General features: G+C 54.4%; 43 protein-coding genes and 1 pseudogene. 15 read left to right on the forward strand and 29 right to left on the reverse strand.

The genetic code is table 11. The features are described 5' to 3' along the window. Nucleotides 1-99: 99 nt before the first annotated feature. Nucleotides 100-1,407, reverse strand: a complete 1,308-nt coding sequence (locus tag BUA38_RS00005; RefSeq protein ID WP_276328178.1) for a glutamate-1-semialdehyde 2,1-aminomutase — start codon at nt 1,405-1,407, stop codon at nt 100-102. A 765-nt stretch (nt 1,408-2,172) separates the two neighbouring features. Between BUA38_RS00005 and BUA38_RS00010 the strand changes: the two genes are divergently transcribed. Beyond that, a complete protein-coding gene (locus BUA38_RS00010; RefSeq protein WP_072815663.1) occupies nt 2,173-3,561 on the forward strand; it encodes a DUF4038 domain-containing protein in 1,389 nt (462 codons plus the stop codon). On the opposite strand, the gene BUA38_RS00015 is transcribed toward BUA38_RS00010, so the two are convergent. The 5 genes from BUA38_RS00015 to BUA38_RS00035 form a co-directional block, all read right to left on the reverse strand. Continuing rightward, a complete protein-coding gene (locus tag BUA38_RS00015) occupies nt 3,558-4,145 on the reverse strand; it encodes a class I SAM-dependent methyltransferase (RefSeq protein WP_072815665.1) in 588 nt (195 codons plus the stop codon). The two genes, BUA38_RS00010 and BUA38_RS00015, sit on opposite strands and share 4 nt — an antisense overlap. A 706-nt stretch (nt 4,146-4,851) precedes the next feature. Then, nucleotides 4,852-5,505, reverse strand: a complete 654-nt coding sequence (locus BUA38_RS00020; RefSeq protein ID WP_072815667.1) for a PIG-L deacetylase family protein — start codon at nt 5,503-5,505, stop codon at nt 4,852-4,854. Nucleotides 5,506-5,514: 9 nt separating this feature from the next. Then, nucleotides 5,515-6,756 carry a class I SAM-dependent methyltransferase gene (locus tag BUA38_RS00025; RefSeq protein WP_244553155.1) on the reverse strand — a complete coding sequence of 414 codons (1,242 nt, stop codon included), beginning with the start codon at nt 6,754-6,756 and terminating at the stop codon, nt 5,515-5,517. Beyond that, entirely contained in the window at nt 6,753-7,964 is a 1,212-nt protein-coding gene (locus BUA38_RS00030) for a polysaccharide pyruvyl transferase family protein (protein ID WP_072815671.1), read from the reverse strand. Before BUA38_RS00030 ends, BUA38_RS00025 begins: the two co-directional genes overlap by 4 nt. Nucleotides 7,965-8,033: 69 nt before the next feature. Continuing rightward, nucleotides 8,034-8,957 carry a hypothetical protein gene (locus BUA38_RS00035; RefSeq protein ID WP_072825661.1) on the reverse strand — a complete coding sequence of 308 codons (924 nt, stop codon included), beginning with the start codon at nt 8,955-8,957 and terminating at the stop codon, nt 8,034-8,036. Between the two features lie 1,849 nt (nt 8,958-10,806). Here BUA38_RS00035 and BUA38_RS00055 point away from each other — a divergent pair. After that, nucleotides 10,807-12,651: a PQQ-binding-like beta-propeller repeat protein gene (locus tag BUA38_RS00055; protein ID WP_172805954.1), complete on the forward strand. Its 1,845-nt coding sequence runs from the start codon at nt 10,807-10,809 to the stop codon at nt 12,649-12,651. 68 nt (nt 12,652-12,719) lie between these two features. On the opposite strand, the pseudogene BUA38_RS00060 reads toward BUA38_RS00055, so the two are convergent. From BUA38_RS00060 to BUA38_RS00070, 3 genes and pseudogenes are all read right to left on the reverse strand, one after another. Beyond that, nucleotides 12,720-12,989, reverse strand: a pseudogene (locus BUA38_RS00060) (IS3 family transposase); the annotation flags it as partial. A 73-nt stretch (nt 12,990-13,062) separates the two neighbouring features. After that, nucleotides 13,063-14,355, reverse strand: a complete 1,293-nt coding sequence (locus tag BUA38_RS00065; RefSeq protein WP_072815680.1) for an ABC transporter ATP-binding protein — start codon at nt 14,353-14,355, stop codon at nt 13,063-13,065. A 17-nt stretch (nt 14,356-14,372) separates the two neighbouring features. Further along, entirely contained in the window at nt 14,373-15,197 is an 825-nt protein-coding gene (locus BUA38_RS00070; RefSeq protein WP_072815682.1) for an ABC transporter permease, read from the reverse strand. Between the two features lie 194 nt (nt 15,198-15,391). Here BUA38_RS00070 and BUA38_RS00075 point away from each other — a divergent pair, with 194 nt between their 5' ends. Both BUA38_RS00075 and BUA38_RS00080 read left to right on the forward strand, forming a co-directional pair. Beyond that, on the forward strand, nt 15,392-16,435 hold the full coding sequence (locus BUA38_RS00075; RefSeq protein ID WP_072815684.1) for an NAD-dependent epimerase/dehydratase family protein: 1,044 nt from the start codon (nt 15,392-15,394) through the stop codon (nt 16,433-16,435). Next, nucleotides 16,435-16,983, forward strand: coding sequence for a dTDP-4-dehydrorhamnose 3,5-epimerase family protein (locus BUA38_RS00080; protein ID WP_072815686.1), 549 nt, complete (start codon nt 16,435-16,437; stop codon nt 16,981-16,983). Before BUA38_RS00075 ends, BUA38_RS00080 begins: the two co-directional genes overlap by 1 nt. Nucleotides 16,984-17,006: 23 nt before the next feature. On the opposite strand, the gene BUA38_RS00085 is transcribed toward BUA38_RS00080, so the two are convergent. From BUA38_RS00085 to BUA38_RS00100, 4 genes are all read right to left on the reverse strand, one after another. After that, nucleotides 17,007-18,266, reverse strand: coding sequence for a DUF4910 domain-containing protein (locus BUA38_RS00085; protein ID WP_072825665.1), 1,260 nt, complete (start codon nt 18,264-18,266; stop codon nt 17,007-17,009). A gap of 125 nt (nt 18,267-18,391) precedes the next feature. Further along, complete coding sequence (locus tag BUA38_RS00090) at nt 18,392-19,222, reverse strand: sugar phosphate nucleotidyltransferase (protein ID WP_072815688.1); 831 nt, start codon at nt 19,220-19,222, stop codon at nt 18,392-18,394. A 474-nt stretch (nt 19,223-19,696) separates the two neighbouring features. Further along, nucleotides 19,697-20,782, reverse strand: coding sequence for an acyltransferase family protein (locus BUA38_RS00095; protein ID WP_197685898.1), 1,086 nt, complete (start codon nt 20,780-20,782; stop codon nt 19,697-19,699). A 59-nt stretch (nt 20,783-20,841) separates the two neighbouring features. Beyond that, nucleotides 20,842-23,022, reverse strand: coding sequence for a glycoside hydrolase family 9 protein (locus BUA38_RS00100; RefSeq protein ID WP_072815690.1), 2,181 nt, complete (start codon nt 23,020-23,022; stop codon nt 20,842-20,844). A 313-nt stretch (nt 23,023-23,335) separates the two neighbouring features. Here BUA38_RS00100 and BUA38_RS00105 point away from each other — a divergent pair, with 313 nt between their 5' ends. Then, nucleotides 23,336-24,589, forward strand: coding sequence for a glycosyltransferase family 4 protein (locus BUA38_RS00105; protein ID WP_083587374.1), 1,254 nt, complete (start codon nt 23,336-23,338; stop codon nt 24,587-24,589). A gap of 86 nt (nt 24,590-24,675) precedes the next feature. On the opposite strand, the gene BUA38_RS00110 is transcribed toward BUA38_RS00105, so the two are convergent. Both BUA38_RS00110 and BUA38_RS00115 read right to left on the reverse strand, forming a co-directional pair. Next, complete coding sequence (locus tag BUA38_RS00110; protein ID WP_083587908.1) at nt 24,676-25,755, reverse strand: glycosyltransferase family 4 protein; 1,080 nt, start codon at nt 25,753-25,755, stop codon at nt 24,676-24,678. A gap of 388 nt (nt 25,756-26,143) precedes the next feature. Beyond that, complete coding sequence (locus BUA38_RS00115; protein WP_083587375.1) at nt 26,144-27,466, reverse strand: O-antigen ligase family protein; 1,323 nt, start codon at nt 27,464-27,466, stop codon at nt 26,144-26,146. A gap of 333 nt (nt 27,467-27,799) precedes the next feature. On the opposite strand from BUA38_RS00115, the gene BUA38_RS00120 reads away from it, so the two are divergent. After that, a complete protein-coding gene (locus BUA38_RS00120) occupies nt 27,800-28,348 on the forward strand; it encodes an acyltransferase (RefSeq protein ID WP_083587376.1) in 549 nt (182 codons plus the stop codon). A 105-nt stretch (nt 28,349-28,453) separates the two neighbouring features. Here BUA38_RS00120 and BUA38_RS00125 read toward each other — a convergent pair whose 3' ends face one another. Continuing rightward, entirely contained in the window at nt 28,454-29,941 is a 1,488-nt protein-coding gene (locus BUA38_RS00125) for an oligosaccharide flippase family protein (RefSeq protein ID WP_072815701.1), read from the reverse strand. A gap of 369 nt (nt 29,942-30,310) precedes the next feature. Here BUA38_RS00125 and BUA38_RS00130 point away from each other — a divergent pair, with 369 nt between their 5' ends. Next, nucleotides 30,311-31,507 (forward strand): glycosyltransferase family 4 protein, encoded by a 1,197-nt coding sequence (locus BUA38_RS00130; RefSeq protein ID WP_072815704.1) that lies wholly within the window; start codon nt 30,311-30,313, stop codon nt 31,505-31,507. Nucleotides 31,508-31,555: 48 nt separating this feature from the next. On the opposite strand, the gene BUA38_RS00135 is transcribed toward BUA38_RS00130, so the two are convergent. Beyond that, nucleotides 31,556-32,329, reverse strand: a complete 774-nt coding sequence (locus BUA38_RS00135; RefSeq protein ID WP_083587377.1) for a phytanoyl-CoA dioxygenase family protein — start codon at nt 32,327-32,329, stop codon at nt 31,556-31,558. A gap of 471 nt (nt 32,330-32,800) precedes the next feature. On the opposite strand from BUA38_RS00135, the gene BUA38_RS00140 reads away from it, so the two are divergent. After that, nucleotides 32,801-35,026, forward strand: a complete 2,226-nt coding sequence (locus BUA38_RS00140) for a GumC family protein (RefSeq protein WP_072815708.1) — start codon at nt 32,801-32,803, stop codon at nt 35,024-35,026. A 390-nt stretch (nt 35,027-35,416) separates the two neighbouring features. After that, the gene (gene galE / locus BUA38_RS00145; protein WP_072815710.1) at nt 35,417-36,448 is read left to right on the forward strand and encodes a UDP-glucose 4-epimerase GalE; all 1,032 of its coding nucleotides are present in this window, start codon (nt 35,417-35,419) and stop codon (nt 36,446-36,448) included. 133 nt (nt 36,449-36,581) lie between these two features. Here galE and BUA38_RS00150 read toward each other — a convergent pair whose 3' ends face one another. The 3 genes from BUA38_RS00150 to BUA38_RS00165 all read right to left on the reverse strand — a co-directional run bounded on the left by BUA38_RS00150 (nt 36,582) and on the right by BUA38_RS00165 (nt 41,134). Then, entirely contained in the window at nt 36,582-37,352 is a 771-nt protein-coding gene (locus BUA38_RS00150) for a WecB/TagA/CpsF family glycosyltransferase (RefSeq protein WP_244553156.1), read from the reverse strand. Nucleotides 37,353-37,535: 183 nt separating this feature from the next. Beyond that, entirely contained in the window at nt 37,536-39,908 is a 2,373-nt protein-coding gene (locus tag BUA38_RS37785; protein WP_197685899.1) for a glycosyltransferase family 4 protein, read from the reverse strand. A gap of 8 nt (nt 39,909-39,916) precedes the next feature. Further along, nucleotides 39,917-41,134 (reverse strand): glycosyltransferase family 2 protein, encoded by a 1,218-nt coding sequence (locus tag BUA38_RS00165; RefSeq protein ID WP_072815714.1) that lies wholly within the window; start codon nt 41,132-41,134, stop codon nt 39,917-39,919. A 686-nt stretch (nt 41,135-41,820) separates the two neighbouring features. Between BUA38_RS00165 and tnpA the strand changes: the two genes are divergently transcribed. The 3 genes from tnpA (at nt 41,821) to tnpC (ending at nt 44,253) form a co-directional block, all read left to right on the forward strand. Further along, nucleotides 41,821-42,222 carry an IS66-like element accessory protein TnpA gene (gene tnpA / locus BUA38_RS38690; protein WP_072815717.1) on the forward strand — a complete coding sequence of 134 codons (402 nt, stop codon included), beginning with the start codon at nt 41,821-41,823 and terminating at the stop codon, nt 42,220-42,222. After that, a complete protein-coding gene (gene tnpB / locus BUA38_RS00175) occupies nt 42,219-42,566 on the forward strand; it encodes an IS66 family insertion sequence element accessory protein TnpB (RefSeq protein ID WP_072815721.1) in 348 nt (115 codons plus the stop codon). The genes tnpA and tnpB overlap by 4 nt, the downstream gene beginning before the upstream one ends. Nucleotides 42,567-42,660: 94 nt before the next feature. Further along, nucleotides 42,661-44,253: an IS66 family transposase gene (gene tnpC, locus BUA38_RS00180; protein WP_072825673.1), complete on the forward strand. Its 1,593-nt coding sequence runs from the start codon at nt 42,661-42,663 to the stop codon at nt 44,251-44,253. A 107-nt stretch (nt 44,254-44,360) separates the two neighbouring features. Here tnpC and BUA38_RS00185 read toward each other — a convergent pair whose 3' ends face one another. Together BUA38_RS00185 and BUA38_RS38415 are read right to left on the reverse strand one after the other, a co-directional pair. Continuing rightward, on the reverse strand, nt 44,361-45,515 hold the full coding sequence (locus BUA38_RS00185) for a GNAT family N-acetyltransferase (RefSeq protein WP_072815723.1): 1,155 nt from the start codon (nt 45,513-45,515) through the stop codon (nt 44,361-44,363). Nucleotides 45,516-45,886: 371 nt separating this feature from the next. Then, on the reverse strand, nt 45,887-46,525 hold the full coding sequence (locus tag BUA38_RS38415) for an acyltransferase (RefSeq protein ID WP_072815725.1): 639 nt from the start codon (nt 46,523-46,525) through the stop codon (nt 45,887-45,889). Nucleotides 46,526-47,146: 621 nt separating this feature from the next. Between BUA38_RS38415 and BUA38_RS00195 the strand changes: the two genes are divergently transcribed. Next, on the forward strand, nt 47,147-47,899 hold the full coding sequence (locus BUA38_RS00195) for a metallophosphoesterase (RefSeq protein WP_156898339.1): 753 nt from the start codon (nt 47,147-47,149) through the stop codon (nt 47,897-47,899). A gap of 142 nt (nt 47,900-48,041) precedes the next feature. Here BUA38_RS00195 and BUA38_RS00200 read toward each other — a convergent pair whose 3' ends face one another. Together BUA38_RS00200 and BUA38_RS36390 are read right to left on the reverse strand one after the other, a co-directional pair. Continuing rightward, on the reverse strand, nt 48,042-49,178 hold the full coding sequence (locus BUA38_RS00200) for a hypothetical protein (RefSeq protein ID WP_244553157.1): 1,137 nt from the start codon (nt 49,176-49,178) through the stop codon (nt 48,042-48,044). 410 nt (nt 49,179-49,588) lie between these two features. Continuing rightward, nucleotides 49,589-50,056 carry a hypothetical protein gene (locus BUA38_RS36390; RefSeq protein ID WP_156898340.1) on the reverse strand — a complete coding sequence of 156 codons (468 nt, stop codon included), beginning with the start codon at nt 50,054-50,056 and terminating at the stop codon, nt 49,589-49,591. 378 nt (nt 50,057-50,434) lie between these two features. On the opposite strand from BUA38_RS36390, the gene BUA38_RS00210 reads away from it, so the two are divergent. Continuing rightward, nucleotides 50,435-51,259: a Hint domain-containing protein gene (locus tag BUA38_RS00210; RefSeq protein WP_244553158.1), complete on the forward strand. Its 825-nt coding sequence runs from the start codon at nt 50,435-50,437 to the stop codon at nt 51,257-51,259. 322 nt (nt 51,260-51,581) lie between these two features. Here BUA38_RS00210 and BUA38_RS00215 read toward each other — a convergent pair whose 3' ends face one another. From BUA38_RS00215 to BUA38_RS00230, 4 genes are all read right to left on the reverse strand, one after another. Next, nucleotides 51,582-52,442: a hypothetical protein gene (locus BUA38_RS00215; protein ID WP_072815735.1), complete on the reverse strand. Its 861-nt coding sequence runs from the start codon at nt 52,440-52,442 to the stop codon at nt 51,582-51,584. A 336-nt stretch (nt 52,443-52,778) separates the two neighbouring features. Then, nucleotides 52,779-53,036, reverse strand: a complete 258-nt coding sequence (locus BUA38_RS00220) for a hypothetical protein (protein ID WP_244553159.1) — start codon at nt 53,034-53,036, stop codon at nt 52,779-52,781. 73 nt (nt 53,037-53,109) lie between these two features. Next, complete coding sequence (locus BUA38_RS00225) at nt 53,110-53,421, reverse strand: H-NS family nucleoid-associated regulatory protein (protein ID WP_072815737.1); 312 nt, start codon at nt 53,419-53,421, stop codon at nt 53,110-53,112. Between the two features lie 935 nt (nt 53,422-54,356). Further along, a complete protein-coding gene (locus BUA38_RS00230; RefSeq protein WP_072815739.1) occupies nt 54,357-55,253 on the reverse strand; it encodes a hypothetical protein in 897 nt (298 codons plus the stop codon). Nucleotides 55,254-55,492: 239 nt separating this feature from the next. On the opposite strand from BUA38_RS00230, the gene BUA38_RS00235 reads away from it, so the two are divergent. Next, nucleotides 55,493-56,035 carry an NUDIX domain-containing protein gene (locus BUA38_RS00235; RefSeq protein ID WP_072815741.1) on the forward strand — a complete coding sequence of 181 codons (543 nt, stop codon included), beginning with the start codon at nt 55,493-55,495 and terminating at the stop codon, nt 56,033-56,035. 673 nt (nt 56,036-56,708) lie between these two features. Here BUA38_RS00235 and BUA38_RS00240 read toward each other — a convergent pair. Continuing rightward, the gene (locus BUA38_RS00240; RefSeq protein ID WP_072825677.1) at nt 56,709-57,026 is read right to left on the reverse strand and encodes an H-NS family nucleoid-associated regulatory protein; all 318 of its coding nucleotides are present in this window, start codon (nt 57,024-57,026) and stop codon (nt 56,709-56,711) included. Between the last annotated feature and the right edge of the window lie 645 nt (nt 57,027-57,671).

Raw genomic sequence — 57,671 nt, forward strand, 5'->3', positions numbered from 1 at the left:
TTCAGCATCACATCTTCATCATCGAGACGTTTGCGGAACTTCAAGGCGCGAAGCCACTCGAATCTCGATGTGCAGCCGGCAAATAAAAAGCTGCGGGATTCAATTAAATTTTCGAAAAACCGGCTTAACTGGACGTCCGACAAGGTATTTCTCGACACCATCTTCGAGTGCTTTCCGGTAAACCCGCAGTGCTTCCCCTACTCCATCAATGGTTCGATCAATATCAGTATCGGCATGGGAAAAGCTAACCACCAACGAGGGCATCAGCAATCCTCGCCGAATGGTTTCCTGAAGAAAGAGCGATCGAAACGCCTGCGATGGCCTCCTCGATTGGTCATACGTCGCGTAAATCAGATTAGAAGGCCTTCCCAGCACCTCGAAATACCCGTTAAGGCCAAGCGACTCGATGGCCCGATTGATACCAGTACGCAACTTCTCACCCTGAGTGCAGAGGTAGTCAATGACCCCGTTATCCCGATAAATTTGCATGGTCTTAATTGCAGCCGCAAGCGAGTGGTTCTCGGCTCCGTGGGTCGTGGAAAGCAAAAATACACGCTCCTTATCGTGATGCAGACCTCCGAGCTCCATTATTTCCTTTCGACCTGCCAACGCAGAAACCGCGAATCCATTTCCCATGCCCTTACCGAAGGTGGATAGATCGGGCTGGATTCCATAGACCTTTTGCGCACCACCAATATGCCATCGGAAGCCCGTAATCATTTCGTCGAGAACAAATATCGCTCCTTCCTTTCTGCACAGGGTTTGAACCGAACGAAGAAAATTAGATTCGGGTTCGATCGCCGTGGCTGCTTCCATAATAACGCAAGCAATCCTTCCAGGATTCTGCTCGAACAATAGCCGCAGGCTGTCGATATCATTGTAGCGAAACTGTAGGGTCAGAGCTTGAACAACCGTTGGAATTCCCGCTGACATCGGGGTGTTTCCGACGAACCAGTCGTCGACAGAAAAAAAGGGGTGATCCGCACATCGGGCAATCAGATCACGACCTGTGTAGGCCCGCGACAGCCGAACAGCCGCAGTAGTCGCGTCGGATCCGTCTTTTGCGAATTTGATCATGTCCGAACCTTCAACGAGGTTTAGAAATTCCTCGGCGCAATCAAGTTCGATTGTGGCAGGGCGGGTGAAATTGCTCCCGAGCACCATCTGACGATAAGCAGCCTCAATCACTGGCTGGTAGCCGTGACCGAGAGTTACAGCGCGCAGTCCCATACCGTATTCGATGAACTCGTTGTCGTCGACGTCCCATACGTGACAACCCTGCCCCCGCGTTAAGAAGCCGGGTGCCAGGACTGGATACTGATCGTCGCCTTTCGCATAGGTGTGCGCTCCGCCCGGAATAAGCGAATGGGCTTGCTTCTGCATTCGAGCGGAGGTTTCGAAGTTCAGCTTTCGGTCTTGATTACCTGATGATACCAAGGAAGCATCCTCGTCAATTTCGCCTAAACAGAACTGGTGACGCGAGTTTACATCGCCCTGCTGCACAAACCCCGTCTAGATACCTCAATTTCCATCAAGGGTAATACTAGAGCGCAAAATATCAGGTGATGGCACCAACCTTGGGTTTGACAAGTGTTCCAAAGGCTTCCACACCTCTTTGTGGCAATTGTCACAGACATAAAATCAGCAGTCAAATCAAGCTAGTATATGGCAAGACGGACCAGCCTGATCAATCCCCGTCGTTAACCGACAGAATTAACTTGCGACGAGGCTAAGTGCGTTGCTCCTCTGTACTAGTTGCGCTAGCCATCCACCGCTACAAACATATTTTAATTACGGGCATGCCCGCGAAAGCGTAACTTGGTAATTAGACCTTGAAACTACTTCGGAGATGGATGGAAATAATTAACAAATAATGCTGGATCAAGCATGCCGTGGTCAGAGTCAGGGCTTTGTTTAAAATCTGATTGACAATGCTGCCATTTTGGTTCGATTCAGAGGCAGGAGGAAGGTCACCAGCGTGGAATCGAAGTCGCAAACTTAGGTGGACGTGACCTACAACCCAACAGGGGGTGGTCTGAAGAACATCAGCCGTAATGGCCTGTGCATCAATTCGACTGGCACGGGCCGGGTGGATGTCGACATCCAGTACACGCGATTCTGAATCAGCGGTGAGCGCAAATGCTTACAAGACGAAGATTGATTGGCGCGGCTATGGGTTCGCTGGTTCTGCCAAGAAGAGCCTCCGCAGAACACTCATTTTCTGCGGCAGTAACTCCCGCCGTCACGCAAGGTTTTCCCGTTGCACTGGACGCGACCAAGACATTCTTTGTAGATCAGAACGGCGAACCCTGTTTCGGATCAGGTGAATCACCGCAACTCATCGTCGAAGCGCTCTCCAACAGCGACACACTACTCTATCTGAACGATCGGGCTTCGCGTGGCATCAATCTGCTATGGATGATCGTCGCCGATAACAAAGACGGAAATAACCCGCCCCTTGACTCCAATGGGGATGCGCCTTTCAGCGGAGCAGACTTCACTAACTTCAATGAGCCTTATTGGCAGCACGTCGATTTCGTAGTGCAACAGTGTCTCGCTCGCGACATGACGATTTTGTTCATGCCTTTTTTTGTCGGGATCACGTCCGCAGAGGGCTACCACGATAGTCTATTGGCCGCTAGTACGGCGCGATTGCAAGGATACGCCGATTTCATCTCAACGCGTTACGCAGCATACCCAAACATCATCTGGACATTGGGCGGTGACGCTGATTGTCAGAACGCAACAATTTACTCGCAGATTGATATTTTTGCCCGCCGGTTGAAGGCGAACGATTCTAATCGCCTCATCACGATGGAATGCTTCAATTCGGCCGGCGGGACAGGTGGTCGCGTCTCAAGCACGGCGGGTACGAAAGTTGGCCTCGGTTCCGTTCCGTCATGGCTCGATATCAACTGGGTCTATACGCTAGCGCCTAATGCGATTGCGGATGCCCAGAGGGCCTATGACGCAGGGCTGCCTTGCATGTTGGGCGAGGACAATTATGAGCTGGAAAATCTCGGCAATGGTCTAACGACGCAATTGCAACTAAGAACGGAAGATTATGGATCTGTTCTCGGCGGCTGTGTTCTTGGAAAGCTTTTGGGGACCGGCGAATGGGCCTTCAATCAGGCCAGCACTGGCTTTGCGGTTTCAAGCCCTTCGTGGCAATCGCAGCTTAATTCACAGGGGATACAAACCCATCAACTAGCTGCAAAACTCTTTAGATCAAGGGCATTTCATAAGCTTAGGCCGGACACTTCTAATGTTGTGATGACATCGGGGGCATCACGTGGCGCAGTTTGCGCGCGAACGAGCGATGGGCAGACCGTCATTGCCTATCTACCAAACGGTAATGAAACGGTCACGATCGATATGACGAAGATTACGGACACTGGCAGTCAGGCGAATTGCAATTGGTACAATCCACAGACCGGCGCAGTCACTAATATCGGGACGTTCTCAACTTCAGGGACGAGGAAATTCACGTCTCCGGATTCGAATGATTGGGTTTTGGTCGCGGACTCCGAGGCCGCTGGCTTGAGGGCCCCGGGCTCTTAAGTAATATGTGGCTTTGCAAGAATGGCTGTCCCGACGCGGTCCGGCCAGACTGCGGGAATGATCCCGGTCGGCCCGCAGAACTCATCAACGGCCATACGCGATCCCTTGTAATGCTCGCTTAAATAATCGTGCACCAGGATGAGCCCGCCCGGCACCATGCGTGGCCAGAACAACTCGAGGCCGGCCTTGATCGGCGCGTAAAGATCAGCATCGAGCATGACAAAGGACCAGCGGCGATCCTCAAGGCCTGAGAAGGTCTCGGGGAAAAATCCCTTGCATAAGACGAGCCGGTCCGGAGTCGAAGCACCGCAAATGTTCCTTCGCACTAGGTCGATTGATGTGTCGCCGAAATGGCCGATAGTATTGCTGGCGCCGACCTTTGAGGCATCGATGGCAACATCTGCGGCGTCAAAGCCCTCGAACGTGTCGACGCAATAGAAGTGCGTCTCATCAGCCATGCGGGAATAGATGATGCGGCCATAGTTTCCGCGGTAGGTGCCGACTTCGGCATAGTCCCCGGTACGCAGCGTCTTGACGGAATCGAGTAAAAGATGGGCTTGAAGCACCCGGTTGCCATCGCGCACATCCGGCCAGTCGTGAAGTCGATGGTAGTCGCGCGCATCCGAGCACAGCGACTTAGGATCTGCTTAAACGGGCATCACCTGGATGTAGAAATGATCGCGGGGCAAGATCGCTTCGCTGGCGCGTAAGCGCACGGTTCGGATTTTTCTACCTAATTGCAATCTAGATCGAATGCCACGCAGCACTTTACGAACTCCTCCATGTGGAAACGAAACAATCGAGGCTATGGCAAAGGCGATAGGCATTCAATGAAGACGCGGGTCGCAATCTTGTCCAGCACAACCTAGGTCCGGACAGCGGTGGTTCTCAATCTAGCACAGTAGCTCTGACCGGCTCCGTGGTTGCAAGCGGCAATCTCGTTGTTGGCGCTGATCAATTTGACACTTCTGCTGGGTCCGGTGGCGCTGGTAAGATTCACTGATGACAGGGGTAACACCTACAATATCGCTGACAATGTCAACGACCTTGCTCACAATCAGGCTCAAGCTACAATCGCAGCATCAAAGGAACGGTATAGTAGAAGGCGGTAAGAGCCGCCGGAAGAAATAACTCGGTTTGGTGGAACTGAAATTCATTCAAGTCGACGACATATTGGTCGGCCTCCCTTCACTATCGGCAACCAGCGACCGGCAGGATGTGCCGAATTGCGCATTCGAGTAGCCTGCGAAGGCAATTTGCCGTCCCTCCTGGGCCTTTGATAAAACCGGACTAAACTACAATCTTTCTCGCATGGAAAGCCTCGGCGAATCCTTCCGGAGCGTTACAACCAATGCCGCGCAACCGGGCCAAGCCCTCGAACGTCTCTTTTGTGAACCAGGCTCGCCCGTGTTGAGTACGAAAATGCGCTAGAATAAGATCGATCTTGCGGCCGAGCAAAGCCTTCGTTAGCGGCGCGAAGAAGTTCGGATTCCCAAGATCCCCATCGTATTTCGGGATTTCGTATTCGAGAATCATGTGGTTACGAAACGTGTTGTAGGCGAGCTCGGAGAGAATTCGATGATCCTGATGGGCATCTTCCATCCGATGCGTTAGTACCACGGATGGATCGAAGTCGCGCTTCAGTGCCTCGAATACATCTTTGATCTCCGCTCCCTGAAAGGGAAAATAACCATCCCTGAAATTAAGAACTTCAACCTGACTGGCTTTTATGTTCTTCAGGAAGGCGGCTGCGCTCTCGCGTGCTTCAACAGCTCTTTCGCCGCTGCCGCTGAACACGATCCATCGGATTGATAGATTAGGGGTTTCGTTGATCAGACGAAGAATGAACCCCCCGCAGCCAATTTCGATATCGTCAGAGTGCGCGCCCAGACAGAGAAGATTAAATGTCGTCGACTTTCGGCGCGAGAAATCAAGATGAAGCATACGGGGCTCCTAGAATACCGTGACTTCAGGGATTGGCACCACAAACTTAGCACCCCAGTCTCGGACATAGCCCAGCTGACCTGCAATTTCCTCTCGCAAATTCCAGGGCAATATCATCACATAATCTGGCCTGGTAGCCGCGATCTTGTCGGGCGCGTAAATCGGAATCCGCGTCCCCGGCAAGTACATGCCCTGCTTATACGGATTTCGGTCAACCGTGTAATCGATGAAATCAGTGCGTACCCCGCAATAGTTAAGTAGCGTGTTGCCTTTGCCGGGTGCACCATAGCCAGCGATCGACTTGCCAGCGTTCTTCGCTTCGATCAAGAAGGTCAAGATCTTCCGCTTGGTATCGCGAACCTGATGCGCAAAACGAGCGTACGCATCAACACGATCAAGACCAGCTTCGCGCTCTTGCTGGATTATGCGGGAAACAGAACTTTGCGTTGGATACTTCGCACTATCTGCACGGCACGCATACAGGCGTAGCGAGCCGCCATGCGTCCATAACTCCTCGATGTCGAAAATCCGTAATCCATGCGCCTCGAAAATCTTCCGGACTGTAAGTGCCGAGAAGTAAGAAAAATGCTCATGGTAAATCTGATCAAACTGATTTCCTAAAATGGTTCTCAGCAGGTGTGGAAATTCAACTGTGCACACTCCATCAGGCTCTAAAAGAATACCTATACCTTCGACGAAGGAATTGAGTTCAGGTACCTGTGCCATCACATTGTTCGCAACAATCAGATCTGCTTTCGTCCCCGCGCCTGCCAGTTCCCTTGCCACGCCGGCGCCGAAAAATCTGGTTAACGTTTCCACTCCTCGCTGGCGTGCCGCAGCAGCTACGTTGATTGCAGGCTCAACGCCCAGAACCGAAATTCCCTTTTTCACAAAATACTGAAGTAAATAACCGTCGTTACTGCCGATTTCGACCACTTTGCTTGCACGACCGAGGCACAGCTTTTCAGCGATCATTTCCACATAGCGCTCTGCATGCTTCAGCCACGCGTCTGAAAACCCTGAAAAGTAGGCGTATTCGGAGAAAATCTCTTCCGGAGCGACATACTCCTCCAATTGGACCAGGAAGCAGGACCCACATACGAAAGCCGCAAGGGGATAGAAGCGCTCCGCTATGTTGAGACGATCTTCCGGGACAAAGCTCTCACAAAGCGGGGACATGCCGAGATCGACAAAGTCAAAGAGTGAGCCACCGCAGAAACGGCAACTTTTGCAACCGCCAACCTTGTTCAAAGTAAGTTCTCCAGAAGATATGCCTCTTGTCTCTCTAGGCGCCTTCGAAATTCCGGCATTGCGTTACGAATTCTGTCGCTGAACTGATCTCGTCCGTGGAAAACCTCTTCAAATTGCGCAATCAGACGCTCTGCATCGAACTCCTCAATAGTCTGACAAAAAGCGCCAAGGCCTACTTCCGCAAGCAACACACTATTTTTATCGGCGTATCCAACCGAAATGGCCGATCTTCCCATCATTAGTGCGGCCACGATGTTATGAAATCTCGTTGCAACGATTAGCTCAGTTTCCCCTATCTGGTACATGAGATCCTCCAGGGAATGGGCCGGCTCCGCAAGCAGAAGCGCAGCAGCCCGAGAACCACATTGCAAGGTTACTCGCTGCACCACTTCGTCGAAGCTTTGCTTATCGGACAACTCTCCCAAAAGAAGGCGCACGCGGTAGCCATGTTCAAGCAACCAGCAAATGAATTGCGTCAGTCCACCAACATATGTCTCGTGAATTTGCGACCGGCGCTTTGAGCCGGAATCCCAGCCGTAGTAGTCCATGACGCCAACGCCGATCACCGGTGATCTGCCGTTTTGTATCCCGCTGTGCGGAGAATTGGGAGCGCGTAAATTGAATACGAGGTCTGGAAACACTAGATCATCTTGCGTCAGAAGGCCTACCGTTCGCACGAAATTTTTAGAGATATCGTCGCGATACGATCGATAGATTGCCAGCCGCGCCGCAAGAACCATAAGCCACCGACTAACCGGATGATGTATCGGTCCTGCACCGACACTGACGAGTGCAAATGGACGTCTATTCAACTTCGCTGCAACGCTCCACTTGAAGAGATCAAAAGGCAGCCCTTGCCATCGCTCGCTAAAGTCATCCAAGATCCCGGTACCTGGAACGATGAACAAGTCGAATTTTCGCGCCAAATACAAAGCGCGCACAAAATCCGTCAATCGGAGGGGCAGACCGGCGAGCAAGCGGTTAACAATCGCAAACCACCAAATCTCAGGAAGTGCCAACTTGATTGGTATCGCCGGCACGTCGTGTTCTGCCCGAGCGCGGTCAGGGCCATAACAAACGCAGGTCACCTTGGTATGCGGTCGGGCGCGACGGATAAAATCAAGCATCGCCTTCAACGACGCTTCATTCCCTAGGTTGTTTGACCCGAAATTTCCGAAAAGAGCAATATGCTTGGGTCTAGTACGCATGAATCAGCACAAAGCTCACCTATACCTCGTCCCGACGCCCACGTTCTTTTGGCCTGCGTATGCTCGACCTTAAGAACCTTCGGAATATATCAGCTCGCCGCGAGTCTCGGTCCCGTCATTATACATTTCAATAATTTCGTCAGGTACTCGCGACAAATCAGTACCACGGAGATAATCGCGCATCGTGGTCCCAGTACAAGCTGAATCAATGTTTGGCGCGCCTCGTTTCATGGCGGCGTCGTCCAGATGAATTGTTCGAAAGTCGATGCTGAAACGAGTCACGCCCGATGTATTGGGCACGCTCGAATGCATTTGCGCTCCCGAAAACAGAATGACACCACCCACGGGGCAAATCAGTCGAATCTGAGGTTCAAGCTCCAGTCGCTCGGTTGCACGTGGCAAAGGCCGCGGGTCTTCCTTGATGAGCTTTGCAACGTTTTCGCCGCGATGAAGCTTGTTCCACGAATAGTAGTTGTATTCTGCCGAGCTATTTTTGACTGGTCGAGACCAATACTGCGGGTGAAAGGCCATCGCGTTGTCTGACTCAATCTCATAAATGGGCAACCACCAGTTAATCTGGCAGCTAGGAGCGGAGTACCAAGTGTCGCGATGCGGATGCCACGCAAAAGCAATGCCAGTCGTGAGATAGTTATTGGTAGTCGAACTGCGCATTCTCGGTACATCAAAGTACGTTTTGTCGAGGTCGCAGCCAAGATCCTCCAAAATATCTCTTAAGTGACGCTTCGATTCTGGGTGATGGATAAATGCTGGTTTCAATTTACCAAGAAGGGATGCGTAGCGTTCTACCTCCATGTGCTTCTGCGCTATTCTCGGATCCAGTCCTCCGAACGCATCCTCGATCATGGATTTAGCGAAGCTGACAAAGGCCGCGATGCTGGCCCGTGCTGAGTAGACAAAGAGCTGCCCATCGTAGAGCCGCTGGCGCCGAACATCATCGGACATATCAAAATCGTAGTAGATTGTGTTATTCATGAACCCCACCTCGACGAGAAAAGGCTGCACATACTCGCTGCTAATCTATAACGATTAAATAGGCAATTGTTAAATATTGCCGACACGGCCTCCACATTGCCCCCGTAACCTTACCGCGCGTAATCCAGCCGCCGTGATTGAACGATCGAGCTGACGCCTGTCCTCGCCCAGCCAGCATGGCTCGCTTTTGCGAATAAAGCGCTGCGCGCCGACGCAAGTCGGTTGATAGACCCAATTGATGTCGAGCCATGGCTGTATCGACCCGTAGGCGACCATGTGGGCGTCAACGACGGAGTGCCGTTCGAGCAGCATGAGCTTCAGCCCAGCATCCTCCATTTGAGGCCAGCCCAGCTTCCGTGAAAACGCGAAGCCTCAAAGTCAACAGGCGGCATGAATCTGGGGCTTTCAGCGCTACTTCAGGGAGCTTGTCTTATGATATTTATTATAGATTGAACCCTCACCGGTCAACCAGATCAGCGCGCGCTGCTGCATATCCGCAGCGCTCAAACAACGCTCCGAAAGTTCGTCGAAAACCGCCCAGTCACCCGGCCGAATTGCCCTTGTCATCTCGATGCCCAGTTGTGGACGGCTCTAGGTTGGCAAGCGCTTTTTTCACGTTTGCAGCATTGGTCTCGGTGCATCGCTTATACTGCTGGGCCTATTTCTGCCTCCGCTCAAGTGCTGTTTCGGCGCGATACGATTGGCGCAGAAGTTGCGTCCTGATCACAAGAACTTGGATTAGCAACGGCAGCAACCAAAGCAACGGCCAACACCGGACCGACGCCGGGGCGTCTTCGAGCCTCATGCTCATCTCGTTGGATCGGAGCCAGCCTCTGATCAGTCGGTTGAACTCCAGGATCTGCTCTTTGATCCTGCACAATTGAGCTCCGAACGCTAGGAGACGCACGCGGGCCATTTCCCGAACCCGCCTGTCGCTTGGATCGGCGACGACATCGAGCACTTGCTCGACACCGTTTCGTTCGCCTTTGGCAAGGCTACTCGAACCTAGGGTTTCGAGAAACGGTTTTCGCCCGAATCTTTGCGGATCCTGCGGTTAATGAAATTCAAAGATTCTGTTGTCCGATCCCTCTTCGCCAATGATCAACCCATCCGCCAAAAGTGTTTCTGGACAAGTGACCTGACCGATTCCGTAGAAACCAGTTTTCAAATTCGCAAACGATAGGCAGAATCGATAAAATCCTTGAAAACTCTGTCATTGACGACAAGCGTCGCGTCAATGCGATACTAAACAGGCAAGAGGTAATGCCGGAACCTCGCATATCATTCGTCGGACGCCGGAGCGCTTCCCAATTTCGGTCGTTCAGTGCCAACATCGAGCCGGAAGACATATGTTTCGTGCCTGGTCTAGTATACTTTTAGCTCACATTGCGTCTATTTGTCCGGCTCTCCATACCAGCTTACGTTCGCGCGGTGGCGTTTTGTTGGCCGTCCAGACGGACTCAGTTGCTTGTTTCGAAGATAGTCTTGAAAAAATCGCTAGCGACAGGAGTTTAAGGAATTGAATTATCGAGGTTCGGTCAAGAGAGTCTGGCTCGCAATCACTATCTTGCTCAGCGTCGCCAGCGTTGTCGTGATATCTTCGCCGAAGATTTTTCCATACAGTCCGGATTCCGCGAGCACAATTCAGAAAATTGTGCACCACATAAACTGGCGCATTCGGTTCTATTTCGCCAAAGCCGTGGGGGGCGTCCCCGAGTTGTCTTGGCTCGAAGTTGCCCAAGGCACATGGCCAGGTCAACATCTAAGAGGCACTTGGCCCGGAAGCGGATTTATAACGGATTCAATGATCAGGGAAGGACGAAGCCTCAATGCTTCAGTGGTGAATCCCTTGAACGACGCGAAAGGCCTTTTCGATGGAAAGGAACTCTTCCAAACGAATTGTGCAGGTTGCCACGGACACGATGCGCGTGGTGGAGGTCATGCTCCCTCGCTCGTCACATCGAACTACAGCGTCGGGGCAAGCGATTTTGCTTTGTACAAGATGCTTCGCGACGGCATTCCTGGGACTGCGATGCAATCGCTGGGCCTATCGGTTAGAGAGCGTTGGGAAATCGTCGCATTTTTGCGCTCGCTGTCGCGTGAGACGGATGACGCACACCGGACCATAGAACTGCCGCACGTGGATGTCAGCTGGGACATGCTTAAAGCGGCAAGGAATCTAACCGACTCATGGTTAGTCTATTCAGGTGGGCTTGACGGCTGGCGCCATTCGCCCCTCCGAGAGATCTCGCCGCTCAACGTTTCTCATCTAAAACTGTTGTGGTTGCACCAATTTGCAGGCTCGCGCGAAGATTCGTTTGAGGCAACACCACTCGTCTCCAGCAAAACGATCTTCATGACCGAGCCGCCAAACAGCGTTGTGGCGATTAATGCGGAAAACGGGCGCGAGATTTGGCGCCACACCCACCCTCTGCCGACAGATCTTCCTGTTTGTTGTGGCCGCGTAAACCGGGGTGTCGCTTTGCTCGGTGGAACATTGTTCGTTGGAACACTCGACGCTCACATGTTGGCAATCGATGCAGCAAGCGGCGGCGTGAAATGGGAAGTTGAGGTTGCTTCTCCCAAGGATGGATTCTCGATTACGGTGGCGCCACTCATCGTAAAGAACATGGTCATAGTCGGGGTTTCCGGTGGCGAATTCGGCATACGCGGCTTTCTGGCGGCCTACGACGCTGCGACTGGCAAGGAAGTCTGGCGCTTTTATACCATTCCTGGTCCCGCTGAATTTGGCTCGGAAAGTTGGAAAAACAATGCATGGCGCAGCGGCGGGGGACCCACTTGGATAACAGGAAGCTATGATCCGGATCTCGACCTTCTCTACTGGGGCGTCGGTAATCCTTCCCCAAACTATACGAGTGAGGTGCGGCCCGGCGATAATCTGTTCACCAATAGCGTGGTCGCTCTCAATGCAACCACCGGAAAGCGGGCTTGGCATTTCCAGTTTACGCCGCATGACGAGCATGACTGGGATTCCAACCAGACCCCCGTGCTTGCCGATCTCATGATGGACGGCGTGTCCCGAAAGGTTATTTGTTGGGCCAATCGCAATGGCTTCTATTATGTGCTCGATCGCGCTGACGGTACTTTTCTAAGGGGCGCTCCTTATGTGAAGGTGACTTGGGCAAGCGGTCTCGACGTACATGGTCGGCCAATCCTGACGTCAGCTGCAAAAGTCACAAAATCGGGCACACTGACGTGGCCGTGGGTGGGAGGCGGCACTAATTGGCTTCCACCGTCTTTCGATCAAACGACTCAAACTTTCCTCGTGCATGCCACAGAGGGCTCGTCGATCTTCACTCAGTCGGATGGCAACGAAGTCAGGCGCGGAGCAGGCGGCCTCTATGTCGGAAGCGGGTCATCCGCGGCCGACGTGGCCGTCAATGTAGTGAAAGCGCTCGATGCGGCTTCCGGTGCCTTGAAATGGCAGCATGCCCTTCCCAACGCTAACCCGGAATTTTCTGGCACTTATAGCGGTATTCTTTCGACTGAAGGTGGGGTGATGTTTACCACTTATGCCGGAACAATTTTCGCGCTCGAGATGGCGACAGGCAGAGAACTTTGGCGAGCGGGGTTAGGAGGTAAGACTCAGGCCACCCCAATCAGTTTCACTCTTAATGGCGCTCAGGTCGTCGCCGTCACAGCCGGCCAGGCGCTATTCTTATTTGGATTGTGACTTGCTCCTCCCGCACCTCAATGAGGTAATCAAGTTCACGCATCATCCGCAAAGCAAAACGGAGAGCGAGTGTCCGCGACCTGGCCCAGGCATTGCCGGGTGAAGTCGTCGACTACGGTCAGGATACGAAAGCGCCGGCCGCTGGAAGCGTGTCCATCACGAAGTCAAGCGACCAGCGCAGGTTCCGGTCCTGCGGGATCGCCGATCGGAGCCGAGCGCCCGTTTGCGGCCCCCGCTTGGGCACCGACAGCCGCTCCTCTCTGTAGCCGATAAAGCTTCTTATGGTTGATCCGGACAACTTGCCGAGCCAATAGCAGCCCTCTTCCGTGAATCTGCCTTTGCGCATCGTCTGTCTCCTCGGTGGAGAACAGAACCCTAACTTAAAACCGGGGAGCCTTTCAGAGGAATAGGTCACATTCGCCAATGGTGTTTTTGTACGAAGACTCCGAGCGACGCTATCTGGCCAGTTCCGTAGAAATCAGTTTCCAAAATTCGTAAACGATAAGCACTGTCGATATAGTCCATCACAACCGTGTCATTGACGACAAGCGCGACGTCAATGCGATATTCCCCAGGTACCAGAGGCAATGCTGGGATCTCGCATATCATTCGCTGGACGCCGGAGCGGACCCCCCAATCTCGATTCTTCTCATAGCTAGCGCGAGCAGCAAAAATGACTTGCCCGTAGAGATCAACGAAATTCAATCGGGGATCAAACCGATCGGTGGCTTGGGGTAGTTCAAATTCAACATGGCACTGTAACGCACCCGCAATAGGCAGATCACCCTTCAGAGGTCGGCCATCTCCATCGTATAGTTCAAGTTTTTGGAGCCAGGGCCCATATGATGCACGCCGACCACCGTTCGAGCGCAAATCCACAACATGGGAGTGTTCGTCGGTATCGGCGTTGGATGCACTGATATAAAAATCTACAGCGCTCTTTGCGTCTCCCTGGAACGTCATTTGTCCCCGATTCAGAACGATGGCCTTCTGGCATAGATTTATGATCGCCGGCATATTGTGCGAAACAAACAAAACAGTCCTTCCGGCCTGTCCGATGCCACCCAGTTTTCCGAGACACTTTTTTTGAAACGCCGTATCACCAACCGCCAGCACCTCATCTACGACCAGAATCTCCGGCTCCAGATGAGCGGCGACTGCAAACGCCAGACGAACATACATGCCTGACGAATATCGCTTTACAGGCGTGTCAAGGAATCGCTCGACTTCGGCAAATGCTACGATCTCATCGAACTTTTTGCGGATTTCCTTCTGGGTCATACCCAATATAGCGCCGTTCAGGAAAATATTTTCGCGACCAGTTAATTCGTTGTGAAACCCCGTACCCACTTCGAGCAGGCTTGCGACCCGCCCGCGCAGACTGATGCGCCCGTCAGTGGGTTCGGTAATGCGACTCAAAATCTTAAGTAATGTGCTCTTGCCGGCTCCATTGTTTCCTATGATCCCGATGGCTTCACCTCGTTGCACATCGAAACTAAGATCTTTAAGCGCCCAGATCTCTTCGACATCATCACCTTGGACCACCTGTTGTCCACGAATGACGTTGACGGTCTTACGAACCAGATTCCGAACCTCGCGACCAGCAACATCACGCAAAGCCGTGTACTTCTCCCGCTCAGCCGACAGATGTCCGACCAAGTAGCGCTTTGACAGATTTTCGACTGAAATGATCGTGTCGGACATGACTAACTAAGCTTACGTCAGATCAAGTCTGCGAAGCTTTTTTCCATCTTTCTGAACTGACTAAAACCCAGCCAAAGAAGAAACGCGATGCAGCCGAGGCTCGTGGCAAGCCCTGGCAGGTAGAGTGGGCTTTGCTCGCCCAGGATGCACCATCGAAATCCGTCAATTACCCCTACCATCGGATTCATCGAATAGATCACGCGCCATTCCCCTGGGACAATGTTCGAACTGAACCCGACGGGTGACACATAGAGGCCGAGTTGGACAAGGAAGGGAATGATGTATCGAAAGTCACGATACTTGACATTAAGAGAAGCGATCCACAACGCCGGCCCCATGCTTGCGAAAAAGGCGAGCACCGCAAACCCTGGCAGGGCCAACATCCTCCACGTCGGAGCGAACTGATACCAGGCCATTACGGCAGCAAGAATCAAAAAACCGATCAACAGATCCAGGAAAGCGACCACGATACTTGCGGTCGGAATGATGAGCCGCGGAAAGTAGACCTTTGTAATCAATCTCTCGTTGTTGATGAGACTATTAGATGCTTCTGACAAGGCCGATGAGAAAAAGGTCCATGGCAGCATACCAGCCAGAACGAGCAAAGCATATGGCGCAGATCCTTCCGACGGCAGTTTGGCGATCCGACCAAAAATGATCGTAAAGATTACCATCGTAACTAGGGGACGAATAAGCGCCCACAGGATTCCAATTACAGTCTGCTTGTAGCGGATCGAAACATCGCGCCAAGCCAGAATTCGAAATAATTCGCGGAATCTCCAAAGATCCCGCCAGTAATTGCGGTCGCCTCGACCGTTCTCTATGATCGTTAACTCTTGCATCGGCTGGATTTATTTGCGTTCTGGTGGCAAGCTTGCTGCCATTTCAAGAAGGATGTCAACGATCTGGTGTAGGAAACTTATCTGATAATATTGATGTTCGCGACACTTCGCGATTGCAGGTAAATTCCCCGGCGACCGACCATAACGTTGCATAACGAATTTCCGGCGGCTGAAGTCAAACAAGGTTAATGTAAATGAAAGTATTGGTAACTGGATCTGACGGCTATATCGGCGCGGTATTGGGGCCGACGCTCCTCGAACGCGGGTTTGAGGTGGTTGGTATGGACTGCGGCTATTATCGTGACGGATGGCTCTTCAACGACCAGCGAACCCGCCCCCTCACCCTGAGCAAGGACATCCGTCAGGTAACGGCAAAGGATGTCGAGGGGTTCGATGCAGTCGTGCATCTGGCTGAATTATCCAACGATCCCTTAGGAGAGCACCGAGCCTCGATCACTTACGATATTAATCACCAGGGTTCGGTCCGCCTTGCAATCGCGTGCAAGGAGGCTGGCGTGCCCCGGTTTGTGTATACGTCATCCTGCAGTGTTTACGGGGCCGCTGGCGACGGAAATGATCGCGATGAAAACTCCGAAACCAACGCGTTGACCGCTTATGCCAAATGTAAGGTGCTCGTCGAGCGCGATGTGGCTGCAATGGCAGGGCCTCATTTTTCTCCCGTTTTCCTTCGGAACGCGACCGCCTTCGGCGCAAGCCCGCGAATGCGGTTCGATATCGTTCTCAACAATCTCGCCGGCTTTGCGTGGACCAGCAACGAAATTAAGATGACGAGCGATGGCACTCCGTGGCGGCCGCTTGTTCATATCGCTGACATCAGCGAGGCCGTAGTGAGTGTACTAACAGCGCCACGGCAGCAAATTCACAACCAGATTTTTAATGTCGGCGATGATAACCAGAACTATCGAGTGCGTGAAATCGCCGAAGTGGTCGGCAATATCTTCGAGGGAGCGAAGGTGAGCTTTGGTCAACAGGGAGGCGACAACCGAAGCTATCGAATCTCCTTCGAGAAAATCAGGCGTCACTTACCTGACTTTCAATGCCGATGGACTGCTGAGAAAGGCGCACGTGAATTGGAAGAGATTTTTCGCCGCGTCCAAATGACGAAGGAAACGTTCATGTTCCGCGCATTTACCCGGCTTGAGCAATTGAAACACCTTCTAGCCACCGGCCAGATTGATGAAAGCTTCTACTGGCGTTCCTATAACGAAGCGCCGTGATGATCGTTTCTTCAACATCGATTGACGGCGCCCGCATCCTTGACGTCGAACCCGCTTTCGACGACCGAGGATTTTTCGCGCGTACCTGGTGCCGGCGGGAGCTAGCGGAACAAGGCCTCAGTGTCGAAATCGCTCAGGAAAGCATCTCCTTCAACCGGAGGAAAGGCACTCTGCGTGGCCTTCATTTTCAGACGCCGCCGCATGATGAAGTGAAGATCGTGCGGTGCGTACGCGGCGCAATCCTCGATGTCATTGTTGACCTGAGACCGCAATCAACGACCTACCTGCGCTCACTGAGTTTCGAACTGTCCGCGGAAAACCATCGCGCTGTTTACGTGCCAAAGGGTTGCGCACACGGCTTCCAAACCTTGATCGATGAAACTGAAGTCCACTATCAAATTTCGTCCTTTTACGACCCGACGGCGGCTGCAGGCCACCGCTTCGACGATCCAGCCTTTGCGATTGTGTGGCCCCTCCCCGTCTCCGTCATCAGCGAGCGCGATTTGCAATGGCCTATGTTTAGCGCAATGGAAACTGATGGCGGCTAATTCGCAGGCCAGCGGACATTAAACTAGACGACAGGCTCCAAAAGTTCCGCATTGACCAAAGCATCGGCAGCTGCGCGGATCGATGAAAATGGCAGGCCTGATCGCTCGGCCATGTCGAGCAGCGAATGCTGTCCATCAGCAAGATTGAGTACCCAGAGCAATGCCATCTGGTCATACCCGGCCGAACGAAGTCCGCCCAAACCGCCCCACAAACCTCGGCGACCAAGTTGGGGCTCGCCTTTGGCGTTGCAACTCCGATAGGTCACGTCGCCGTCGATGACCTCGACAATTCTTTTGAGCACTGCAAGAGAATGAGCAAGGCTCTCGGGACGCAACAAGGACAGATTGTCACCTGAGCTGTGGTATTCGGGATACTCCCCATTGGGGCTTCTCATCAGGCAGCCTACCGGCAGGTTGAAGCCGGGTGAACAGTACTGACGCTCGTCATAACCATAGGGGACAAATGGGGTTATGCGGTGATCTCCTGGCTCAGTGCGAAGTACATGAGCGACAATGCGATCGATGCTAGAGTTACCTCTGCGGCTTTGCTTGTAATTTATATGACCGGAATCTCCGAGGCAGGACAGAACGAGCCCGTGATCAATCAGCCCCAGCTTGCGCTCGTTTCGTGAAAGCCACGTGAGCGAGCCAATCGTGCCAGGTATGAAGACAAAACGATATGTGTGGCGAGGTTTGGCGTTGCGCAAATGCTGCGCCAGCATCGTCGCCACTACGATTGCAGACAGGTTATCGTTCGCAAGCGATGGATGACAAATGTGGCAAGACAATAACACTTCTCGATCGATCTCCCCTTTGATGATGCATTCCGCGTAGGTGAGATGGCCGTCAGCCAGCGTCGAATCTATAACAACTCGATATTCCTCGTCGGTCAAAGCTTCTAGCTGATGATGAGTAAGGCAAAGACCCCAAGTCTCGCTGTAATATGAGGTACGATAGGGAATCCAGTCAGGATGTTCCGGTAACGTGTGAAGGTGATTGCGCAGCTCGTCCAGCGGGACAATCCGATCGAGTGGAGTACTATACTGGAGAACGTGCAAGTTATTCTGTTCGAAATCGATAACTCGCGTGCCATCTAGTTTCGCTATGTAAGCCGCTCGAACGTTCCACTCTCTCGGAACTGTCCAGTCAAGCGCTGCGGTCCCTGATGGTACCTCGGCTACCTGCAAGGGAATGAAGCGAGAGAGTATCTGGAGCGTCTGCCGCACACCGTTGCCAGTGATACTTCGGCAAATCGGAAACAACTCCTCCGCAAGGCGCAGCATGGACGCCCCTGCCTCTGGCTTAGTTGAGACTTCTCGCCCTTGGTCGGGAACCCAGTTCATGCCTAAGACGCCACCTCAGTCCCGCAGTGAAATCCGTATTTGATAAGAACAGCAGCTCTCACTTTTCAAAGGCCTGTAGGAGGTGCAGTTGCAATTTCTCGGATAGTGCTGGGGCTTGTTTCGGTTTTCTTCCACACTTCCCATACGGCGTCCCCTCGCTCGTACAGACCTTCCAGATATTGTTTGTCCTTGAATGTGTCCATCGCAGCAAAGAACCCGTCGTATTCTAATGCAGCCAATTGCTTTTTTTCGATGAGCCGCTGGAAGGGCTTCACCACGAGTTCTTCTCCCGGCATCAAGTATTGGAAAATATCTTTCTTCAAGACAAAAAATCCTGCGTTGATTCGTATATCTGTCTGCATCAATTCCTTGATTTCTGTAACACTGCCATCGCCGTCGGTCTTGACGACGTGATAGCTGAGGTTTGGCCGCACGCTTAGAAACGTGGCGATTTTGTCTTGGCGGCGCGCGTATTCCAAATAGGTCGGCAAATGTAGATCTGTGAAGCCGTCGCAGTAATTCGCCAGAAACACATCTTCGCCTTCAAGATATTTTCGGACGGCCAATAGCCTTTCGCCGAGGTTTGAGTGAAGTCCGGTATCGGCGAAGGTGATCTTCCAATCGCGAATATCGCTGTTTTCGGCTACAAGTTCTTTGCCGCCGTCAGAGAACACGAAATCATTGGATAAATACTCGTTGTAATTCAAGAAGAACTGCTTGATCAGGTCGCCGCGATATCCCAAGCAAAGTATAAAATCCTTGAACCCAAAATGAGCGAAATACTTCATCACGTACCAAAGGATGGGGCGATACCCGATGACCGCCATAGGCTTTGGTATCTGATCTGCATCGCGCAATCGCAAACCAAGACCACCGCAAAACAGGACCACCTTCATCCCGATCTCCTCCTAGGAGCAAAATTCTGCCGTCAGGCAGGCCTCATCCGAACGTTGACAAAAACAATCATATATCGAATTGCATAAGTCCCGAAGAGCTACGCTAGCACACCTCTACGGATCGAGTAGTTTAAGTGATATTAGTTAAAATCTGAGCTTAACGCTGGAGCCGCGGCAGGGCCCTTTTGGTAGAGACGGCCAGATGGTTCGGTAATCGGTGTAGCCGGGCTCGCTCGCATTCGACGCCTGCAAGCGGTGAGGATGCGCAATCGGCTTCGCCGTGGTCACAGACAGCTGACGCCTAACTTCGATTCTGAAACTGTCGACCGTACTTCGCTAACGCTAACCCTGTTCTTAAGTCTGAACAACAAGCCTTCCTCGGAGGAGGACGGACACAGGGGCCAAGGGGCAACATAAACCGATTTTTTTGAAATTAGATCGAAGGGCGATGCGCCATTGTTGCAGGAGATACCCCTAACGAAACCTTTTGCGCAAACGGCGGAAGTAAGCATCTACATAGATGTCCAATATGGCCGCGTAGACTGCAGCGATCGCGAAGGTCACCAAGACGAGCAGTGGCTTGATCGTGGCAAGCCAAGGGGCATTCTTCTCTATGACATTGATCACAACGTAGTGGACCAAGTACATTGCGTAGGAATAAACGCCAATTCGCGCGACCCAGGGATGATTGAGTAGCGTAAAGGGGAAGTTCGCGGCACATTTTATCGCGTAGTAAAAAATTGGCATGAGCGCGAGGCCTTGAAGACTGTACCGGAAGGTCTCTCTAAAATAAGTGTCGCGCCATGCGAGCGTGACCGCCATGACAACAGCAGCGGAAAATAGGAGTGTTGCAGGCTTTGCTTCCAAGAATGGATTAGACATTCCAGGTTTTGCAGACCTCGGATTGGCGGCGAGCCCGAGAATGCATCCGAACACAATGGAATCGACGCGGGTATCCGAGCTATAGTAGGTCCGCTCGGTCACGAAATTCGGCAAACCGGCGAGGTACATCCGCCAAGCCAACACAGCGAGGCAGGTCATGGCCAGAACCAGAACGATGCGTCGCGTTGACAACTCAAGTGCGAGCAGACCCGTCAATGCGGCCGGGTAGATCATGTAGAAATGCTCCTCGACCGCGAGCGACCATAGAATGCCTGTACCTGCAGCCGTTGTATTTCCGGAATCGAAGAAGAGGCCATAGTAGTTCGCGAAATATAGGAGCTGCGCGAGAATGGCAGCCCACGAGATACCCCCGTCTAAGCGACCGAGTATCACTAGCGAGTACGCGATAACCAGGGTCACCACGAGCGGCGGAAATAACCGAAATATGCGGCGGAGATAAAATTTGCCAATATGGATTTGACCGGTTCGCTTCCGTTCATCCATGAGAAGTGTTGTGATCAAATACCCACTCAGGAAAAAAAATATTGTAACGCCAAGTCCTCCGGGAACTACGATGCCGTAACCCGCATGCGACACCAGAACAATCAAGATAGATACGGCGCGCAGTCCATCCAGTGAAGGTATGGTGCTTTTGTCAGAAGGATATTCAGTGATCAAAAGCCCAACCTCATACTATCTCGGGAGGTATGTTAGACTTGGCAAAGTCAAACAATGTGTCAGCGAGTGAAAGAAGCAAGTAATCGAATATAGTAAGATTGGTAATTTAGCGAAGGCTCGGTGATCGCCCACGAATTCGCCGGCCACGGGTCATTGAACTGAAGATACGACTTGGCCTGCGGCTGCGCCAATGGCGGCACAAAATTCCGCTGACACAGAGAGAACGTCTTTGCACCGTAACAGCGGTTTGCTGGCGACCCTTCAGGCGCACGACAGCACGCGTCAGGCGAGAATTGCGGATTGGGTCCGCCCACTAGGAAACCTGGGGGTGGGCCCGGAAGTTGCTCACTCACCTGTTGCCAGCGCGTCCCATAAGCAAACCAGGTGTGAAACATGGTGACGGCAGATTGACTGGCGCCAGCCGAGGCCATGTTCGTCAGATAAACGAGGCCGAGCGGGTTTACGCCGTGGATGTAGTGAGCGTATTCCGACGCTGCAGCGAGCGAGACCCCTGATAGCTTCTGATCCGTACTGTGCAGCGCCGCCAACTGGTACAATCTTGCTTGCATGGCCTTTCCCTTATTGCTGCCCCATGTGTAATCCTTCAACGGGGCGCGATAGGGATCCGCTCGCTGGAGAGAGATTTGAAACGCTTCGGAAGCCCGCCATAGATTCGTCAACAAATGCTCGCGAATAGATTTCGCTACCTCAGGCGTCGAGCCAGGCAACCGCGCATAATACAGCAGACTCTCGAGCGCATCGACCTCCCACATCGAGGCACCCCACGGCGGCAGCAGCGCGCTGTAGTTGGCGTCAACGAACGCCCTGAATTGCGCCTCTCCACCCATCTCGAACAGAAAGGTCGCTGCCTCGAATTGTGCCCGCAGCCGATCGGTCGTGCTCATTTCCTGCTGGCCAGACGCTAGTCCCTTGGAACCCGGCTGCTTTGAATCGTCGTTATTGTAGTAGAGTACATTGGGGTTTGAGGTCGCCCAGAGCCACGCCGCCCTTGCGCGGTTTTTGAGATCGTCACCGTATCGCTTGAGGTCCGGCTCGGGCCGAGACGCAAAGAACTTGGAGGCGTATCCAAAGGCTGCCGCACCCATGAGGGTAGCGGACGTTGTTGAAGGGCCATAATAACTGGCCCCTTTCGCGTTAGATGGCGGGCTTGCGCCATCCAGGCCCTGAACACAGAGTAACGAGCCGTCCAAATTTTGCATCCGGACAAGCCAATCCAGACCCCACTTCACCTCGTCAAGGATATCGGGAATGCCGTTGCCTGACTCCGGAATTCCGTAGTCATCGCTGAAGGCCTGAGGGTTCTCCTCATACGCGTGCAGCAGAACGATGATGTAGCGCGCCGTCCAAGATGTGTATTTGTTGAAGTCGCCGGCATCGTACCATCCGCCGTGAAGATCCTTGATTTGCGATTTCGAAAAGGGGTTCGACGGCGACCTCTCATGCCACGGACGCGACTCGGAGTCTTGGCCCGGGCCAAGGTGGCTCGCTTTGTCCGCCCACGCGCTTCCTGCAAACTCCGGCTTTTTTTCGAACCCCGCGCGCTGGTAGAAAAATACGCGAAGAGCATCTATCATGACATTCTTGTAGACGTGCTCGCCGATCGAGAAATCTGGCGATCGAACACCCTTCTCAAGGTCCACGACTGCATACTTGCCCGGGGCCTCGATATCGGAAAAGTCAAACCACCAGGCCTTGTCGCCAGAGGTCTGATCCGTGCCTCCGAAGTTCCACGCTGTCGGGGGTGCCGTCTTGACGATCTTGCCGGTGGGGAGCTCGATCAACGCGTAAGTCTTGCCGGGCGCAAATTCGAAGATACTGTCATAGCCGACTTGTGGAGCGCGTACGACGGCAACCTTCCTTGACTTCGCGAGATATCCGAACTGATCAACAACAATTATTGGAATCAGACCGTTCGGACCAACCGTCAGATTCTTCTTCCAGTCTGCAGCGGCGAGATCCGGCCGGTCCGGTGCCTTGGTCTCACCGACTTGGGCTTGGACCGTAGAAGCGTAGACCAACAACAAAGTTGCGAGGCAGAAGGTACAATAGCGCACGTGTTTGACCTCGCTCTGCTGCCGCAGAGGCTGGAATCGCACCTCCCGATTGCGCGGCCCTTCCGCCCCTATCCTGAGGTTTGCTATTTGACCCAAAATTCCATCGGGGGTCAAATCGACCGAGCCGCGCCCAATGTCCGCTAGCCGCACACAGATGGGCAACATCGGTCGCAGCCCGAGCTCGCCGGGTCGGCGAGATCGTCCCTCTGCACACCAAACGAGCGATCGGATACAAAGACGAGCCCAAATCTGCCCGGGAGCGTTAAAATCATCTTTTCTGCTCTAATTAGCGCCGCAGATCGCATCCTCGTTTCTGCGCCCCAGAAGAGCGCCTTCGTGGCTTCCGCTGCCAGTTGTTATGTTGGTGCTTGGAATTTGTGGCACGCTGGAGATGCAAAGTGGATTTGGGTCAAATGACGGAGCTGTATAGAAAAGCTGATACCTATAACGGCAACAACTCGCGGGCAGGCATGACCACATGAAATTACTTTTCGTTACGCCCTACGTTCCCAATCCGCCGACGTTCGGCGGCCAGCGACGTATCCACGGGCTAATGCGCGCGCTCAGCAAGCGGCACGCACTCTCTCTGCTAGCGCTGCACAACCCTATCGATCCAATCGATGAATGGCGTGAGCGCACTCGAGGCTTCTATCCCGACACGGAGCTGTTCGTACAGCCGGCCTTTGGCCTGCAGGCACGCGCTAAGCGGACCGCGCAACTTCGCTCGCTCTTCGACGTGCGTAGCTGGGACGCTATCTCGCACCGGAACGAAGCTTTGGTATCGCGTCTGCGCGAACGATTAACACGTGAAATGTGGGACGCCGTGGTCGTTGAGTTTGCGCAAATGGCCGTCAATCTTACGGAACTTCCACATGGCGTGCCTTGCGTTGTGGACGAGCACAACGTCGAATACGACCTGCAGCGGCGCAGCGCGACCAGTTCTGCTAACCCATTGCGGCGCACGTTTCTGGAAGCGAATTGGCGCAAGCTTCGTCGCGAAGAAACGGCGGTCTGGCGCAGTTTCGACGGCGTGTCAGTGACTTCCCCACGCGACCTGTCCATCGTACAGATCCATGCTCCACGGGCGCGCTGTGTCCTTTCGCCCAATGGCGTCGACCTCGACGAATTTACGCCGCCGCCCGGAGCGCCCGCCCCCGATACCGTCATCTTTTTTGGTGCGCATAACTATTTTCCGAACGCTGACGGCCTGCGCTTTCTGTTCGCCGAGATCTGGCCACTTGTCTTGGCTGCACGGCCGTCGGTGCAGCTGCGCATTGTTGGTCCGACGCCTCCGGCGGACATCGTCGCGATGCAACCTCCGAACGTGACATTCGTGGGCTACGTGACGGACATCGTAGCCGAAGTTGGACGTGCCGCAATTGCTATCGCACCGCTGCGGATCGGCGGCGGCACGCGCCTGAAGATTGTCGAAGCCATGGCCCTCGCTCGGCCTGTGGTTGCTACGTCAATCGGCGCTGAGGGCATCGAGGTGCAGCACGACCGCGACCTGTTACTTGCCGATGCGCCGCGCGATTTCGCAGACGCAATGCTGCGCCTGCTCGCGCAGCCGTCCGAGGCAGCAGCAATGGGCCTACGCGGGCGCCGCCTCGTCGAGAAGGCTTATAGCTGGGATAGCTCGGCGGCCCGGCTGGAACACCTTCTCGAAGAGCTTGTTGAGTGGCGCCGAACAATTCGTGCAGGCGCGGGTCAAGTCGACCAGGCCGTCCGATAGTCATTCGCTCGTTTAGAAAGTACCGCACTCGTCACAGATCGCTACCGGTGCTCATAACGAATTGGCAAGCCGAAGTCACAGGCGTCCTAGGGTCCCTCACCTCCGATCGCTCCGCCTAGAAAACCGGTCATTCTCTTGACATAGAGATCGAGATTCATCTGGCACTCGATTAGCTTGCGGCCATTGGCGCCTAACCTGTCGGCCTCCTCCGGACAAGACAGCAACCGGCGGATCTCCGTCCTTAGGGTTGATGGATCTGCCGGCGGCACATAAAGGCCGTTCTCGCCTTCGACAACCACATCGGTTTGACCAAGAACGCGAGAACATATAACCGCTTTTCCCATCGCCAGGCATTCCAGAATCGCAGTGACGCCGGCCTGGAAGTTCACGTTCTCCAGCGGCATGACCATGAAACAACTGTCGAGGTATAATTGCCGCAACTCGTACTGGCTGTACTTCCGCACCGTGACGTTGTTCGGAACGGACCTTGTCGCAACGCCCTCAGTACGTTTGGACCAAGGTGACGCAGCAGCAATAACTACACGTACGTCGAGACCCTCTACGGCTTGCAACAGCGTCTCGTAGTCGCGGCGCTCCAGCCCGACCGCGCAAATCTGCGGACGCGTGCCGGAGCTTGGGGCGACACGTTGGGGTGCGAAGAACTCCTGGTCAACCATGAACGGCGTCCACGGCACGCGGTCGCGACTCAATTTCCAGCGATCCTCTATGAATCGTTGTTGCCAGCGGCTGTAGGTAATGAAGCGGTCGATGGTGCTTTGCACGCCCAGCCAATCCAGGAAAACCATCTTCTTCGGTTCCGAGATGACGTGCACGATCATCAGATGGCGTGGCCGCCTGCCAGGTGTGAGTCTGAGGAACGTAGCCAAAGGCAATCCAACCTGCTCGCCATCTGTGACGATCGCCTGATACCTCTTGCGGACTTTCCAGCAAGCGAAGGCGAGGAGCAGATTGGGACCACCGAATCTCTCGAGCACCGCACCCGTTCGACCTGTAATCGTTCGCGCCGCTGCGTAGTCGAGAAGATCGGCATCAAAGCTTTGCGCAAGCTCCAAGTAGTCGGCCCTGGGACGCTTGCCGCTCGCGATCTGTTCGCGAATGTCCGCAGGGATGACGCCTGACACCGTCAACACCACGCGCTTACTCATCCGTCGAACCCCATCCATTGCCAAAGCGCATTGTTAAGCAAAATGCGATGGCCGGGAGCGGCGTGATCGCCGACACCTTGCAACTTTACCGCCAACTGTTGTGTCTTAATTGTCCTTAGATCACGAGATTGCTGCGCGCAAGGCCAACAAAAAACGTCTCTTCTCTACCGCCGGAATATTCGAATGGGCGCGCATATTGACGCCACCCGAGATAGCGATCGGCCCAACCTTCAAGAGCGCCAACAATATTGTCCTGAATCCGCACCAAATGGCGCAGAGCGCTGGCGTTTCGCGAACGCGGTCGCCTCGCTGCTACAATCATAGGTCAAAGTATTTGGATTCGCGCGCTCCTGAACGCGCCATCCCTCGGCATCTATTATTGACAAAGTTAATGAACAGGTCCGAGCGGGCTACGCGGCACTGACGGTAGGAGGGAGACAAACTGGCGTTTTTTTAATGCTTGCAATGGCACTCGCCCTGGATCCGGTATTTTGCTTGGCAGTGAGAAATGGACCGCCTCCACAACCACAAATAGATACAGCATCCAGAGGGAATTCTCGACAATCCAGTTTGAGTCAGTCAGGTTTATAAGTACCGCAAAAAGCTCAATCGAAAGATACCACCACGCACGGACCGGGAACTTTCGTCTCACTCGCTCCAGCAAATGCAACGAGGAATAGATAAATACCAGGAATATCCAGTAGCCAATCCGGCCCGTCTCGAGCTTCAGCTCTAAAAATCCGCTATGGCTCGACGGCATCTGCCGAATATATCCCGGCGCCTGATTCTGCGGTGAATTCGGTACGAAGTAGTAGGAGTGGAAGCCCCAACCAAACCAAGGATAACGCGATATCTGCTCACCGATAAAGCCCCAAATTCCAGTGCGGCCGGTGAGAGTAGCGTCCCCAAAGATCCACCATCCCGCTCGTTCAATCGGGTTGGATATGAACATGGATGCGACCACGATTGCGGCGACGAAAAATGCTGGTGTCAGACTTGTCCTCTTGGAAACCTGCAATATCAGAGCCGAACTCGGTATCGCTACCAGGGCAAAAACCAACGCGCTCTTCGACTCGCTCTCGAATACTAGCCAGAATGCCAGGCCCAGTGTGATAAGCGCAACAAGGCGTCGCCAGCCGCGATGCAAAAGCTCATGGCTTGAAATCAAGATTCCGCAGGCGCAAAGGAGACCGAGTTCCTGCTTGTGAGTAAAATATCCAGAATGCCCGATGGGCGACGGCGGTGTCGTCAAAACATAAATGCCACTGATGACGAGCGCGACGGTGAAACAGAGATGCACGGCTGGTATCGTGGATTTCGTACTTATCGGCAGTGAGTACGGCAAAGCGACGATAATCACCACTAGCACCTGCACGACAAGCCGGCTGAAGGCAAAGTCCGGGCTGTAAGCCCATGTCACGCTCGCTGCCGCGAACACAAGGTAAGCAATTAGGCTCTTCATCGGCAAGGATCGGAAGAACATGTAGTCTATTCGCGTCCGATTCCAGAAAACAAGAATCGACACCAGCGTTGCCATGACCGGCCAAAACAGCACATTCTCCAGCCGCCCTTTTCCATCATCGGGTAAAAGCGGCAGCACCACTATGACATAAAAAATTGCAAACACCGGCATGATTGCCAACAACCTGGCGCCTGAAAAACCTGCGCCCGGAAGGCTCGATGTCTGCGCATGGTCAATGAGCTTTGGCATTCCAGAGACACGCCCTAGTTGTCAGGGTTGCAGCTCGCATCGGCGACACAGGTGACCGCAGATGCAGAGTTATTACTGCACAGTCACCCGATCGTAGTAATCTCGGAAAGTTGAATTTTCGGGTCCAGTATACATTTTGCGACATTCGCAACTGCGGTGTCAATGTTGCGGGAATTGTCCCTGCGGGCGTTTCGTAAAAAGTTAATTCTAAGCCAACGACGGTTTGTGTTCTTAATAACTACCAATTGACGAGGGCATTCGTCACCTCTACGGCTGTCATGACGACGCAGGTTGGCTGTGTCAGATAGTTTCCCCCCAACGAGAATGTGACAAGTGCTGGTCAAGATTCGCGACATACCCTCCAGCCTCTGGGCCACGGCCGCATTCCGCTGGGCAGGTGCGCGCGGGGCCATTGTGATTGTGGAAGGGCGCCATCCGGTGCTCTACACTGACGGATCAATCAAATGCGGACGCTTGTTTCTGCGTTGTAAGACGATAGCAATTGAGTTGGGCGCAGCCAAGAATGGCTCGCTTGTGGTTGGCGAACGTGTCTTTATCAACACTGGTGCCACGATTGTAGCGACTCACAGCATCGAACTCGGTGACCATTGTCTGATTGGAGACTTGGTAGCTATCTTTGACTCGGACTATCATTCCATGGAGCCGTCGCGTCCAATCCGGACTGCACCCGTTCGCCTTGGTGTCAATGTCTGGGTCGGCCGTTCTGCAACAATCCTTCCGGGGGTGACCATCGGTGACCATGCCGTCATCGCGGCCGGATCGATGGTGACGGACGATGTTCCTGCAAGAACGCTTATGGCGGGGGTACCAGCGCGACCGATCCGAACTCTGGACATCCCTGACGGCTGGCGTCGCGAGTGAATTGCGCAACTCCGGTAGTGCCATACGTGATCCATACAGCTGACTGGTGAGTTTTGATCGACGCTCGAGACCCCAACTTTCTCACAGAGCTTTCGGGCGTCCCGGTTAGCCGTCCGACGCGGATTTTGGCGCATCGGAAATAAACACCCTGTTGCGCACGACCTCCATCGCGAGTCGCAGATCGCTCGGTGATATGAGCCGTGTGACTAGGGCTATCACCGCAAATGATAGGGCGAAGAGCGGAACGAGATACAAGAGTCCAAGCGGCTGCAACATAGACAGCGGCGCGGCCGTGCAGAACGAGACAACATGAGCTCGAACCACGTTGAGTGTCGTTGTTGATCCGAGCGCGCCCTTAGGAAGCATCATCAAATATGCAATCATCGCCGGCAGTTCTACCAAACCAGCAATGATCACAAGTGCGATGGCTCCATTTCCATATCGCTGTTGCCAGTAACCCACAAACACCCAACTCAATGCCACATACAAGGCTATCCTAGCAACGTTTAAGACGACCAACGCCTTATTCCGCCCCAAGGCTAATATAACGGATGCCAACAGGAACGTGAAGAAAAGCAAAGGTACGAAGATGGCACTTGTGCGCAGGATCGACGCGGTTTGTTCAAAGCGGCCGTGTCCATATATGATCGCGACGATATCGTTTGCGAACAGGTAAAGCGCGGAGGACGCAAATGCTGCCGCTATTAACAGAACCCTCCCGGTCGCATCGATCATGCGCCGAAGATTCAGAACCGAAAGCGATGCACGCGAAAGCTCAGGAAAAGACGCCCCTAGCAAAATCAACGCCGGAGACGTAACAACGCCGAATATGGTACGGAACGCGCCGTACCAGCCTACGATTGCCGGACCGGCAAGGGCTGAAAGCAGCAATATCTCCAAAAAAGGCTGCGACGCTATCGCCAGCGAGATCGCTGCGATCGATGCTCCACGTCTAAAGAGTTCGTTAAATGCCTTCATCACAGGCGCTTTGACTGCAATATCCAACCGTTGAGCTGCAATCACCGCGGCCAGCAGGATCGAGACATTGCCGACGCCAAGCATTAATATCACTTCCGTCAGCCCACCCCCGAAGCGCAAAGCAATCGCGGTCGCAACCAGCGTAACCGCCTTGCCAACAATGTTTGCAAATGCATCGACGTCCATTCGGTCCTTCGCGCGAAAGGAACAATCGAACGGCACGAACAGCGAGGCCGGAATCATGGCCGCCATCGTCAAAAACGTCAACGCAATGATCTGGGAATCGTATCCCCGCGCCAGCGCGATTGTCAGTGCAAAGATCGAGGAAAACAGTATTGTTGGCAGCCGAACTAAAAGTGCACTTCCAATTAACTCAGGCTCGTCGGCACGCCCTCTCGCCAATTCTTTGACAAGATATACACCCTGCCCCCAATCGACGATGACATAGACGAATGTACTGATTGCGGTGGCGATGTAGAGGTTACCCAGTTGCGCAGGCTCCAAGGCACGCCCAATGACCGCAGCCAGGAGGATCCCCAGCGCGGTGGACGCAACCTGTCCCAATCCGAGGTAGGAGGCATTACGAACCAGGAGCCTGGTTGTATTGGATCTCACCTATAGCTCCTGATATGGAAGGCCCATCGCGGCCAAGCGTGCACGATACGTGAAAACTTGGGCGCGTCCAGACCAGCCCGACCGTCTGTCGTCACAATATTGCGGTTAACCTTTGAGGTAAGTGGTAGCACCCCGGGGATGTTGTTCCTCTCGCGGATGCAGGCCAAGATACGGGCTGAGGATTCGTGCGGGGGGTGCGAGATGACTGTCGGCCGGATATTGGCGCGGGACTGTGGCCAAGCGCCCGCGGTCGCATGCGTATCTCGGGTTGTCCGGGTTGCTTTTTTCCCCACAATTTTGACCTACGCACATTTTCCAGAACGCACAACTGCACAAGTTTCTCATGTCCTCCAAGAACCTTAGCAAAGAATGTTTAATTTCATGCGCTCTGCCCCTGATAATCGAACACGGGTTCTCTTCATCAATTCGGCGGTCCTTGCCGGCGCAGACACGTGGGTCCACTTTCTGCTTTTGCGCAACCTGCCACAGGTCCAATTCGAACTGCACGCGGCCGGACAACCGGGATCGCCGTCGCCTGCGTTTGACGATTTGCGTGCCATTCCCGGAATCACGGTGCGTCCGACAAATTTTGGACCATCGCTTTGGCAACGATCCAATCTTCAAAAGTTGAGCAGTATCGCCGAGGCCGTGCCGGCGTCAGCGAGCTTGCTGGGACTCGCTGCGTACGTCCGGCATCACAGGATCGAGATCTTGCATGCCACCGATCGGCCGCGCGACGCCATGGCTTGCGTGGTGCTCGCGGCTCTCACAGGTGCCAAAGCCCTCATTCACGCACACGTCTCCTTTGGCGACTGGATGAGTCGCGGCGTCCTCTGGGCGCTGGGGCGGGCCGATGCGATCGTCGGCGTATCAAATTATACAGCGGAAACGTTCGTGAAGGCAGGCTACCGAGCGGATCGCGTGCACGCGGTTCTCAATGCGATCGACCCCTCACAATGGGATCCTGCGCTTGATCCGGGGCCGGGACGCGCTTTATTGAATGTGCCAGTTGGTGCACCATTGATCGTGAGTGTCGCACGAATATTCCATTGGAAAGGGCACTCGGAACTAATAAGCGCGCTGGCGCTCATTAAGCGCCGATATCCAGACGTTCGGCTTGCGATTGTAGGCACGGACTACCCCGCCGACAGTGGCGCTACTCGAATGCTGAAGGAGCAAGCGCGCCAACTTGGCGTCGCAGAGAACGTCGTATTCACCGGGCAGCGCTCCGACGTCGCGTCACTGCTTGCAGCCTGCGACGTATTCTCACTTCCTAGCTTCGAGGAACCGTTCGGGCTTGTGTTTGCAGAAGCTATGGCGATGAAGCGACCCGTCGTCGCCTTAAACAACGGCGGCACCCCGGAGGTCGTCGAGCACGGCAAATGCGGCCTACTATCCCCTCCTGGCGATATCGATTTGTTAGCGGCCAATCTACTGCGGCTGTTAGATGACCCCGCATTACGCACAGAATTTGGAGAATACGGCCGCTCGCGGGTCGTGAAACACTTTAATCCGCAGCGCATGGCGTCAGATTTTGCTGCGCTTTATTCGCGTATGCTCAAGTGAAGCGTTTTTTCCGGAACACCTACTTTTTCCGGAACACCTACTTTTGAGCTATTGAACAACTGAGCGTAAGAAAAGATAACCCTTGCCCAGCGCGGGTAACGACGCAAAAGCGTGCTCACGTAACCTGCCGCTGAAGTTCTGCGCGTACCGGTTAGGCAGCAACGTGATCTTGCCGCCATGTGCGGTGTAAGGGTCGGCAAGATCGCTGCCGTCGTTTTCCCACGTGAAAGCGAGCATCGGGCGGATCACGTTGCTTTTATTTGGCATCCCGCGATGCCAAAGCATAGAAGATCTCACGATGACATCCCCGGCACTCATGCATGTGCGGATCGAAGGCTTTCCAGAAAAAGCATATTGCCAATATTTGTAGTCGCGCAGATGAGTTCCAGGCGTGATCTCCATGGCTCCGTTGCTGAGGTCGGTGTCAATTGGAGCAACATTCACGATGACGAAGGGGGATGCAGCATAGCCGTCAGCGTGCGGGTTCTGTGCACTGCTGTTTGGCAAATTCAGGTTGCAACCGACGTTGGGCATGCGCGTTGCGGAAGGCAAAAGCTTCCTGACCAAATCGAACACGCCAAATCGCTCCAGCTCATCATACACAAAACGCGATTGGCCGCCGGGAAAACAGTTCAGGTGGCCGCTGATCGTTCCGCCGCCCGCGAACAGCTCACCTTTCGCCCGCGCGCGGTTATATTCGCTCCTCAACTCTTCCGTGAGTGCTGCGAGCTTCGCTTTCGAGACCACGTTCGGCAGCGTGACATAACCTTCGCGCTCGAAGGCTAAAGCATGAGTCTGCATCTGCTGACTAAGCGGAGTCATAGAAGGTTACCTCGGTAAGGCCTGCTTCCCGGATCAAAGCTACAGCGACGTTCCGCAGGATAACAACTGAGAGCGCCACCCGTTACGCCACATTCCTATTCGCTACGTTGCGAATAATCAACGGCGAGTAGATTACCCGCGCCTTGCGAAATCCAACCGAAACAATTAAGAATTAACATTTAACCCGCGATAGAGTTCTGGAAATTTTAGCCAGATACTTTACCATTTTTGAGCCACTCTGACGAGAGAACAGCCGCGCAAACTAGTTAAAACGATGGATTTTGGCCCCGCGAGCCAGAAATCGACGGAACCCGACGGAACCCAACAGTATTATGGAACCCAACAGTATTAATGATTAAATTTGACTCATTTAATCATTCTGCCGGGCTCGCGGGGCCAAAATTCTGGACCGCGGCGCTAAACTTATCTAAAATCGCGATTGAAGTATCCAGCGCACGAAAGAAGTGAATCATGGCCTCCCACAACGACAGCCAAGTGACTGATCCCGCGGCGCATCGAGGGATGGAACCTGTTCAACCTGAAGTTGCCGATCTTTTTGGAATTGCTCGGCGGGGATGGATCTTCATCGTCGCTGGCACGGCCGTGGGCGTCATTTGCGCATCGATGCTACTCCTTACTATCTCTCCCGCTTACAAGGCGAGTTCACGCATCGTATTTGAAAAAACGATGTCGCGGTATTTGCAGACAAACAAGGTCACTAACGAGCCGATCATTGAAGACTATGACACGTTGGGCCAGACCTACGTGATGTCGTCCGAGAGTATTTTATTGAAGGTCGTAAGATCCCTTTCGCTGGCGAACGATCCTGATTTTGTAGGAAAGACCGACGGCTCAACGCCGACCTCGCGGATTCGCGGCTTGTTTCAAAATACCGCGCACGCGATGGGCCTGTCGACAAACGCCAACGAAACCAAGATTGACGCGGAGAAGATCGCTCTCGAAACATTGGCTCGCAATTTGACCATCGCTCGTGAGGATGTCCAAAGCGTTATCTTAGTATCTTTTTCGTGGAAAGACCCGGTTAAAGCGGCCGCCATCGTCAACTCTCTTGTCGACACATATATCGATGCCGGCGTTGCTAACAAAATGAGTTCTACCAAGGTAGCTGGTCAGGTCGCGCTGGAGCGCGCCCAAGAACTCAAGCAGCAGATCAATGACGCAGATCATGCGCTCTTAGACTTCAAAGCGGCCAACAATCTTGTTGGTAGCGACCAGCTAACGCTTTCGCACGCACAAGTTAACGTTTTGCAGAATCAGCTGACAGGCGCTCGACTCGCGATGGCTGAAGCAAAGGCAAAAATGGAGAGAATCGCGGATTCCTCTGATGATGATGCCGCCTTGCTCACACCGGACAACGAAATCGTCAAAAGGCTACGTGGAGAGCTGACGGATCTGTCGACCCGCGCCAGCGAAATTGAAAAGCTCGTCGGAAAAGACCATATGGCTGTCGTTAAGCTCCGCAGTCGGATGGACGATGTTCGCCAAGCCATTGCGACGGAGCAAAGGCGTGTCGCGGGATCGTTTAACAAGGAGTATCGGCTTGCGCGCGTAAGATATGACGAGCTTACCGAGGCAGTTTCGCAAGTGACCAGTTCTGAAGGGGTCCACAGCAATAAGCAGGCTCGGCTGCGCGAGCTCGAAGACAACGCGAGTGCTCTTCGGGCCCTGTACGGCCGGATGCTGCTGCAGGTCACCGAAAATAGCAAGGTTGACGCGCAGCCCCCAACCACGCCGGATGCCCGTGTTTTGATGCGTGCAGTTCCCCCGTCGCAAACCGAATCTTCAAAGAAACGGTATCTAATCCTTGCTGGCGGATCGGTGATGGGGTTGCTGATGGGGGGTGCGCTCCTCTTGATCAGGAACTTCCCTTTTGGCGTTTTCAGAACCGCTACACAGGTAACTCAGGCAACGGGGTTGGCCTGCGTGATCATGCCGGAGGTCGTCGATTCAAAGGATCGGGCTTCTTTAGCTGCGGGTGAATACACGTTAGACGAGCCTTATTCGCGGTTTGCGCAGGCCATGCGCACCATAGGAAGCACCATTGGCAACGCCCAAAGGGTCGCCCACTCGAAGGTGGTTTGTGTTGTCTCTTCAAACCCAGGAGAAGGCAAAACGACGATCTCTATGAATCTTGCGGGGCATCTCGGTCAGCGCTCGAACTCGCGTGTGCTCCTCGTCGATGCTGATTTCTATCGCCAGTCGTTGACGAAGAGCATCGCTTCTAATGCTCAGGCTGGAATTCGAGAGGCTTTGGCGCAGCCAGAAGCGCTCGCGAAGTTCGTTCTCAGGAAAGAGCGACTGAACTTAGACGTCCTTCCCTGCCCTCTTCGCGACAAACTGCCCGATCCGTCAGAATTACTCGAAGCTGCGGGGTTAGAGCGACTTATTACGGCTGCGAGAGAAACTTATGACTTGGTTATCATTGAGGTGCCTCCGATGTCGGCGATGGTTGACTACAAGATAATCGCGCGGCACTGCGACGGATTTATATTCGTCGTTGAGTGGGGCAAGACAAGTCAACGCCTCGTCATGGAGTGTCTTTCTGAGGCTTCGGCACTGCTCGATCGCGTCTTGTGCGTGATCCTTAACAAGGCGGATCCCTCTGCGCTCAAGAGCATCGAGCACTATAAAGGCGATCGGTTCCACGCCTATTACGCCGATCAAACAGGGGCATGACAGGTTCGGCACGTCTTGCCGATGTGCGCATTTCAACTGGCTAACTCGCTCTTTTGCCAGGACTTCCGTATATAAGCGGCGTCGGTGTCTGGAGCGATCGTACTGGTCACATCCACGTGCCCGGCTCGGTCAAGATTGGCTCTCGCTACCATCTAGAGGTTCCATCCATTCGTGATCGACAATGACTGGCGTTGCCGAAATTAGGCCCGCCTCGAAAGCCGTCTTCCGGCTTCCGTTCCACAATCGCAGCGAAGAGCATCGTCAAGGGGAATATTTCCTCCGCGTCGTGTTGCTGCGGGCAATCTGCTCGTATCCCCCCAACCTCACTGGCTTCGAATGCCTCCAATCGACGCATGGCGGAAATAGTGACGAAATCCCTCGAGTTATGAAATGAATAACGCTGAAAAAAAAACGATTCTGGTAACGGGAGGAGCCGGCTATATCGGCTCGCACACCTGCAAAATCCTGGCGCAGGAAGGGTATCGGCCCGTAGCTTTCGACAATCTGTCGTCGGGGCACACATGGGCCGCTAAATGGGGACCTCTCGAAAGAGGAGACATCCTCGACCGGGCGGCTCTCGACCAGGCTATCGAAAAGCACCGGCCAAGCGCCTGCCTGCACTTTGCGGCTTTTGCCTACGTTGGTGAGTCGGTTACAGATCCCGGAAAATACTATCGCAACAACGTCGTCGGCTCTTTGACGCTGCTCGAAGCGCTGAGAGACCACGGCATTGATCAGTTTGTCCTGTCGAGCACTTGTGCCACTTACGGTGTTCCGGACAAGGTCCCGATTGATGAGACGTTGACACAAGCCCCGATTAATCCTTATGGCGCTTCGAAGCTTATGGTCGAGCGTATGCTGGCCGATTTCTACGCGGCCTATCGATTGCGATCCGTGGCGCTAAGATATTTCAATGCAGCCGGAGCTGATCCCGAAGTCGAGATTGGTGAAGATCACGATCCCGAAACACATCTGGTGCCGCTCGTCCTGGATGCCGCTTCCGGAGACCGCGAGGACATCACGGTCTTCGGTACCGACTACGATACCCCCGATGGAACATGCGTTCGTGACTATATTCACGTATCCGATTTGGCGAGGGCACATGTCCTGGCTCTACAAGCGCTGGAACAAGGCCAAACACACCGCGCATTCAACCTGGGGAATGGCCAAGGCTATTCGGTTCGCGAAGTGATTGCGTCAGTCGAGCGCGTTACGGGACGGCCGGTACCCGTGCAATTCGGCGAACGGCGCCCGGGTGATCCCGCCCGGCTGATTAGCAATTCTGTGCGCGCTGCGAGCGAGTTGGGATGGAAGCCGCAGATATCGACGCTCGATGATATCGTCTTCACGGCATGGGAATGGCACAAGAGAAGAGCACAGGAGAAGAGCCGAAGATCGTTTCCTTCGCCTTCGGACTCCTGACAATTGCTCTAAGACTTAGGCGGAAGAATCGCGAAGCCGCAGCCGCATAGGCTTTATGGTCTTAAGCAATTTACGGGTGCTTTGTTACCAGATCGGGGCGACGCCATCAACGCACGCAGGCACGCAGTCTACGTCACGATAAAAATTTTCGCTGCCGTCTCGGAACAAGTGCTGCACGGGCAAGAAGCCCAGGCAAAGCCCCCATGCACAACAAATAGCGGTAAAGAAGCCGCTGCGGGTTGCTGGCAGCGCGCCACAACCATTCCATACCATACCTCTGCATCCATCGAGGTGCACGGATTTGCGCGCCAGCGATAAAATCCAGCCCGGCGCCAATGCAGACAAATGATATATTGGACAGGACGTTCTTGCCATAGTCAGAGAACAGCTCCTGCTTGGGGGCGCCTAGGGCGACGAAACACAGATCAGCGCCTGAGCTGCTGATTGCCGCAAGGCAGCGGCTCGCATCCTCGGATGTCGGGTCAAATCCCTGTGGCGGCGCTGACATCCCGGCGATCGTCAACCCCGGATTGCGCTCACGAAGAACCCGCGACGCCTTCACGAGGACCTGCAAATTCGATCCAAAAAGATAGATAGACTTGCCACTGCGCGCGGCCTCGGCGCTGATTGGCTCGATTAAATCTGATCCAGCAACACGACTAACGCGCCTTCCCTGCAAGCGGCAGGCGATCACGATTGGAAAGCCATCTGCGGTAATCAGTCCAGCCCGTCGATAAGCAGCCCTAAATCTCGCGTCCCTCCGCAGCTTGACAATGTGATCCAGATTCAGCGTGAAGACATTTTGCGCTCCCGCCGATCCCGCGTTGTGGCAAATGAGTGCCGCCGCCTCTACGAGCGGGAGCGTGCTGACGTTGAAGCTCTCAACAACGGGATCCGAGTACACGGCTCTTCTGCTCCGGGAGATCGCGCGGCGCAATTTGATTTATATATTTAAATCGATTGGTATAATTTTATTAATCGATCCACTCAACTTTATTCCGAACGGAGCTGCAAGACAAACAAGATGGCTTGATTAACGGTCGAATTTTTAATCAGGTAATATAATACCAAATAAACGCAGCTGCGATTACGCGTAGCGCGCAGACAGAGCTGCAAATCTTTCTGCGCGAGCCGCGGTTGCCTCTGCCTTGAGCAGGCCGAGCAGACGGCTGGCATTGGTAGGTGCGTCATAGTGGCGGCTAACATGCTCCATGGCGCGTTCACCGAGGCCAATGCGCAAGGTGGGATTGGTTGCCAAATCCCGAAGTGTCCCCGTCAAGGCAATTACGTCGCCCACCGGTACCACTACCCCCGTCTCACCATTGCGGACCAGCTCGGGGATGGCGGCAACACTTGTAGATATGATTGCCATTCCACACGCACCCGCTTCCGAGAGCACCATCGGAAGGCAGTCCCCGAAGGTAGGCAGAGCGAAGATATCGCAGCGGTGATAAAGATCCTTGAGCGGCTGGCTGTTGGCTTCAAGATTGTTATAGACGAAAACACCTGGCTCTGGCGGTAGGCGATCCTTCGTCACCAGGTGAAGTTCGAGCCCCAGGTGTCGGAGGGCGCGAAAGGCTTCGAGAAGCACCACCCCGCCCTTACGCTCAAGGTCGCCTCCGACGAAGAGGATCTTGACCGGATCGGCGTGAGGCACGCGTGGCGTGGGTCGTCGCCATTCATCCACGTTCACGCCAGGAGGGATGACGACAATCTTGTCGGCTGGCACCTCATAATCCTGCACAAGGCCGAGTTTTGTCCATTCCGACCATGCAACGAGCCGACGCGCGGACCTGAAACAGTCGCGGTTCAAGCGCCATTTCCAAGCCTCTAGCCACGCCGGACCCTTCGCGTGCTTATAAAACGGGCCCAATTCGTCGTATTGAAGCGGTGTAGCGTCAAGGGAAACGATGCTGGGGATCTTGCGGACCCAGCGCTGGGCGAGGACGGCCGGCACTTGCGTATGGAAAAACAAGGCGTCAAGCTTGGTCTGTTTGTTCTTTCGTGCAACGTCCCGATACGCACGCACGCCAGCCCGTACCGTCCAGTTGCTCTTGTAAACAGGGATTTTTGCAGCAACCCCCGAGGCCTCAAAATCGATCAGGCCCCAATGTGCATGCACCTCAGGATCACGAGCAACGTTGGCAAGCAGGTTTTTGGCGTGCGTAACGTGTCCAAGCGACTGCTCCAAAATAAACCCGAAATCGTAACTCGACATCGTCGTCGACCTTCCAGATGCACCCACCAGCTTGCCCACCGCCGGTACGATGCATTTTGCATGCCTACCTGCTGGCGGTGCGGCGGAACGCTCCGTCGCAATCGAACGTGTCTCTGCGGGGGCCGCAGTTGCCTCCGCCTTGAGCAGGCCAAGTAGTCGGCTGGTATTGGTGGGTGCGTCATAGTGGCGGCTAACATGGTCCCTGGCGCGTTCACCGAGGGTGAGGCGCAAAGTGTCGTTTATGGCCAAATCCCGAAGTGTCGCCGTCAAGGCAACTACGTCGCCCACTGGTACCACAACCCCCGTTTCGCCATTCCGGACTAGCTCAGGGATGGCGGCTACATTTGTAGATATGATCGCCATTCCAGACGCGCCCGCTTCCGAGAGTACCATCGCGAAGGTGTCACCGAACGTGGGCAGAGCGAAGATATCGCAGCGGTGATAAAGATCCTTGAGCGGCTGGCTGTTGGCTTCAAGATTGTTATAAACAAAAATACCTGGCTCTGGCGGTAGGCGATCCTTCGTCACCAGGTGAAGTTCGAGCCCCAGGTGTCGGAGCGCGCGAAAAGCTTCAAGAAGCACCAGCCCCCCCTTACGCTCAAGATCGCCCCCGACAAAGAGGATCTTGACCGGATCCGCGTGAGGCACGCGTGGCGTGGGTCGTCGCCATTCATCCACGTTCACGCCAGGAGGGATGACGACAATCTTGTCGGCTGGTACTTCGTAATCGCGCACAAGGCCGAGTTTTGTCCATTCCGACCAGGCAACGAGCCGACGCGCGGACCTGAAACAGTTGCGGTTCAAGCGCCACTTCCAAGCCTCTAGCCACGCCGGACCCTTCGCGTGCTTATAAAATGCGCCCAACGCATCGTATTGAAGCGGTGTAGCGTCGAGGGAAACGATGCTGGGGATCTTGCGGACCCAGCGCTGGGCGAGAATGGCCGGCACTTGCGTATGGAAAAACAAGGCGTCAAGCTTGGCCTGCTTGTTCATTCGCAGCACCTCACGATACGCGCGCACGCCTGCCCGCACCGTCCAGTTGCGCCGATAAACAGGGATGTTTCCAACAACTCCCGAGGCCTCAAAATCGATCAGGCCCCAATGTGCATGCACCTCAGGATCACGAGCAACATTGGCAAGCAGGTTTTTGGCGTGCGTAACGTGTCCAAGCGACTGTTCTAATATAAATCCAAATTCAAAGCTCGTCATCGCTTCGGGGACTTCAAGTGCACGTACGGACATGAGTGCGCCTATCCCTCGTAATTTTCATCTGCCGGCGCTTTCATACGATCGGTTCTGATCCAACTCGATGCGGCTTTGCCGGTCGAAATCGAGCGATACAAACCCAATTTTCTAATCGCGTGCAGAGGAAGTTGGAGTAAGTCGCGAAAGGATAACACATCGCGACCAACGGCTGTCCACGCGAGCAATGTTCCGAACATCAAAAGCAGAATACTGACGGACGAAATGGCAAGGGCTACGGATGAAATGCCGAGCGTGACCAAACCGCCAGCGAATATCTCGCAGAAGATTACGACAAGTACAAGGAGCGACAAAGGAGGGATTGTCATATCGATAGCAAGCACGGCCAAGGCGAGATTTCCATCGCGAAACGATTTGGCAAGCGCCCTCGGGACCAGGTCGACAATGTTATCGAGATGCCCCTTTTCCCAACGCAGTCGCTGCTGCTCGCTGCCAGCTTGCGACACCGGGAAATGACTGTACACCTTCGCTTCACTCACGAAATAGGGTGGATAGCCGGCCGCAGCGAGTGACATGCCCAGAGCAGTATCCTCCGCCAACCGACTGTTTCCCAGGTCGCGCTCCCTGAGCAGATTAAATGGGAAAGCCATACCGGTACCGAAGAGATGGGTTGGCAGCCCAAATAGTCTCAAACCAAGCGGCCTGATCCAGTTTTTGACGCGCCAGGCAAAAACTTTCACCTTACCACCGGACCGAGCACCCTCTGGCTCAAGCATAAGGTAGAGGCACTGTGCGGGGCGCCCCTTCTGCATTGCGTGACTCGCAAGGCGTCGCAGCGCCCCCTCGCCAAGTCGGCAATCGGCATCGAGAATGACGACGACATCAGGGGGATTGACGGCCAAGTGCCGCACACCGAACTCTAACGCGTAACCCTTTCCGCGGCGGGTCGGGTCGACCCGAATCGCCACGTCTACCCCAGCTGCTTTGACAATCTCCGCCGTTTCATCTGTGCAATTATCTGCGACAACAATCACGCTGTCATGCGGCCCAAGCTGAGCTTTAACGTCAGCAAGGGTGGGTAATATCCCGCTCCCTTCGTCATGAGCAGGAATAAGAACAGTCGTCCTGAAGAGAGCGACAGGCACCGCAGTTTGAGAAAGCCGCTTCTCACGCAGTGCGAAGCATCCTGCCACAATCTGCGAAAACCACACGAAGACCAGAAATGCTGGCACGCAAACGATCACAATTACGACGCCACTGAACATAACCTGATGTATCCAGTCTTGACGCTCATTTCACAAGGTCAGCCGACAGCAACCGCAAGATTGGTTGCCTTGTCTTGCACAAGACGGCCCCGAACCGTTCAATCGTGCGAAGCAGGAACGACGCCTGAATAATCTACCGTGCCGTGTTGAAAAGCCTTATAACGAATTGAATTCGTTTGATCAATTGCGTTTTCCTAGGCAAAGTCAAGTCAATGTTCGGATACGATTAACAGGTTCCAGATTTAACTGCCGGTCAGGAGGTTTAGCTTAACGCTCAAGTTTGGTTGCAGATTTTTGCGGAGGCAAACATGATTAGATTGCGAAAATCATATTCCTCGACCCTTACGAGAATACATTGCCGAAAACACCGACTGACATCGTTGAGCAGTTTCAAAATCTTAAAGACCTTTACCAAGAGCTACTGACGCTCCGATCGCAAGTCTACCAGGCAGAGCGCCTCAGCACGGAGCGGCTCTCTGTCGAAGCGAAGCCTCAACGAGGTCGCAATCCGGCTCATGGAAAATCAATTCGCCGCAGGCGATCGAAATAACTGTCTGAAATCTGGCTGGTGCGGAGCAGGCTCTTTTAGCGCCGAGATACGGTAAGCCTCCGCTGAGGGCCGCCTTCCCGGATTGGGCTCGATCGTGAGATGATTTGCTCATTAATTTGCAAGCAAATGAGCAAACGTGACAACGGTTACGATTCTGTCCGGTCCAGAGCGACGACGGCGGTGGACCACTGCCGAGAAGCTTCGGATCGTGGAGGAGAGTCTGGCGCCCGGGGCCAGTGTTGTCGAGGTTGCTCGACGACATGATGTTCACCGCAATCTGGTCACGGCCTGGCGGCGGCAGGCCCGCACGGGCGTCCTCGTTTGCGAGCCCGGGCCGATGCAGCGGCAAGCTGACGAAGTCCGTTTTGCGGCGGTCTCCATTGCGCCAGAGCGGCAACCGTCGGCGGCGCCCTCCGGGACCAGCGGTGCGATCGAGATCGAGTTCGCGGCCGGGGCTCGGATGCGGATCACGGGCGCGGTTGACGCCGCGACGCTGAGCGCAGTCGTGGCGGCGCTGACTGATGGGCAGTCACGATGATCCCGTTGCCGGCCGGCGTGCGGGTGTGGCTCGCAACCGGCTATACCGACATGCGGAAGGGCTTTCCGTCGCTGGCCTTGCAGGTGCAGGAGATCCTGCATCGCGACCCGCTGGGCGGCCACCTGTTTTGCTTCCGCGGTCGTCGCGGCAATCTGCTGAAGGTGATCTGGCATGATGGCCAGGGCGCCTGCCTGTTCACGAAGCGCCTGGAGCGGGGTCGCTTCATCTGGCCGAGCCCGGCTGAGGGTGCGGTGACGATCTCGTCGGCGCAGCTCGGTTATCTCCTGTCCGGGATTGACTGGAGGCACCCACAAGAGACGTGGCGGCCGACATCGGTCGGATGAGGCTTTGCACTTCTCGGATCGCGATGGATGTGATTCCATCATCGTTGTGACCACCTCTGAATCGCTCCCCACCGATCTGGCCGCCGCGCATGCGATGATCCTCGCGGAGCGCGCCGCGCGCCTGCAAGCGGAAGCGGTCGCGGCGAGCGCCAAAGCGGAAGCGGCCAACGCGAAGGCGGCCGAAGCACTGATCAGTTACCTCAAGCTCGAGATCGAGAAGCTGCGTCGCCAGATTTACGGCAGCCGATCGGAGCGCAAGGCGCGGCTCTTGGAGCAGATGGAGCTTCAGCTTGAAGAGCTGGAAGCAACCGCAACCGAGGACGAACTGGCGGCTGAGAGGGCGGCGGCTCAGACACAGACCGTCAAGTCCTTCCAGCGTAAGCGGCCGTCGCGCAAACCGTTCCCCGATCATCTGCCGCGCGAGCGGGTCGTGGTCCCGGCGCCGGAGAGCTGTCCTTGCTGCGGGTCATCGAGGCTCTCGAAACTGGGTGAGGACATCACCGAGACGCTGGAGGTCATTCCGCGGCAGTGGAAGGTGATCCAGACCGTGCGCGAGAAGTTCTCGTGCCGGGATTGCGAGACAATCACCCAACCGCCGGCGCCCTTCCACGTGACGCCGCGCGGCTTTGCCGGGCCCAACCTCTTGGCCATGATCCTGTTCGAGAAGTTTGGCCAGCATCAGCCTTTGAACCGGCAGAGCGAGCGCTACGCCCGGGAGGGCATCGATCTGAGCCTATCGACGCTGGCCGACCAGGTCGGCGCCTGTGCGACGACCCTGCAGCCGCTTTATCGGCTGATCGAGCGTCATGTCCTCTCCGCCGAGCGACTGCATGGCGACGACACCACGGTGCCGATCCTGGCCAAGGGCCAGACGGTCAAGGGCCACATCTGGACCTATGTCCGCGACGACCGCCCGTTCCGGGGACGGGCGCCGCCGGCCGCGCTCTATTACGCCTCGCGCGATCGCCGGCAGGAGCATCCTGCCCAGCATCTTCAGACGTTCACCGGCATCCTGCAAGCGGACGCCTACAGCGGCTACAACGCGCTGTACGACCCATCGCGCGCGCAGGGACCCATCATGCCCGCACTTTGTTGGGCGCACGCCAGGCGGCAGTTCTTCGAGTTGGCGGACATCGCCGCCAATGCGAGGCGAGACAAGAACGCCGCGGCGATCTCGCCGATCGCGCTGGAAGCAGTCAAGCGCATCGATGCACTGTTCGACATTGAACGCGGCATCAATGGTCAAAGCGCCGAAGAGCGGCTGCGGGTCCGCCGGCAACAGAGTGCGCCGCTGCTGACGGCGCTCGAAGCCTGGCTGCGCGAGCAGCGTGCCCGGCTGTCGAACTCGTCCGCGGTCGCCAAGCCCATCGACTACATGCTGCGCCGCTGGGACCGGTTCACCCGCTTCGTCGATGACTGGCGGATCTGTCTGACCAACAACGCGGCGGAGCGCGCGCTGCGCGGCTTTGCTTTGGGTCGCAAGTCCTGGCTGTTCGCCGGCTCCGAACGTGGGGCCGACCGCGCCGCCATCATGGCCACCCTGATCATGACGGCAAAGCTCAACGACATCGATCCGCAAGCATGGCTGGCCGACGTGCTCGCCCGCATCGCCGCCACTCCGCAAGGCCGGCTCAATGAGCTACTCCCTTGGGAATGGAAGAAGCTCCTTGTTCAGTCCGCCGCATGATCGGATCACAGAACCACGCGACTATCCCGCGGCCCTCACCGGATGGTTACGAGATACGCGAAGCCGGGGACGAAGCGCTGTCCTTGGTGGCGGCGCTTGACGCAAAGCTATTCGTGGTCCCGATGAATTGTTCTGGTAAACGCCCCCAAGACGTCCGGCACCATGCTCTTCTTCATCGCATGAACAAACCCGTGCGACACACGACCTCGCCACGAAGGCGACAACCATTGAGCTTCCATCAACGACACCTCCATCGGCCGCCAGCGGAGTTTCGATTGATCGCGTCCCGTTGAAAGATTGATCTTTTCAATTCCGTGACAAATGGCCCACTTGATGGCCTCGACCTTACACGTCGTCATAACCGAGTACTTGCTCATCTTCGGGTGATAGCCCGAAAAGTAGAGGTATAGGTGGTCGCCTAGCACAAAACCGATTCGAGATGCCACGACCTGTCCTTCGACCAACAGTTCGAACAACCTGGCAGAGCCTAAACGTGAGGCACAACTCATATATTCGAGCACGAATTTTCGCGCTGCCAAAGGCGCGAACACATCGGCGTGGCTCGGGGTGCTCGGCGCACGCGCGCGCAAACTGTGCAGCTCGAAAAATGTCTCCAGCCGTGCCTCTATCTCGTCTGCCCGCTCGGTTACCCTAAACTCGTATTGAAGGTTGTCGCGCCGCAACGTTGTATAGCATTTTCGAATTGCCTCCTTGAGGTTACGCGGAAGACCTTTTTTGAAAACCTCCCAGTCATAGCCAGGCTCAATGAGGAAGTCCGGAACCTGCCGAGTCCAAATTAACGGCGTGCGCCTAGCAATCACTTCGTGGGCTGGCCCGTGCTCCACGAACCCTGATAGCTCGACCCAGTCCCAATCTTTGGCTCGGGCCTCCAAATGACAAAGAATTGCGTCAAGCACTCGGCCCTCGTCAGAGCGGCGGCAGCACAACCCTCGCACCTCTGTTACGTTCGGATCGGCGCCGAAAAACTGAAGGTGTCTGGCGCGCACTGGGCCCATGGCCGGGCGCTCGGTCAGCATCATCGGCGCCACCGCCAGCAGCCGATCCCCGTCGAACACCACGAAACTTTGAATGCGGTCTGCCACGGTGCGCCGGTTCTCGGCGAAGTGCTTCCACCACAGCAAATTCCAGTGCGGCCCGGTAAACGGCAATCGGGGGAACGTCTGTTCGTCTAAAACCTGCCACGCTGGAGCAATCGCTTCCAGCAAACTTAGGCTCTCGACGACATTTACCTTCACGCTCACGTTAGCTTACCAGGTGACATCATTGCGACCTGCGTAGAGCCCCTCAAGTGTAAAGGTTTGAACCAACATGATCGCAATTTTCAGCATTAATCGTAATAGTGTTATTTTCTTTGCGCGACACCCAGATTGACGCAGGTCGAGGTTATGACAATGAAGGTGCGAACGTGGCGAAATGCCGCAATACGCGTCGCAGTTGGGGTTGCCGATTCTTCCCGGAGTAACAGACTTTGACAGCTTAACTGTTTCCGAGCCCGAGCAAAATCCTACACACAGCGGCCCCGATCTGTGAAAGCCTCGTTCGTCAAAGCGGCCATGGCAACTGCCCTCCTCCGCCATGGAGGCCATCTATTAAAGCGTCTGAATTAATCGTTTTAGGAATTCGCTCTACCACTAACGTTTGAAACCGAAGAGCAGGCAACATCATCCCTCTCTCCTGTTGCAAACCTCCGCACAATCCGAGCAGGATTTCCAACCACTAGGCAATTGGCAGGAACGTCTCTTGTCACCACACTGCCTGCTCCTATGACGGCGCCATTTCCAATAGAAATTCCGGGGAGAATAATTACCCGCGAGCCGATCCATACGTGGTCACCGATGATAACTGGAACTGCGGGCGGCGCCAACTCGTGCTGTTGCAGGGGATGCTCGTTCCTGTCCACGATAAGTGTGTAATGGCCCAGCAGACAGTGGCGGCCGATTTCGACATGCTTGTATGCCGAAATCGATGAGCCGTAGTTAATAAATGTATGATCGCCTATCGAGATGCGAGCTCCTGGGTGAGCGACGAATTCGAGCGGCACCACATCTCCTACTAAGGTAATGCTCTGCCCAAATTCCACACGTCCGTCGCCTTTGAATCGAATGCGACCGAAAAGCCTTACAGAGATTGGGACTCGCGCCTTTGCCCGAATTCGAAACTGCGCGTTGATGAGCGCTGCGGCAAGGCGCCGATCGCAAATGACTTGTATAAATTTCTGAAAGAGCGCTCGAGTGCCTACAACACTTCTCATGAATCCAAGCCGGTCCAATTACACTCTGAACATCACGAAACTCATGGAATGGCCGCGTATTCGCTATCTTGCATAATTTGCCGTTTCTGACCATCGAAACGTTAACCAATGCAGCCGCTTAGTTAGCCTGCAAAACGATACGCAATCCTCGAGATATTGCAACAAATGCCATGCGTTAAGATAACCTGATATGGTTATCTTGATCTACATCATCGCTGATGTGTCGCTGTGTTTTACATGAAAGGACCATCGGCTTGCGCCGATCCCGTGATAAGGAGTGGAGCGACTTAGCGAGTGAAAGGACGCGCTAGTTATGGCGGCCGCTAATCCCGCTCCTTACGCAAGCGCCGTAGCGCGTTTTCGGCAAAAGCGCCTTCCCTGAACAGGCCCTCACAAGAGTTGTTTGCTTCTCCCCCGGGCCGCTCCCGCCTCGTACAAAGCAGCGCGCTTTAGGATCTGAGCTGAAATGCTACGATGCCGAGCAATGCAAAAAGTAAAGCAACTCGCACGCCTGCACCCCGATCACCTCAACTGGCCGACGACCTGTTAACTACTTGATCGACGCCACCTGTCATGATTTGAACATGAGGTGCCACTCGGTACCACTTTCGGATTCGTCTCATGCTTCGCTTTTGGCAATCACGCAAGACGGTGAAACCGCCCCAACTCCCTGAGGGAGTACGCATCTATGCGTTCGGCGACATTCACGGACGTGCGGATCTGCTTAAGGAAATGTTCACCGTCATCGATCGCGACCTAGCGCATAATCCCATCAACCGTCCGATCGAAGTTTATCATGGTGACTACATTGATCGCGGACCAGATTCCGCACAAACTCTAGACCTCCTCATCGAGCGAGGCCGAAATCGGATGGCCGTGTTTCTCAAGGGCAATCATGAAGCCTACTTTCTTGAAGTTCTCCACGACGCGACGAAATTCGAGGACTGGCGGCAATTCGGCGGCCTGCAAACCCTGATGTCGTACGGCATTCAGCCCTCACTCAAGGCAGGTGCCGCTGGACAGATAGAACTGATACAGTTGCTTAACAATGCTCTGCCGGACGAACACCTTCAGTTTCTCTGCAGCCTCCAACCTTCATTTGAATGTGGCGACTACTTTTTCGTTCATGCCGGCGTTCGACCGGGAGTCCCACTAAACGAACAACAAGAATCGGATTTGCTCTGGATCCGGAATGACTTCCTAGATAGCGACGCGGATTTCGGTAAGTTTGTCGTTCATGGTCATACCCCGGTCCGCCAGCCTGAGAAGCGGAAAAATCGCATCAATATCGACACCGGTGCCTACGCAAGCGGTAATTTGACCGTGTTGAGGATCGAGGGCAGCAGCATGATGCTCGCAAGCAATACGGATTGATTGCGAGGAGGCCTCTTTGATTTTGCGGATGAGACCCGGTGACGGTAGCGGTTCGATTTTGAAGCTTGCCTTCGCCATCTTCAACTCGTTGGAGAAAACTCTATCGCAAATGTGACGGCCGCACCGTTTCCCCGCAACGAGCCTATCCTTTGATCGCAGAGGGTTGCCCAATCGGGCATTCAGAGTAGAACTGCCCATTTGAGGCGGCCATTCGCTCCAGGCAGTGTTTCGGATTCGTAATCGCTCCACCGACGCTGAAGTCGTAGGCTTGGCCTTTCAACACCAAAGCATAACGTCCCGGCGCCAGCGCCGTTTCCGGATCTTCGCCCTTTACTTCGTACATATCGGGTTGATCTTTTTTTGGCGCAGTCCGGTACGGAATTGAAATATTCCGTATCACCCAACTGTCGTCAGATTTCGAAGTGACCGGCTTGCCTGCCTGGTCGAAGCTGATTTCACGCGCAATCTTGGCGACCACGCGAACCTCTGCGTGGTCGGCTGCATTGGTTGCGGAATCCCGGCGGAATACGACGAACTCGACATGCCCATCAGGCAGTGTCGTCCGACTCGGCGTCAGGATGGCGGCCGAAATCGCCACACGAGGGTCTGGTGCGCGGCCAGGCAGCAACTCCAGTTCGTAAAGCTTGTCGGCACTGATCGCGTACACGCCGTAGACCGTTGGCGTAAGAGGCGATCTTGCCGGCGCGGCGACGGTGACCGACGCAGTTGCTTGGGGAACCTCAGCCGGCGTCTCTTTCGGCGCCTGTCCCGCGAGCGAAGCGACCAGGCGACGGGCCTCCTTCCGCAGCTCATCGATCGAGGCACTCTTTTGCTTCGCGACGAATACGAACGAAAGTATGATCGCGAGAACCAGGAGGAGACGAACGGGCGCGATGAACCGGCGGGCTTTGTCCTGTTGCATCAAGGTCGTTGCCGAATTGACCTCGCGGGCCGGCCCAGCTAATCGCGGAACTTGCCCCTGTCCTAGAACGGCCTCCTGACGGGATCCCGGCAGGGTCTCCTGCCCCTTGTCGATGGTGAAAGCTTCGACGCCCCGTATCGCAACTTCTAGCGCATCCGAAAGCCGCTCGATATCTGGCTCGGCGCCGAACTGTTCTTTCAGCTTGTGCCGTGCGAGTTCATAGACCGTTGCGCGCAGATGCTCTGGATCGGTCTTGATCGACTCGATCATGCGATTGATGACGAGTGCGAATTCCACCTCGGGAACAATCGCCTGCCCGACGTCGTGGCTTCGTGACCCCTGCATCTCCCCGCCCACTTCGCGTTCGGCCCCCGACCCGCTTCCGCACTATCCCGATAGACGACGCGGCAGCGCCTGCCGCGCGACCTAACGAACGTCGTTCCGAGACACCGTCCTGCGGCGACAATCCAACCTAGCACAATTTATCGCTCAGCTCGAACGATTATTCCTTGGAACATCAAGGGGATGCGACGCAATACTAAAAAATTGGTGGCGATCGTCATCGATTCGCAAGTCCAGCGGACGATCTTACACTTCGCCGAATGTGAGATTTTAAGCTCTCGAGACCTAACAGGGCAACGGTTGTCAAAACCGTTGCGCGCGAGTTTCGATCGCATCACCACCAAAAGCGAATGAATGTGTCTGGCCAAAGGCAGGCGCGGGACGCTCGCAACAATCGACACTCGTCGAGATCGCAGGAATTACGCTTACTGCGCGATACTGCTGGTGACGGCGGGCGCGTCGTTTTTCTCTACTGGCGGCGGCTCATTCTTCTTCGGCAATCCGGAATAGTCGAGATGCATTCCGTTAATCTGACACGCGAGTTTGCCTAATCCCGTTGAGATATTAAAGCCGTTAGCATGGGATATTTCGATAGTTGAATATTCATAGAATACGCCAGCTACATTTTTCTCTCCAAGAGGCATGTTCATCAATCGGATGGAGAGCTTGGTCACACTGCTTGCCCCGCCCGACCCAAAACAATTAAACGAGCATGCCCCCCCAGCGGCGCAGGAATACTGCCATTCGAAAGCGGCCTCGGACCCAACGGGATAAGTCGAGCTCATTTCCGCGCGCCCTGCATCCTTGGCGAGCGAAGCCCCCGCGAGTGGACCGCCTACGAGCAAGACGCCACTCAAAAACAGACTGAGAAAACTCTTTGAAAGTCTGACCATCTAGGTACTCGCAGTTTACTTTCCGCTAACCTACTGCCTTTGGCGTCCGCTTGCTACGGCTGATTTGAGCCATAGCGACAGATGCTCAACTGGCTTAGTTTTCCGCAGCCCATTCTTGCACGCTTCAGACGGACCGATCGGCTGTCCCAGTCGAGCGTAGACGGTTCTGAATTCCATCTCGAAGACTTGCTAGCTGCACGCGGCTTGATCATCTCAGCCGGAAAGGCCTTCATTCGCGATGCCGGTCTGGAACTAACCTTAAAAACGGAACTCAAAATGGAACTCTGCTAAAAAGTGGTTAATTCTATTTAAATGTGTTCACTCACTGATTTTTATGTGTTTTTGTATTGGCCTAAATCTTTCAAGCTGAGGTGCACTTTGGAAAACTCATCGCGCAGACGCTTCATAAAGGGTTCCGCAAATCTAGCAGGAAAAATTGCAGCCACGGGGATGGTAAGTCTGCCTCTGCTTGCATCGATGTCCAAAAAAACGCGGGCAATGGGTCCCGGTAATTGGCCTGATTTCAACCCTCCGGGCGGCAATCGCCCCGCAGGAGGAGGACATTGCTTCGTTCGCGGAACGCTCATTCGAACTCCCGAGGGTGAGATTGCGGTTGAGGATCTAACAATCGGCGCTCTCGTTGAGACCCTTAATGGGCCATTACCTGTCAAGTGGATTGGCCGGCAACGGTTCAGAAAGGACAGCGCCTCATGGCACTGGAGCGTAGCTCCTATCCGTGTCGCGCGCTTTGCCCTGAGCGATCAATATCCGCACCGCGATTTGTATCTTTCTCCTCACCACAGCCTTCTTATTGATGGCTTTCTCATTCCTGCTCAATGGCTGGTGAACGGAAGGTCGATTGTACTAACATTGGATGACCGCGACGTCGTTGACTACTTCCACATTGAGTTAGAAACGCACGAAGTTGTTTTTGCCGAGGGGGCTCCCGCGGAGACTTTGCTGGTCACCGACGACCGTGAGCACTTCGCGAACTTTGCAGAATACGAAAGACGGTATGGAGCCGAGGTAGGCCGCGCGATGAAGCCGTTTGCCCCTGTTCTCGAATATCAAGGTGCTCGTGGCGAACTGGAACGGCTGCTTCGATGGGCCGTATCGCCTGTCCTCGATATTCGTGATCCAATCCAAAAAGCCCGCGCTCGAATTGCAGCTCGAGCCCGTGCGATTGAAACGGAAGTTTGTTGACGACCTCTCGAGCGGTGGCCATCACCTGGCTAGATGGCCGCCGCTCTCCGGCTTTTAACTTAATAGACTAGTCGCCGCTTGCCGCAAAGCGCGCGCTGCAGCCGCATACCGTGGACGCGGCGCCTGATGCTTTGCTTTGCCGCCGATTGGCGGGATCCGCTGCGGCGCTCCTTACACCCGCCTCCAATGCTGGATGATGTCTACGGCGATACCGCATATCGACTCCCTCGCAGAAATCGCCAACAAGGTTTGGCTTTGAAGCGTTACGATTTTTAGACTCCGGACGGCTATGCTGCTCCAACGCCTCTGCAATCCGGCCGAGTCAGTTGCTGTCGTTACCCGTTTGGCAAAGGAGCCAGCGGCTGAGTTCGCCGTTCTTAAAATATCTGCAAAATCGGGTGTAGTGATTTTTTCCAAAAACATCTGAATAGTATATCGCACCCCAAACGAGATAGAGTTTGGTTCCTGCCCGAAACTCCTCGAGTTCCGCTTCTTTAAAAGTTCTGGTGATCGGATCTGATGCAGCGATGCCCCCGCCGAGAGCGACCGTGGGCTCACTGTCAGCATTGTATGAAGCTGAATATGCGCGTGGCGGTTTAATGTCCGATCCAGCAGAGGGAATAATCACAGCATCGACCAGGGTTTTAAGACCCAGGGCAGGCGTCTGGCCAACATTTTTGTAGTTCAGGCTTGATGCCATGTTTTTTTCGAACGCGTTTTGCGTCGAGATTCCGAGGACGCTGACATAGGCGCGAAGTTGGTTGCGGGAGGTTTCCGCGGCCAGATCATAGTTTTTTTCGGTCGCTTCGGCCCGCCTGTTCGCAGCAAGTATTGCGTATCGGGATACCTCAATACTGTCGCTTACAGACTTGGCTTGTCGAAGAGCAAAATCGTGCAATTCGTAGATCGACCAGGCAATCCAGGCGGTACAGAAAATGGAAACTAAAGTGGCTGCCATCGACCATTTGGCGAATTGCTCCAATCGAGTGGTGGATCCCATAAGTGGGTTCACCTCGGGCAAGGAAGATTCGGTCTCAGGCTGCTCCTGCTTCTCTTGCTCAGCGTGTCGGTCCTTGAACGACGAATGAGAGGCTACAACCTCTAGAAAGGACGGCCGGGAACCAACAAGAAAAGCCGGCGGATTGGCTGCCGGTTTCGGACCGTTGTTGTCGGCGGTAGTCATTGAAACGGTGTCTCAATCTGTGTCCCGATCGAATTCTACAATACCCGAGCATGTTTACCGAGTATTCGGATACCATTTTGAGTCTTTGCGCCCAAAAGCAACCATTCCATTGAGCACTGTCGCTTGGGCGCGGATCTGATGGATTATGGGGTGACGTCCAATCGGACGAAAGGGCAACTCTCGCTGAAATCGCAATAGCGGCGAGTTCGATTTGCTCATCATGGACAAGGCACCGGTCACGATAACAAGCTATTCATGACCTTCTGGCGCTACGACGGCTTTCGATAAATCTACGGGGCTAATCCCTGGGGGACTGCAATGGTGGATTCCCGGCGATTACTTCGACACGTTGGAGTCGGCCTCGCCCATTGTTCCGCCGTTCTTGACGCACTTACTAAAATAAGCCTGTGCATCCTTGCCAGATCCCTTTGCGCTCCCTGCGGCGGGATTGCCGATTACGCGGGGAGGAAATGCCTCGGCCATCAGCGCTTGGCACTTTTTGGCGAGTTCGACCGTGATGGCTGAGGTGCCACTCATTAGCGGTAAAGAGGCCAGAAGGAGCAGCGTTGCCGTTGTGAGCGTCCGGCCTATCATGGTGAATCGCCTTGACTGAGGGGCACAATTCTGCGGCTCCTGCGACGGTCACATTCTATCGAGTTTAACACTTTTATCGGCTGATCAGAAAATGCTCGAGTCTTTTGCCAGCCTTAAGCTGCGCCTGCACCCAGTGGGGTCGTTTTCCGCGGCCAGACCATTTTTCGGCGGGATTTTTTGGGTTCTGATATTTCGGGTGCACTTTGGGATAGGCACGACGGGGCCGATCGGACCTAATCGTGTTATCGGAGTTTTGAAGCTTGCGTAGACGCTCTTCGAGCTTTGCCTTTTCCTCGCCGATTTTGCGAGCCAGCGTCGACGTCACCTGTTCGTGCAAACTCCATAGCTCATCGATGTCCATGGAATCGAAATCTTTGTTTTTCATTAAAGCGCCTCTAGTCGTCCTCAGGCTACCGTTCTCGCACTCTGCGGCCGGACGTAAACATAACTCGAAGTTAGAACCTGGGTTTGATTCGAAACAACGAAAAATGTCATTATCGGGACGTCAAAAACTCTAGTTGAGCCCCGCTGACCACACGGTTGGAAGCGAATAAATAGTTTCGCTTCTCTAGAAGTGGCCTAAACTTCTCAAATTATTGATCAAATAGCACGGCTTGTGAAAGCAACACGCGACCCAGAGTTGAGCCGCCATTCGCTCTCAATTGCTAAATCAGTGCACCACAATAACAACAATGTTCCTGTGTGGCCCAATTGTTGTCGGCTGAAAAAATGTCTCCCGGGTGACGTTCTCGAAAACCTAAGGTTCCACGCTAACATCTGCTATACTTTTTCAGACCAGAATCCACAGACGACTACCCACAGGCCGTCAGACGGTGATCGAACGGAGGTTGGCTTTGAGTTCGAACAAGGTTGCAAGGTTGCTCATCCTATCTGTCCTAGCTACTACGGTTGCAACCTGGTCTTCGGCCGAAGACGGAGGTCTTAGGAGCGGCAGTTCCTATGGACGAAACGTTCACAAGCCAGACTCCGTCAGAAACGGCCTAGTCGTTGGCGGGATCATCCTAGACGGCTATGGGTACGGCGGCGAGGCTACTAACATGAATGGGCCTAGCAACGGCGCCGGGAACGCCGACGGGTATGGTGAGTGGTACGGAATTTCTTCCACTCACCGTGAATGCCCTCTCTTCCGGCAGCGTGTTCTGACGCCCGATGGATGGCAAGTTCGGATGGTTCCGGTCTGTTAGAGAATGAATTCGGACACCTTAAGCAGCTGATGAAATAAACTCACGGAACATTGCGTAGGATCGAAACGAGCCCTGCCGATGCGCTAAGAAATTTTCGCAGCTTAACGTGAAAATATCACGCCAACTCGAACCGTTTTCGAAGCTCAGCCACAAGAAGCGGCAGGGCTTTTCTGTAGAAGGACGCCTTCGCAGAGGTCGTCGCTCTTGGCGCGAAGGTCATCATCGCGTTCCAATGCGCTCCAAACCCGTACACGGTCAGATCGATACCGGTCCCGGGGAAACCTTCGATCTGTCGAAGTCCCCTGAAAATATGCTCGGAAATCTCTTCCGCGCTCTTCGACAGTTTTGGTCCTGTGTTCTCGGTGAAAGAGTCAGGGCCTCCGAACAGGCCGATCTCGACAACCGAAGCAACGTCGTCTCCGGCAAAAACCGGGTTACCTTGACCGGCTGTCCTTTCATCGAGTGGCACGGTTGCCTTGCGCGGGGCGGGAGTATCGTCGGTTTCAAGCTGGTCTACCGAAGGCGCCGTCGAAACAGAACGATTTTCGACTTGCTGGGTCTCAGCCTTTGTCTCGATTTGTAGCAGTTTCTCGATTTCATCCGCGATCTCGGCTGCGGTGGCATCTGCCATGGCGGTCGCGTCAGTCGACAAGCGGACGTCAAATTTTTGAACTGAGAAACTGTACGGAGCGACTACATTCTCTCCATAATCACCTATTGGTTGCGCTGCGACTAAAAGCGCCTCCGGGGCGGCACTGCCTTCCGTCCGGATCTGTGCCGCACCGTTGGACAGCTGGTCGATATCTGCCTTGGCCGACGTTCCGAGGCGGAATGTTACGTGCCTCGGTCTTTTCCGAGGGACGCGGGTTTCAGTCAAACTGGCTGCCCAATTTTCCATAATCCGCCGGACCTGCCCGATCTGGACAGGCACCGGCTCAGCCCCTTTTTTATCGGCGCTGACTGTTGCCTTCCTGACAAAGCTTAGCAGCGACTGTTCATCTTCGTCGTTCACTTTTCTCAAGATCCCAAAATCATCATGTTAGAGGTAAAAAGATAGCCAAAGAGCCTCAACCTGCCTGGATTAGGCTGGCTAGCTTTTTCCGATAACATGGCGAGACAGTATGCGCCGTAGCCGAGCCGAGCTAAAGATGCAATCGCGCGGTATAGGCGTGACCTCTGCGAAAGCGCGGAGCACGCTGTGAGCCAAGACGAGACGTTTAAGGCCATCCGAGATCGTTCAGCTGGAGGACCATGCCGATATCGCAATATCTGAAAACCCTTCGTGCGAAGATCGGCCGCGATCTCGTAATGCTTCCGGCGGCTTGTGTCGCGATCATTGATGATCAAGGACGGCTGCTTATGGGGAAGGAAGCGGAGACTGGCCTTTGGATGCTTCCAGGCGGCGCGCTCGATCCAAACGAAAGTCCGGCTGATGCGGCTATCCGGGAATGTTTCGAGGAAACCGGGCTCCTGATTGAAATCACGGGAATGATCGGTGTCTTTGGCGGCCCGGAATTTCTGGTTCGATATCCGAACGGGGATGAATGCTATTACATTTCGACGGCGTTCCGAGGCACCGTCATCAATAAATCAGGCGTATCGGGCGACGGTGAGCTAAGTGAAATTGGCTATTTCAGTGAGGCAGAGTTTGAAAAGCTGGCAACATCGCCGCAAACCAAACTCATCGTGCGGACGGCCTTCACCAACTCCAACGTCCCATTCTTTCAACCTCCGACGTATTCAGCCGTAAACTTAGAAAATATAGTGCCCCAGACGATAAAGGATCTCGGCTAGGGCGGCGTGCGATCAGGTTACGTTCGCTGTTGCTTGCGCCGTTGCAGATCAGGTTGAACTGCCGATCTCAAGCCCCACACCATCCAAAAGGCGGCATACCTGCCGCCGTCGATGATCTCCGTCTAGCGGCAATTTGCTAGTCACCGCTCATAGAACCGCGAATTACCGAACTGGATTGACCTGAGGCTTACCCTGTGATGCCACCTCCCCTCCTTGGTTCTCCGCCCGATATCTGTCAAATAGTCAGACGATCCCCACAGTTGAACGAAACAACTCGCCCTCGCGGAAGCGCCAACGGCCGCGCAAGCAAATGCCGTACTCTCCCTGGACGGGGAGGACCGCATCATCGGGGACAGGTTTCTGAAGATAAGGGGCGTCTCATAAGTGACTTGGTCGAAGATCGATGAAGGCGCACTCGACGGGATCCGTTTGGCCGATTGCGTTTAGCATTTTGGAGACACAACGCACGCCTTAAGGCAATTATCTCTGCCATCTCCTGCTCAAGACTAAGCAACATACTGATGCGACGCGAAATAACCTCGATCTGAACTGACATTAAAAATACCTCGTAATATTGCGAGGATAGAATAACACAAAAACATGAACATCAGTGTACACTTTTGTGCAGCGCCAGATTACACCGGCTCACGTCGTCCGCTTTGGCACGCCGCGATCAAGTCGACGCTTTCGCTATCAGGAAGTCATTCAGCTTTCTTCCCGACCGAATTTGCTCCCTTACCCAACCCGGTTGTTTGCCTCGTCCTGTCCATGTCTCGCTCCGATTTTTTGGATTGCGATACTTAGGGAGAACTTTCGGGTAAGGACGCCTTTCGCGGGTTCCTTCATCCCTGGCAATAGAACCAAGCCTTCGCAGCTGGCCCTCCAGCTTGGCTCGTTCTGCCGCCATCTTGGAACTGAGCTCACCGACCACCGACTCGTGCAGCTGCCAGAGTTCGTCGACGGTCATCATTTTTAGATTATACTTCGTCATTGATGCTCTCGAAAAAAGATATGCGCTAGCTAGTTTTATAAAGTCCCTCTGATGCTCGTCTCCATTAACATGGGCGAATAGCATCTGGTCGTCATTTTGCAAGGCCTGATGTTGATCAGAATCTATCGACATTCATTGAACTATAATTGCGTCGCGTTAAATGCTTGGACGAACGCGCCAATCTTACTGCTCAAACTGAACATTTGCGGCTTATCCGGTTGCGAGACGGCAGCGAGCTCTCATCCGATGCGGCCGCTTACTGGGATAGCTCGATACTGCGCATGGAGATCGTATTCCGGGGATATTGGGACGACTCCGACTAGGGGCCAAATATCTCGCGGCTCGACTCTCGATCCCGACATTGAAACGATTAGAGATATCGCTTCCGCTCTATCTTACACCTTATCTTTCGTGCGAGACGGCCACATCGCACGTCAGGCGCAAGCGTATGATTTAACAACGCTTTTCAGATGCGATTTTTCCAGGACGATGAACTAGGCCGTGGCTCGTCCGATTAACCGGCAGCGCTGACATCAAGCTTAACGCGTAGGTTTCATTGCGACGACATCCGGCTGCGGTATTAGAATTGCAAGACCTATTTTGGAGGGGATCGCGCGACCACGTGGGGTGGCCATTCTCAAGCCA

Source organism: Bradyrhizobium erythrophlei, assembly GCF_900142985.1.
Taxonomy (GTDB): domain Bacteria; phylum Pseudomonadota; class Alphaproteobacteria; order Rhizobiales; family Xanthobacteraceae; genus Bradyrhizobium; species Bradyrhizobium erythrophlei_B.

Bases quoted from the DNA above. Each gene is read 5' to 3' on its own strand.
- BUA38_RS00010 (WP_072815663.1), top strand. From the start codon at position 2,173: ATGGGTTCGCTGGTTCTGCCAAGAAGAGCCTCCGCAGAACACTCATTT.
- BUA38_RS00020 (WP_072815667.1), bottom strand. From the start codon at position 5,505: ATGCTTCATCTTGATTTCTCGCGCCGAAAGTCGACGACATTTAATCTT.
- BUA38_RS00030 (WP_072815671.1), bottom strand. From the start codon at position 7,964: ATGCGTACTAGACCCAAGCATATTGCTCTTTTCGGAAATTTCGGGTCA.
- BUA38_RS00035 (WP_072825661.1), bottom strand. From the start codon at position 8,957: ATGAATAACACAATCTACTACGATTTTGATATGTCCGATGATGTTCGG.
- BUA38_RS00065 (WP_072815680.1), bottom strand. From the start codon at position 14,355: ATGTCCGACACGATCATTTCAGTCGAAAATCTGTCAAAGCGCTACTTG.
- BUA38_RS00070 (WP_072815682.1), bottom strand. From the start codon at position 15,197: ATGCAAGAGTTAACGATCATAGAGAACGGTCGAGGCGACCGCAATTAC.
- BUA38_RS00075 (WP_072815684.1), top strand. From the start codon at position 15,392: ATGAAAGTATTGGTAACTGGATCTGACGGCTATATCGGCGCGGTATTG.
- BUA38_RS00080 (WP_072815686.1), top strand. From the start codon at position 16,435: ATGATCGTTTCTTCAACATCGATTGACGGCGCCCGCATCCTTGACGTC.
- BUA38_RS00085 (WP_072825665.1), bottom strand. From the start codon at position 18,266: ATGCTGCGCCTTGCGGAGGAGTTGTTTCCGATTTGCCGAAGTATCACT.
- BUA38_RS00090 (WP_072815688.1), bottom strand. From the start codon at position 19,222: ATGAAGGTGGTCCTGTTTTGCGGTGGTCTTGGTTTGCGATTGCGCGAT.
- BUA38_RS00100 (WP_072815690.1), bottom strand. From the start codon at position 23,022: ATGTTGCCCATCTGTGTGCGGCTAGCGGACATTGGGCGCGGCTCGGTC.
- BUA38_RS00105 (WP_083587374.1), top strand. From the start codon at position 23,336: ATGAAATTACTTTTCGTTACGCCCTACGTTCCCAATCCGCCGACGTTC.
- BUA38_RS00110 (WP_083587908.1), bottom strand. From the start codon at position 25,755: ATGAGTAAGCGCGTGGTGTTGACGGTGTCAGGCGTCATCCCTGCGGAC.
- BUA38_RS00115 (WP_083587375.1), bottom strand. From the start codon at position 27,466: ATGCCAAAGCTCATTGACCATGCGCAGACATCGAGCCTTCCGGGCGCA.
- BUA38_RS00130 (WP_072815704.1), top strand. From the start codon at position 30,311: ATGTTTAATTTCATGCGCTCTGCCCCTGATAATCGAACACGGGTTCTC.
- BUA38_RS00135 (WP_083587377.1), bottom strand. From the start codon at position 32,329: ATGACTCCGCTTAGTCAGCAGATGCAGACTCATGCTTTAGCCTTCGAG.
- BUA38_RS00140 (WP_072815708.1), top strand. From the start codon at position 32,801: ATGGCCTCCCACAACGACAGCCAAGTGACTGATCCCGCGGCGCATCGA.
- galE (WP_072815710.1), top strand. From the start codon at position 35,417: ATGAATAACGCTGAAAAAAAAACGATTCTGGTAACGGGAGGAGCCGGC.
- BUA38_RS37785 (WP_197685899.1), bottom strand. From the start codon at position 39,908: ATGTCCGTACGTGCACTTGAAGTCCCCGAAGCGATGACGAGCTTTGAA.
- BUA38_RS00165 (WP_072815714.1), bottom strand. From the start codon at position 41,134: ATGTTCAGTGGCGTCGTAATTGTGATCGTTTGCGTGCCAGCATTTCTG.
- tnpB (WP_072815721.1), top strand. From the start codon at position 42,219: ATGATCCCGTTGCCGGCCGGCGTGCGGGTGTGGCTCGCAACCGGCTAT.
- tnpC (WP_072825673.1), top strand. From the start codon at position 42,661: ATGATCCTCGCGGAGCGCGCCGCGCGCCTGCAAGCGGAAGCGGTCGCG.
- BUA38_RS38415 (WP_072815725.1), bottom strand. From the start codon at position 46,525: ATGAGAAGTGTTGTAGGCACTCGAGCGCTCTTTCAGAAATTTATACAA.
- BUA38_RS00195 (WP_156898339.1), top strand. From the start codon at position 47,147: ATGCTTCGCTTTTGGCAATCACGCAAGACGGTGAAACCGCCCCAACTC.
- BUA38_RS36390 (WP_156898340.1), bottom strand. From the start codon at position 50,056: ATGGTCAGACTTTCAAAGAGTTTTCTCAGTCTGTTTTTGAGTGGCGTC.
- BUA38_RS00215 (WP_072815735.1), bottom strand. From the start codon at position 52,442: ATGACTACCGCCGACAACAACGGTCCGAAACCGGCAGCCAATCCGCCG.
- BUA38_RS00220 (WP_244553159.1), bottom strand. From the start codon at position 53,036: ATGATAGGCCGGACGCTCACAACGGCAACGCTGCTCCTTCTGGCCTCT.
- BUA38_RS00225 (WP_072815737.1), bottom strand. From the start codon at position 53,421: ATGAAAAACAAAGATTTCGATTCCATGGACATCGATGAGCTATGGAGT.
- BUA38_RS00235 (WP_072815741.1), top strand. From the start codon at position 55,493: ATGCCGATATCGCAATATCTGAAAACCCTTCGTGCGAAGATCGGCCGC.
- BUA38_RS00240 (WP_072825677.1), bottom strand. From the start codon at position 57,026: ATGACGAAGTATAATCTAAAAATGATGACCGTCGACGAACTCTGGCAG.